The sequence below is a fragment of the Roseibium sp. AS2 genome, from assembly GCF_038900065.1.
In the GTDB taxonomy this organism is placed as follows: domain Bacteria; phylum Pseudomonadota; class Alphaproteobacteria; order Rhizobiales; family Stappiaceae; genus Roseibium.
Map to the genome: position 1 here is coordinate 224,780 of NZ_JBBMQN010000005.1, position 57,332 is coordinate 282,111.

52 protein-coding genes (1 of these 52 cut by a window edge) are annotated in these 57,332 nt (G+C 62.1%); 16 read left to right on the top strand and 36 right to left on the bottom strand.

The features are described 5' to 3' along the window. The first annotated feature begins 279 nt into the window (after positions 1-279). The gene (locus WNZ15_RS16165) at positions 280-1,422 is read left to right on the top strand and encodes a porin (RefSeq protein ID WP_342894026.1); all 1,143 of its coding nucleotides are present in this window, start codon (positions 280-282) and stop codon (positions 1,420-1,422) included. Positions 1,423-1,554: 132 nt separating this feature from the next. Here the strand turns inward: WNZ15_RS16165 and WNZ15_RS16170 are convergent, their stop codons facing one another. Then, positions 1,555-2,484, bottom strand: a complete 930-nt coding sequence (locus WNZ15_RS16170) for an alpha/beta hydrolase (RefSeq protein ID WP_342894027.1) — start codon at positions 2,482-2,484, stop codon at positions 1,555-1,557. A 277-nt stretch (positions 2,485-2,761) separates the two neighbouring features. On the opposite strand from WNZ15_RS16170, the gene dapA reads away from it, so the two are divergent. Both dapA and smpB read left to right on the top strand, forming a co-directional pair. Further along, positions 2,762-3,640, top strand: a complete 879-nt coding sequence (dapA, locus tag WNZ15_RS16175) for a 4-hydroxy-tetrahydrodipicolinate synthase (protein WP_342894028.1) — start codon at positions 2,762-2,764, stop codon at positions 3,638-3,640. 55 nt (positions 3,641-3,695) lie between these two features. Beyond that, positions 3,696-4,175, top strand: coding sequence for an SsrA-binding protein SmpB (gene smpB, locus WNZ15_RS16180; protein WP_342894029.1), 480 nt, complete (start codon positions 3,696-3,698; stop codon positions 4,173-4,175). 149 nt (positions 4,176-4,324) lie between these two features. Here smpB and WNZ15_RS16185 read toward each other — a convergent pair whose 3' ends face one another. From WNZ15_RS16185 to rpoZ, 18 genes are all read right to left on the bottom strand, one after another. After that, a complete protein-coding gene (locus WNZ15_RS16185) occupies positions 4,325-4,798 on the bottom strand; it encodes a thioesterase family protein (RefSeq protein ID WP_342894030.1) in 474 nt (157 codons plus the stop codon). Further along, positions 4,795-5,958, bottom strand: a complete 1,164-nt coding sequence (locus tag WNZ15_RS16190; RefSeq protein ID WP_342894031.1) for an iron-containing alcohol dehydrogenase — start codon at positions 5,956-5,958, stop codon at positions 4,795-4,797. The genes WNZ15_RS16185 and WNZ15_RS16190 overlap by 4 nt, the downstream gene beginning before the upstream one ends. Positions 5,959-6,103: 145 nt before the next feature. After that, entirely contained in the window at positions 6,104-8,356 is a 2,253-nt protein-coding gene (gene parC / locus WNZ15_RS16195; RefSeq protein ID WP_342894032.1) for a DNA topoisomerase IV subunit A, read from the bottom strand. Between the two features lie 140 nt (positions 8,357-8,496). Further along, positions 8,497-10,401 carry a tetratricopeptide repeat protein gene (locus WNZ15_RS16200; RefSeq protein WP_342894033.1) on the bottom strand — a complete coding sequence of 635 codons (1,905 nt, stop codon included), beginning with the start codon at positions 10,399-10,401 and terminating at the stop codon, positions 8,497-8,499. Between the two features lie 46 nt (positions 10,402-10,447). Then, on the bottom strand, positions 10,448-11,086 hold the full coding sequence (locus WNZ15_RS16205) for a DUF3540 domain-containing protein (protein ID WP_342894034.1): 639 nt from the start codon (positions 11,084-11,086) through the stop codon (positions 10,448-10,450). Between the two features lie 33 nt (positions 11,087-11,119). Next, a complete protein-coding gene (locus WNZ15_RS16210; protein WP_342894035.1) occupies positions 11,120-12,067 on the bottom strand; it encodes a hypothetical protein in 948 nt (315 codons plus the stop codon). 76 nt (positions 12,068-12,143) lie between these two features. Then, entirely contained in the window at positions 12,144-12,548 is a 405-nt protein-coding gene (locus WNZ15_RS16215) for a PAAR-like domain-containing protein (protein WP_342894036.1), read from the bottom strand. A 133-nt stretch (positions 12,549-12,681) separates the two neighbouring features. After that, on the bottom strand, positions 12,682-13,806 hold the full coding sequence (locus WNZ15_RS16220) for a pentapeptide repeat-containing protein (RefSeq protein ID WP_342894037.1): 1,125 nt from the start codon (positions 13,804-13,806) through the stop codon (positions 12,682-12,684). Positions 13,807-13,853: 47 nt separating this feature from the next. Continuing rightward, complete coding sequence (locus WNZ15_RS16225) at positions 13,854-17,108, bottom strand: DUF2169 domain-containing protein (RefSeq protein WP_342894038.1); 3,255 nt, start codon at positions 17,106-17,108, stop codon at positions 13,854-13,856. Positions 17,109-17,562: 454 nt separating this feature from the next. After that, on the bottom strand, positions 17,563-18,318 hold the full coding sequence (recO, locus tag WNZ15_RS16230; protein ID WP_342894039.1) for a DNA repair protein RecO: 756 nt from the start codon (positions 18,316-18,318) through the stop codon (positions 17,563-17,565). A 78-nt stretch (positions 18,319-18,396) separates the two neighbouring features. Beyond that, positions 18,397-19,323 carry a GTPase Era gene (gene era / locus WNZ15_RS16235; protein ID WP_342894368.1) on the bottom strand — a complete coding sequence of 309 codons (927 nt, stop codon included), beginning with the start codon at positions 19,321-19,323 and terminating at the stop codon, positions 18,397-18,399. 82 nt (positions 19,324-19,405) lie between these two features. Next, a complete protein-coding gene (gene rnc / locus WNZ15_RS16240) occupies positions 19,406-20,113 on the bottom strand; it encodes a ribonuclease III (RefSeq protein WP_342894040.1) in 708 nt (235 codons plus the stop codon). 43 nt (positions 20,114-20,156) lie between these two features. Continuing rightward, complete coding sequence (gene lepB, locus WNZ15_RS16245; protein WP_342894041.1) at positions 20,157-20,912, bottom strand: signal peptidase I; 756 nt, start codon at positions 20,910-20,912, stop codon at positions 20,157-20,159. Positions 20,913-21,019: 107 nt separating this feature from the next. Next, entirely contained in the window at positions 21,020-21,460 is a 441-nt protein-coding gene (gene acpS, locus WNZ15_RS16250; protein ID WP_342894042.1) for a holo-ACP synthase, read from the bottom strand. A 54-nt stretch (positions 21,461-21,514) separates the two neighbouring features. Then, positions 21,515-22,120 carry a DUF2062 domain-containing protein gene (locus WNZ15_RS16255; protein ID WP_342894043.1) on the bottom strand — a complete coding sequence of 202 codons (606 nt, stop codon included), beginning with the start codon at positions 22,118-22,120 and terminating at the stop codon, positions 21,515-21,517. A 31-nt stretch (positions 22,121-22,151) separates the two neighbouring features. After that, entirely contained in the window at positions 22,152-22,733 is a 582-nt protein-coding gene (pyrE, locus tag WNZ15_RS16260) for an orotate phosphoribosyltransferase (RefSeq protein WP_342894044.1), read from the bottom strand. A 31-nt stretch (positions 22,734-22,764) separates the two neighbouring features. After that, positions 22,765-25,011, bottom strand: coding sequence for a bifunctional (p)ppGpp synthetase/guanosine-3',5'-bis(diphosphate) 3'-pyrophosphohydrolase (locus WNZ15_RS16265; protein ID WP_342894045.1), 2,247 nt, complete (start codon positions 25,009-25,011; stop codon positions 22,765-22,767). A 109-nt stretch (positions 25,012-25,120) separates the two neighbouring features. Beyond that, the gene (gene rpoZ, locus WNZ15_RS16270; protein ID WP_342894046.1) at positions 25,121-25,522 is read right to left on the bottom strand and encodes a DNA-directed RNA polymerase subunit omega; all 402 of its coding nucleotides are present in this window, start codon (positions 25,520-25,522) and stop codon (positions 25,121-25,123) included. Between the two features lie 419 nt (positions 25,523-25,941). Here rpoZ and WNZ15_RS16275 point away from each other — a divergent pair, with 419 nt between their 5' ends. Continuing rightward, on the top strand, positions 25,942-26,535 hold the full coding sequence (locus WNZ15_RS16275) for an NYN domain-containing protein (protein WP_342894047.1): 594 nt from the start codon (positions 25,942-25,944) through the stop codon (positions 26,533-26,535). Between the two features lie 9 nt (positions 26,536-26,544). After that, the gene (locus WNZ15_RS16280; RefSeq protein WP_342894048.1) at positions 26,545-27,204 is read left to right on the top strand and encodes a uracil-DNA glycosylase; all 660 of its coding nucleotides are present in this window, start codon (positions 26,545-26,547) and stop codon (positions 27,202-27,204) included. A gap of 24 nt (positions 27,205-27,228) precedes the next feature. Here the strand turns inward: WNZ15_RS16280 and WNZ15_RS16285 are convergent, their stop codons facing one another. Then, positions 27,229-28,011 (bottom strand): arginyltransferase, encoded by a 783-nt coding sequence (locus tag WNZ15_RS16285; RefSeq protein WP_342894049.1) that lies wholly within the window; start codon positions 28,009-28,011, stop codon positions 27,229-27,231. 60 nt (positions 28,012-28,071) lie between these two features. Further along, positions 28,072-29,907, bottom strand: a complete 1,836-nt coding sequence (locus WNZ15_RS16290; protein WP_342894050.1) for an SLC13 family permease — start codon at positions 29,905-29,907, stop codon at positions 28,072-28,074. A 155-nt stretch (positions 29,908-30,062) separates the two neighbouring features. Between WNZ15_RS16290 and WNZ15_RS16295 the strand changes: the two genes are divergently transcribed. Continuing rightward, on the top strand, positions 30,063-30,548 hold the full coding sequence (locus WNZ15_RS16295; RefSeq protein WP_342894051.1) for a TspO/MBR family protein: 486 nt from the start codon (positions 30,063-30,065) through the stop codon (positions 30,546-30,548). Positions 30,549-30,899: 351 nt separating this feature from the next. Here the strand turns inward: WNZ15_RS16295 and WNZ15_RS16300 are convergent, their stop codons facing one another. Then, positions 30,900-31,124 carry a hypothetical protein gene (locus WNZ15_RS16300; RefSeq protein WP_342894052.1) on the bottom strand — a complete coding sequence of 75 codons (225 nt, stop codon included), beginning with the start codon at positions 31,122-31,124 and terminating at the stop codon, positions 30,900-30,902. 170 nt (positions 31,125-31,294) lie between these two features. Between WNZ15_RS16300 and WNZ15_RS16305 the strand changes: the two genes are divergently transcribed. Then, positions 31,295-32,617: a hypothetical protein gene (locus tag WNZ15_RS16305; RefSeq protein WP_342894053.1), complete on the top strand. Its 1,323-nt coding sequence runs from the start codon at positions 31,295-31,297 to the stop codon at positions 32,615-32,617. An 81-nt stretch (positions 32,618-32,698) separates the two neighbouring features. Here the strand turns inward: WNZ15_RS16305 and WNZ15_RS16310 are convergent, their stop codons facing one another. The 4 genes from WNZ15_RS16310 to WNZ15_RS16325 all read right to left on the bottom strand — a co-directional run bounded on the left by WNZ15_RS16310 (position 32,699) and on the right by WNZ15_RS16325 (position 37,275). Beyond that, complete coding sequence (locus WNZ15_RS16310; protein ID WP_342894054.1) at positions 32,699-33,217, bottom strand: OsmC family protein; 519 nt, start codon at positions 33,215-33,217, stop codon at positions 32,699-32,701. A gap of 23 nt (positions 33,218-33,240) precedes the next feature. Continuing rightward, positions 33,241-35,211 (bottom strand): tripartite tricarboxylate transporter permease, encoded by a 1,971-nt coding sequence (locus tag WNZ15_RS16315; protein WP_342894055.1) that lies wholly within the window; start codon positions 35,209-35,211, stop codon positions 33,241-33,243. Positions 35,212-35,277: 66 nt separating this feature from the next. Continuing rightward, a complete protein-coding gene (locus WNZ15_RS16320; RefSeq protein WP_342894056.1) occupies positions 35,278-36,369 on the bottom strand; it encodes a hypothetical protein in 1,092 nt (363 codons plus the stop codon). A 36-nt stretch (positions 36,370-36,405) separates the two neighbouring features. Continuing rightward, positions 36,406-37,275 (bottom strand): fumarylacetoacetate hydrolase family protein, encoded by an 870-nt coding sequence (locus WNZ15_RS16325; RefSeq protein ID WP_342894057.1) that lies wholly within the window; start codon positions 37,273-37,275, stop codon positions 36,406-36,408. Positions 37,276-37,381: 106 nt separating this feature from the next. Between WNZ15_RS16325 and WNZ15_RS16330 the strand changes: the two genes are divergently transcribed. Together WNZ15_RS16330 and WNZ15_RS16335 are read left to right on the top strand one after the other, a co-directional pair. Continuing rightward, on the top strand, positions 37,382-38,149 hold the full coding sequence (locus WNZ15_RS16330) for an FCD domain-containing protein (RefSeq protein ID WP_342894058.1): 768 nt from the start codon (positions 37,382-37,384) through the stop codon (positions 38,147-38,149). After that, a complete protein-coding gene (locus tag WNZ15_RS16335; protein ID WP_342894059.1) occupies positions 38,146-38,892 on the top strand; it encodes a sulfite exporter TauE/SafE family protein in 747 nt (248 codons plus the stop codon). Before WNZ15_RS16330 ends, WNZ15_RS16335 begins: the two co-directional genes overlap by 4 nt. A gap of 113 nt (positions 38,893-39,005) precedes the next feature. On the opposite strand, the gene WNZ15_RS16340 is transcribed toward WNZ15_RS16335, so the two are convergent. The 7 genes from WNZ15_RS16340 to WNZ15_RS16370 all read right to left on the bottom strand — a co-directional run bounded on the left by WNZ15_RS16340 (position 39,006) and on the right by WNZ15_RS16370 (position 46,357). Then, positions 39,006-40,415, bottom strand: coding sequence for an FGGY-family carbohydrate kinase (locus WNZ15_RS16340; protein ID WP_342894060.1), 1,410 nt, complete (start codon positions 40,413-40,415; stop codon positions 39,006-39,008). Positions 40,416-40,421: 6 nt separating this feature from the next. After that, positions 40,422-40,736: an L-rhamnose mutarotase gene (rhaM, locus tag WNZ15_RS16345; RefSeq protein WP_342894061.1), complete on the bottom strand. Its 315-nt coding sequence runs from the start codon at positions 40,734-40,736 to the stop codon at positions 40,422-40,424. 3 nt (positions 40,737-40,739) lie between these two features. Then, positions 40,740-41,780: an ABC transporter permease gene (locus WNZ15_RS16350; protein WP_342894062.1), complete on the bottom strand. Its 1,041-nt coding sequence runs from the start codon at positions 41,778-41,780 to the stop codon at positions 40,740-40,742. Next, entirely contained in the window at positions 41,777-42,760 is a 984-nt protein-coding gene (locus WNZ15_RS16355) for an ABC transporter permease (protein WP_342894063.1), read from the bottom strand. Before WNZ15_RS16355 ends, WNZ15_RS16350 begins: the two co-directional genes overlap by 4 nt. Continuing rightward, complete coding sequence (locus tag WNZ15_RS16360) at positions 42,757-44,310, bottom strand: sugar ABC transporter ATP-binding protein (protein WP_342894064.1); 1,554 nt, start codon at positions 44,308-44,310, stop codon at positions 42,757-42,759. Before WNZ15_RS16360 ends, WNZ15_RS16355 begins: the two co-directional genes overlap by 4 nt. A gap of 93 nt (positions 44,311-44,403) precedes the next feature. Next, a complete protein-coding gene (gene rhaS / locus WNZ15_RS16365; RefSeq protein ID WP_342894065.1) occupies positions 44,404-45,396 on the bottom strand; it encodes a rhamnose ABC transporter substrate-binding protein in 993 nt (330 codons plus the stop codon). A gap of 154 nt (positions 45,397-45,550) precedes the next feature. Beyond that, entirely contained in the window at positions 45,551-46,357 is an 807-nt protein-coding gene (locus tag WNZ15_RS16370; protein WP_342894066.1) for a DeoR/GlpR family DNA-binding transcription regulator, read from the bottom strand. A gap of 184 nt (positions 46,358-46,541) precedes the next feature. Here WNZ15_RS16370 and WNZ15_RS16375 point away from each other — a divergent pair, with 184 nt between their 5' ends. From WNZ15_RS16375 to WNZ15_RS16385, 3 genes are all read left to right on the top strand, one after another. Next, on the top strand, positions 46,542-48,644 hold the full coding sequence (locus WNZ15_RS16375; protein WP_342894067.1) for a bifunctional rhamnulose-1-phosphate aldolase/short-chain dehydrogenase: 2,103 nt from the start codon (positions 46,542-46,544) through the stop codon (positions 48,642-48,644). A gap of 150 nt (positions 48,645-48,794) precedes the next feature. Beyond that, positions 48,795-50,093, top strand: coding sequence for an L-rhamnose catabolism isomerase (gene rhaI, locus WNZ15_RS16380; RefSeq protein ID WP_342894068.1), 1,299 nt, complete (start codon positions 48,795-48,797; stop codon positions 50,091-50,093). Positions 50,094-50,246: 153 nt separating this feature from the next. Further along, the gene (locus tag WNZ15_RS16385; RefSeq protein ID WP_342894069.1) at positions 50,247-50,843 is read left to right on the top strand and encodes a methyltransferase domain-containing protein; all 597 of its coding nucleotides are present in this window, start codon (positions 50,247-50,249) and stop codon (positions 50,841-50,843) included. Positions 50,844-50,874: 31 nt separating this feature from the next. On the opposite strand, the gene WNZ15_RS16390 is transcribed toward WNZ15_RS16385, so the two are convergent. The 3 genes from WNZ15_RS16390 to hemB form a co-directional block, all read right to left on the bottom strand. Next, positions 50,875-51,378 carry an RDD family protein gene (locus tag WNZ15_RS16390; protein WP_342894070.1) on the bottom strand — a complete coding sequence of 168 codons (504 nt, stop codon included), beginning with the start codon at positions 51,376-51,378 and terminating at the stop codon, positions 50,875-50,877. A gap of 101 nt (positions 51,379-51,479) precedes the next feature. Continuing rightward, complete coding sequence (locus WNZ15_RS16395; RefSeq protein ID WP_342894071.1) at positions 51,480-52,730, bottom strand: threonine ammonia-lyase; 1,251 nt, start codon at positions 52,728-52,730, stop codon at positions 51,480-51,482. Continuing rightward, positions 52,727-53,722, bottom strand: a complete 996-nt coding sequence (gene hemB, locus WNZ15_RS16400) for a porphobilinogen synthase (protein WP_342894369.1) — start codon at positions 53,720-53,722, stop codon at positions 52,727-52,729. Before hemB ends, WNZ15_RS16395 begins: the two co-directional genes overlap by 4 nt. 258 nt (positions 53,723-53,980) lie before the next feature. On the opposite strand from hemB, the gene WNZ15_RS16405 reads away from it, so the two are divergent. The 4 genes in view from WNZ15_RS16405 to mmsB are tightly spaced (at most 54 nt apart) and all read left to right on the top strand, a layout consistent with a single transcriptional unit that may run on beyond the window. Beyond that, complete coding sequence (locus WNZ15_RS16405; protein WP_342894072.1) at positions 53,981-55,120, top strand: isobutyryl-CoA dehydrogenase; 1,140 nt, start codon at positions 53,981-53,983, stop codon at positions 55,118-55,120. A 54-nt stretch (positions 55,121-55,174) separates the two neighbouring features. Beyond that, positions 55,175-56,212 (top strand): enoyl-CoA hydratase/isomerase family protein, encoded by a 1,038-nt coding sequence (locus WNZ15_RS16410; RefSeq protein WP_342894073.1) that lies wholly within the window; start codon positions 55,175-55,177, stop codon positions 56,210-56,212. A 25-nt stretch (positions 56,213-56,237) separates the two neighbouring features. Further along, positions 56,238-56,657 carry a DUF6163 family protein gene (locus WNZ15_RS16415; protein WP_342894074.1) on the top strand — a complete coding sequence of 140 codons (420 nt, stop codon included), beginning with the start codon at positions 56,238-56,240 and terminating at the stop codon, positions 56,655-56,657. Positions 56,658-56,692: 35 nt separating this feature from the next. Then, positions 56,693-57,332: the 5' portion of a 3-hydroxyisobutyrate dehydrogenase gene (mmsB, locus tag WNZ15_RS16420; RefSeq protein WP_342894075.1), read on the top strand. 314 nt of this gene lie beyond the right edge of the window; only the first 640 of its 954 coding nucleotides appear in the window; its start codon is at positions 56,693-56,695; the stop codon falls past the right edge of the window.

The following is a 57,332-nucleotide window of genomic DNA, read 5'->3' on the forward strand; positions in this document are numbered from 1 at the left end:
CCTTAGAATCCTAACGAATTCTAAATTTCCGACCCGATTTTGTGACATTCGCGCAACACCGGTTTTTGAAAGCAGCCTGCAGGGGAGGTGGGAACTGCATTCAGTGTTGAACCGTGAAGCCGGATGCGTATGGTCACTCATGCGAGCGGCTTCGGGCCGCACTGGTTTGATTACTTCGGACGTCCAACCTCCGGTCGGTAACAAACACAGAATTCATTCGCGGGGACAATGGTACCGTTTGTTGGTGCCAATTGAATTGACTGATTTGGAGGTCAGATTATGAAACTCAAGAGCTTGATGCTCGGCGCAGCAGCCGTTGCTACCGCCACCACCGCACAGGCAGCCGATCTTCCGGTTGCTCCGGAGCCGGTTGACTACGTTCGCGTTTGCGATGCCTACGGTTCGAAATTCTACTACATCCCGGGCACCGAGACTTGCCTGCGTGTTGGTGGCCGCGTTCGTACGCAGATCACCATCAACAACTTCGCTTCCGACGTGGAAGACGGTTGGGGTGCACGTGGCGACAACGGCTACGACTGGGACACCGAAGGTTACCTGTACCTCGACGCTCGCACAGCAACCGAATTCGGCACGCTGCGCGCATTCGTGACCCTCGAAGGCCAGGTCACCACCGGTGGCACCGAGTCCTTCGACTTCGGCAGCACCTACATCCAGTGGGGCGGCCTGACCATGGGTTACCTCGGTTCGAACTTCGACATCTTCACTGGTCAGGTTTGGTCCGGTCCGATCACTCGTAACTGGTCTGATAACACCATCCAGCAGCTGGCTTACACCGCTGCCTTCGGCAACGGCTTCTCCTTCACGGCCGCTATCGAAGACGGTGCTGACCGCGCAACCGGTGCTTATGGCGGCACACGTATGCCTGACTTCGTCGCCGCTCTCGGCGTGTCGCAGGGCTGGGGTTCCGCACAGCTGTCCGGTGCTCTGCACCACGTTCGTCCGGCTGCTGTAGGCACCGACGAGCACCTCGGCTGGGCAATCGGCGCTGGCGTTGCAATCAACCTGGACATGCTGTCCTCCGGTTCCAACGTCTTCTTCCAGGCACAGTATGCTGACGGCGCACTGAGCTACATCGGCCAGAGCGGCGTGACCATCAACGGCGTGACGTCCACCAACAGCGACTATGTTGGCAACGACACTTCGACCGGTTACTCCCTCAGCGGTGGTATCTACTACCAGGCGACTTCCACGGTCGGCCTCGCACTCGATGGTTCCTACATGGACATCGACTACGGTGCGAACCCGGATCACGAGCGTTACGCAATCGACGGTTCCGTTCAGTGGTCCCCGGTTTCCGGCTTCACCATTGGTGGCGATCTGGGCTACAGCCACAACGACCTGTCCGGTGTTGGCGACTTCGACAACCTCGTCGCTCGTCTTCGCGTACAGCGCGACTTCTAATCAACCCTCACTCGAGGTTTGATGGGAAAACCCGGCGGAAACGCCGGGTTTTCTTTTTGTCTGGTGCCGGGAAAGAACCGGCATGAAGAAGGTCGTTTCCGGCCCGAAGCGCGTCCTGCAGTTTCGTCCGCGTCAAATGTCTTTCAGGAAAGAAGCGACGCGTTCGCAGGTCGCCCGATCCCAGAGAACTGGGGCATGTCCCTGTCCGGGGACCGTTTCGAGCTCCGCCTTCGGGTGTGAAGCCACCATGCGTTTGCAGGTTTCGGCGCTGAGCAGATCGGAATGTTCCCCATGCAGGATGAGAACGGGCCGGTCGGTCAGATTCTCGTAAAGATGCCAGAGGTCGGCGACCGGAGCGGCATCGTCGACACTCGCCAGTTGATGCGCCAGCGCGGGGTCGTAGTCCATGATGGCCTGTCCGTTCTGCTCGGTGGCGAGCTGGCCCGCGAGTTTCAGCCAGTCGGCGGATTGAAATGCGGGAAACTGGTTGCCGATGGTCCGTTCCAGATTGCCCGCGATCGCCACCAGAGAGTCTGCCTTCATGTTCCGGCCGAGTGTCGCCGCGATCCGGTGGATCGACCGCATTTCGATATGCGGACCGACATCGTTGAAGATGACTGCGGCCATGCGCGAAGCAGGGTAGTGGCCGCCCATCACAAGCGCATGCAATCCCCCCCTTGAAGTGCCGAGAAGGGCAAAACGGTCAAGCGCCAGATGCTCGATCGCGGCGTCGATGTCCTTTTCCTCGATCGGCAGGGCGTAGTTGCGCCAATCCGGATCCCAGTCACTGAGACCTCTGCCGCGATAATCCAGTGCGATAACACGGTGTCCCCTGGATTGAAGAAGTCGGGCTATATCATTGAAATCACGAGTGTTACGTGAGAGTCCCGGCAAGCATAGAACCGGAATGCCAGGATGGGCTCGTCCGTCTTGAGGCACCTGCGCAGGCCATTCCCGACCGGTGAGGGTCAGGCCGTCCGGGCTCTGCCAGGTGAAGCAGAAATCGTTCGAAGATGAAGCGAGGTGGTCTTCGTCGAGCGGTTTTGGGGTCGCGGAAGTCATGGCTGTCTCCTGGAACGTTTCCATCCGATTGCTGTTTTCCTGCAAGATAGAGTTGTTGACGAAGGTCTGCCAATAGGAACTTCCCTTACGAATACCGGTCGATTTGCTCCGTTCCCCGAACATTGGTGCGACACCTTGAAGAAAAGTCCCAAAAGCAGGTCCGTAAATCCGCCGCAAGCATTGCTCCGGGTCGAGCAGATGAGTATGTTGCGCCTCCGTTGACGTTCACACTCCTTTCGCGCGCCGAAAGATCCAGATCCACCAAAAGGAAACCGAGATGTTCAAAGGCTCCATTCCAGCGCTGATTACCCCGTTCAAGGACGGAGCGCTTGAAGAGAAACGGTTTCAGGAGTTTGTGGACTGGCAGATTTCGGAAGGATCCAGTGGACTTGTGCCTGTCGGAACCACCGGAGAAAGCCCGACGCTGACCCATGCCGAACACAAGCGTGTCATCGAGCTTTGCATCGAAGCGGCCGCCGGACGGGTTCCGGTGATTGCGGGCGCCGGCTCCAACAACACGATCGAGGCGGTCGATTTTGCCCGTCATGCGGAAATGGCCGGCGCGGAAGCCCTCCTCGTGGTTACGCCCTATTACAACAAGCCGAACCAGGCCGGCCTCAAGGCGCATTTCAAGGCGGTCAACGATGCGGTCGGTATTCCGATTCTCATCTACAATATCCCGGGCCGGTCGATCATCGACATGACCCCGGAGACGATGGCCGAGCTTTTCGAAACATGCGCCAATATCAAGGGCGTGAAGGATGCGACCGCTGACATGGCAAAGGCGAGCCGTCAGCGAGAGTTGTGCGGTCCGGATTTCCTCCAGTTGTCGGGTGAAGATATCTCCGCGCTCGCATTCAATGCGCATGGGGGCGTCGGGTGCATTTCCGTCACGGCCAACGTCGCGCCGCGCCTGTGTGCGGAATTTCAGGCCGCGACACTGGCCGGAGATTTTACCAGGGCTCTGAACTATCAGGACCGGCTGGCGCCGCTTCATCGTGCATTGTTCCTTGAACCGAGCCCTGGCGGGGCCAAATATGCATTGTCCCTGCTGGGCAAGTGCGAGGAAGACCTGCGCCTGCCGCTGGTACCCGTCACCGAAGGGGCACGGGATGAAATCCGCGCCGCGATGGCCCATGCCGGTTTGATGAACTGACAACAAGAACATCTGGTGCGTGTGTCCGTGAGGCAAGGCACCAGAAAGGAAAAACATGGCTCCGAAAAAAGGGGGCGATCCGGGACGGAAGATCATCTCCGACAACCGGAAGGCCCGGTTCAATTACGAGATCGAGGATACTCTTGAGGCCGGAATCGAGCTGAAGGGTACGGAAGTCAAATCGCTCCGGACAGGCAAGGCGAACATCGCCGAATCCTATGCGGCCGAGCGCAATGGCGAGATCTGGATCTACAACGTCTATATTCCGGAGTACCTGCAGGCCAACCGCTTCAACCATGAACCGCGCCGGCCCCGCAAGTTGCTGCTGAACAAACGTGAAATCGGCAAGTTCGCCAGTGCCGTCCAGAAGGACGGCAAGACGATTGTCCCGCTCAAGCTGTATTTCAATGACAAGGGCCGCGCCAAGATGGAACTGGCCCTGGCCCGCGGGAAAAAGCTGCACGACAAGCGCGAAACCGAGAAAAAGCGCGACTGGCAGCGGGAGAAATCCCGTCTCATGAAGAACATGAGCTGAAACTCTTCGAGATGAGGGGGCAGCGCCGGCCCCGCATGTGGAGAACCTGTGCCCAACGTGTGCGCAGGTTGTGGACAACGTGTGTAAAACCTGTGCGGGCGCATCCGCCGTCACGGCGGAACATCCTGTGCATGGCTTGTGAATACGCCTTAGCCGTGAAAGGAACTGGCCGTCAGTCCGGCCAGAATGAGGCGCTTGTGCTCGGGAATGGGAACGGGGCGACGGGTATCGCGGTCGACGTGGACATGGACGAAGCGGCCGTGGGCGGCGGTTTCGACCGCGTCGCCGGCAAACAATCCGACCTCGAAAATCACAGAGCTGGAGCCGAGTTTCCCGATCTTCAACCCGGCATGAACCTCTCCGGGAAACGTCAGTTCGGAGAAATAGGTGCAGCCCGTCTCAACCACCAGAAAGATCTCCGGGCTGCTGATCGGGTCCAGCAGGCCGTTTTCGACGTACCAGCTGTTCACGGCGGTGTCGAAGAAGCTCAAATACTGAACATTGTTGACGTGTCCATAGACATCCACATCCATCCACCGTGTGGGGATAACCTGAAACGTTGTGAATTCAGTCCGTTTTCCGGGATGTGGGCGTGTTGCCTGTGGAGTGTGTGTGGATTTCATAAGGCCGCCCTGTAGATTTCAAAAGCGTCCGCTTCGGTAATTTCTTTCGGGTTGTTGACCAGCAGCCGGGTCTGTTTCATCGCGTCGCGGGCCAGCTTCGGCAGATCCTTCTTGCCGATACCGACATCGCGCAAGCGGGTGTGAAGCCCAAGGTTCCGCGACAGATCGGTCAGCATGGCGGCGAACACTTCGGCCCTGTCGGACCCGTCCGCGATGTTGGTGAGTTGCGGGAATACTGCAGGCGCGATCTCGGCGTATGTCGCGGCGGCCACGCTGTTGTTGAATTTAAGCACATGCGGCAGCACAAGGGCATTGGACAGGCCGTGAGGCACATGAAACGTGCCGCCGATCGGATACGCCAGTGCGTGGACGGCGGCCACCGGGGAATTGGCGAAAGCCATGCCGGCGAGCAGGGATCCGAGCAGCATGGCGCCTCTTGCGTCCGCGTCCCCGGGCGTGAAGACCGCTTTTTCGATATTGGCGCCCAGAAGGCGCAGCGCTTCCACCGCCAGGGTTCTGGAGACAGGATTGTTGTTGGCTGATCTGGATGCAAAGGCCTCGATGGCATGCACCATCGCGTCTATGCCCGTTGCAGCCGTGACCGGGGCCGGAAGGCCAAGGGTCAGCAGGGGATCGAGAACCGCAATATCCGGCAACAGGAGCGGAGACACCACTCCGCGCTTTTCCTCTTCTCCCACGGTGATGATCGAAATCGGGGTGACTTCGGAACCGGTACCTGCCGTCGTCGGCACGAGGATCAGCGGCAGGCGCGGACCTTTTGCTTTACCGATCCCCCAGGCGTCGTCGAGGTCTTCACCGCTGCCCAGAACAAGGGCGACCAGTTTTGCGACGTCGAGCGACGAACCGCCGCCGAAGCCGATAACCGACGTTGCCCCGTGTTGGCGCGCGGCGTCCACGGCCGCATCGACCAATGCCCGGGGCGGGTCGGCCGCGACGTCGGCAAACCGGGACAGCTGGTGTCCTGCCTGTCGAAGTGCCGCTTCGCACGGCCCCTGCAGATCAAGCCCGATAATCCCCGGGTCGGTGACGAGAAAGGGGCGGGGGCCGAGAAAGGAGGCCGCATGCGCGTCGAGTTTCGCCGCCGATCCGGTCTCGAAAACAATCCGCTGGCTTGTGTTGAAGGTGAAAGCTCCGATCATCCGTCCCCCCGGGTGCTGATATCCCCGGAGAGTGCACTCTCAACGGCATCGCGTCGAGAGCCAGGTGATCGGATTGGCTCTGTTTCCCCGAAGCCCTGCTGAAGCGGGTGCCCGGTTGGCCCGGGCGCCCGTTTTTCGGGGGGTACTAGAGCTTGCGCGAGCCGAACTTGTTCGACCTCGGGAAGCCTGTCGGCGGCAGGCGTCCGGCATTGCCGCGTTCGCCGCACCATTCGGCCATGTCAGCCATCGTGCGGGTGAAACTGCGTCCGGAGCTGTCGCTCCAGGTCAGTCCATCCTCGCCCTTGAAGACACGCAGGTCGGAAATCAGTCCGTCCCGGTAGCGTTGCAGCCGGACGCCGCGTCCGCGGCCCATCTGCGGGACCTGCGCCAGCGGGAAAATCAGGAGCTTGCGATTCTCGCCGATGATGGCCACCTGGTCTCCGGCAGCCTCGACGCAGAGCGAAGCTTCCGACGGGGCGGCCAGATTGAGGACCTGCTTGCCTTTTCGGGTGTTGGCGATGACATCGTCTTCGGACACCACAAACCCGCGCGCCTCCGTGCTGGCCAGAAGCAGAGTGCGGCCCGGTTTGTGGACGAAGGCGCTGACCACGTCCTGTGCCTCGTCCATTTCTACCATCAGGCGGATCGGTTCACCGTGTCCCCGGCCGCCCGGCAGCCGATCGGCGCCAAGAGTGAAAAACTTGCCGCCCGAGGAAAACAGCAGGATCTTGTCGGTCGTTTCCGCAGTGAAGGCCAGTTTCAGCTTGTCGCCCTGCTTGAAGGACTGTCCGGACAGGTCGCTCTGGTGTCCCTTCAAGGCCCGGATCCAGCCTTTCTCGGAGATGATGACGGTGATCGGTTCCCGCTCGATCATGGCCTGCTGAATATCGATCAGATCGGCTTCGGGTGCTTCCGACTTGTCGGTCCGGCGGCGGCCGATATCGGTCTCCGGACCGTAGACCTTGCAGATTTCGGCGATTTCCTTGGAAATCACGGTCCATTGGCGGGTGTCCGAACCGAGCAGCTTGATCAGCCCGTCTTTTTCCAGGGACAGCTTCTCGTGTTCCTTGCGGATTTCCATCTCTTCAAGCTTGCGCAGGGACCGCAGGCGCATGTTCAAGATGGCTTCCGCCTGCACGTCGGTCAGTTCGAAGGTCCTGATCAGGGACGCCTTGGCATCGTCCTCTTCGCGGATGATGCGGATGACCTCATCCAGGTTGAGATAGGCGACGAGATAGCCTGCCAGAACCTCGAGCCGGTGGTTGATCTGGCCCAGCCGGTATTCGGACCGGCGGATCAGCACGTCCTTGCGGTGGTCGAGCCACTCGCGCAGCACCTGCTTGAGACCCATGACCATCGGCACCTTGCCCATGGACAGGACATTCATGTTCAGTGAGAACCGGTTTTCCAGATCCGTCAGCTTGAACAGGGATTCCATCAGCAGATTGGCGTCGACATTGCGCGAGCGCGGAACCAGAACGACACGGATGTCTTCGGCCGATTCATCGCGGATGTCGTCGAGCAGGGGCAGTTTGCGGGCCGTCAGGAGTTCGGCGATCTTTTCGATCAGGCGCGACTTCTGGACCTGATACGGGATTTCGGTGACGACGATGGCCCATTGGCCTCGGCCGAGATCCTCGACTTCCCAGCGCGCGCGGACGCGGAAGCTGCCCCGGCCCGTGGCGTAGGCTTCGCGGATCGACCCCTGGTCGGACACCAGCAGACCGCCGGTCGGAAAATCCGGCCCCTTGATGTAATCCAGAAGTTCGTTGACTTCCGCATTCGGGTTCTTGATCAGGTGCAGGCTGGCCTGGCACAGCTCATAGGCATTGTGCGGCGGGATGGATGTCGCCATGCCGACGGCAATGCCCGACGAACCGTTGCCCAGCAGATTGGGAAACCCGCCCGGCAGGACGATCGGTTCCTTGTCCTCGCCGTCATAGGTTTCCCGGAAGTCGACCGCGTTTTCGTCCAGACCGTCCAGCAGCCGTTTGGCGGTGTCGGTCATGCGCGCTTCGGTATAGCGCATGGCCGCCGCGTTATCGCCGTCGACATTGCCGAAATTGCCCTGTCCGTCGATCAGCGGATAGCGCTGCGCGAAACTCTGGGCAAGACGGACCAGAGCATCGTAGACGGCCTGGTCGCCATGGGGATGGTATTTACCGATGACGTCGCCGACGACGCGCGCACATTTCTTGAACCCGGAACCGGGATCGAGCTTGAGCAGGCGCATGGCGTAAAGCAGGCGGCGGTGAACCGGTTTCAGACCGTCGCGCACATCCGGCAGGGCCCGGTGCATGATCGTCGACAGGGCATAGGCCAGATAGCGCTCTTCAAGCGCTTCCTTCAGGTTGATGGCTTCTGCGCCGCCTGGTGGTGGTGTCGTCTCTTTTCCCATATTTGCTTGCTAGCCGTTTCGGGGACCCGGCGCAATTCACCAGGTCCGGTTCATGGCGGCAATCGGCGGATTTTCAACGGAAATCGCCGCCTCTGTGGGCAAATTTCCCGTGCCGATGCATGAAGGACAGGGCGATCCGGCTAAGTCACGTCCATTCCGGCCGTCTGTCCCGAGTGGAGAATGGCCTGAAGCGGGGCGGCCAGATCGCCCATCAGCTCCGCCCAATGGCCGAAACGCCCGGTCTGCAGGACGCGAACCGAAGGGTACCAGGTTGCCGCGCCGTTGTTTGAGTGCCAGTACCAGGGAGGAGCCGGCTGCGTCAGAAGGGCGGTGGGTCTGCCCATGGCCCCGGCGACATGGGTGGGCAGACCGTCCGGTCCAACCAGCAGGTCGGCCTCGGCGAGCAGGGCGGTCAGGTCGCCCAGTGACTTGAAATGCGTCCCGGCGTCGATGACGGACGGCCAGTCTGAAAGCTGATGGCGGGACTCGTCCCACATCACACTGACGAAAGTCCCTTCGAAGCCGTCCGCCTGCGCCAGTACGGGCCCGTAGTCGTTCAGCAGAAGACCGGGGCGGCTTGCATTCCAGGACAGGGCGACAAGGGGGCGGGGGAGTTCCTTCAGCGCCTCCTGCCAGGTCCGACGGCTGTCGGCATTTGCCCCGATGTAAGGGCACCATTGTCGCATCGTGCGGAATGTCTCCGGAGAAAGGGCGAGAGACGCCGTCAGCTGAACCGGAGGGTCGGATGCGGCCAGCGCCTCGCGCCCGGCAACACTGTCGATCTCAACAAAGGAGAATTCGCCGGCGAGATCGGCCACTGGAGCCAGATGGGTGGCGCCAAAAATTCTCCGTTGCAACGTCCCGGGCCGCTGCCCGCGCGCGAACCGCATCAACACGAGCACGTCCAGACTGGACAGCGTCGGGTCGAGAAGAACATCGCGTTGCCCAAGCGCCTCCAGAAGGAGATCTGTATCAGCCGATTTCGCAGCGTCTTCCGGGGCATGGAGGCGTTGGATCATCTCGGACACGGGAAGGGTTCGCGCGAGATCCTCAAGCTGATCCGACGCCAGCAGGCAGTCGCGCATAACATTCAGCGCATGGTGCCGGTCAGGGGCATTGAACGGTGCGGTTTCATCCAGAAACGGACGGAGCAGTTCGCGCGCTTTGACCAGATGGCCGAGGCTGCGATACGTGATGGCGAGGGAAATCACCGCAGCCGTCTTGTCCGGGTGTTTCCTGATCTGTTGCAGGTAATCGGAAAGCACCTGAGTGGTGTCGCCGCGCAAGGCCTCAATGCCGATGAGGAGGCGCCAGCCTTCGAGGAGGCCGGGAAAGCGGACCGTCAGCCGTTTTGCCAGCACCCGGGCTTCGCTGGCAAGGCCGAGGGCCACCTGGGTTTCGGCAAGAAACAGCAGGATCAGCGGATCGGTCGGCAAGCGCAAATGCGCTGCCTCCAAATGAGGCAGCGCTTTTTCGTGGTCTCCCAGTTGCGCGAGTATACGCCCCAGCCTGGCCTGGTAGCGGGCATTGTCCGGCTCCTGAGCGAGCGCGTCCTGTGCCAGTTGCAAGGCTGCCCGGCTTTGGCTGAGGGTCGTGAAAAGACCTGCCAGAGCCGACAGGAGCGCCGGATCGCCGGGGTTGCTTTCCAGCGCCGCGCGCAACACCTGTTCAGCCTGTCCAGGGGCGTCTTCCCGCATCAGGAGTTCTGCGCGCAACACGCAAGACTCAACGTCGCCTGGTGCCAGCTCAAGGGTTTCGACGACGAGATCCCGCGCCTGATCGACCCTGTCTCGGGCCAGTAACACGCTTGCAAGCAGGTTGCGCGCCGGGATGTCGGCCCTGTCACGCTCGAGCACTTCCGTCAGAAGCTTTATCGCCTGATCGGGCGCGCCTTCCTCCAGCCGGATTTCGGCCAGCGCGGTGAGCGCTCGTCCGTGTCCGGGCGCGGTGTCCAGGATACCTTCCAGAAGGGCGGTCGCGCTCGCCCGGTCGCCGGATACCTTGTGTTGCGCTGCCGCCTCCAGGCGGTCTTTTACGGACATCATGTGGTGGTTTATCCATTGGAGTGTGCGGTGATCAGGCAGCGCCGGCTCAGCCGATACTCACCCGTTCGCCATCCAGACGCACATCCTGCTTGGCGTTGATGAGGGAAATCTCGCTGTTTTGAAGCGAGACACCGTCTGTCTTGTGAACGAGCGTACCTGCGGTTACGGATTCGGTCTTCTCGATCCTGGCCGAGCGGGTCTCGGCTCTCAGGGTCACGCTGCGCACGGAACTGAACTTGTCGACGATTGCCTCCACGACCTGCTTGGCGTGCAGGGTGACCGAGCCGGCGGACTGAACGATGGTCTTCGCCAGAATGCCGAGTTTGGTGGCCTTGAAATTCAGTTCGTTCGCTGACAATTCAAGTCCGTCTTCTGCGGACAGGCGCAGCGACGTGGCGTCCGGAACGCCGAGTTCGGGAATGCGGGTCTCGTCACCACGCACCAGCACGGCCAGAACGAACGCTTCGGTGCCTGCACTATAAACCAGGACCCGGTCGCCCACGGCGGGCGCCAGCAGGCAGCTTCCGGCCTGGCGCGCGAACAGGTCCTGGCCGTCTTGCGTCCTGAGCGACAGGTCCGTCTTCGACAGCATCAGCGACACGGTGGCCGTGACCAGACTGCCGCCGTCGGCGGCGCCCTGCTTCTGCGTGCTGTATACCTGCTCCCGTTTGGTTTCCTTGGTCATTTGTTGTGATCCTCAATGGGGTCATTCGGTCAATCAGGTGAAAACGGCCAAATTGCCCATGTTGACCAGAACGTTGCTGTTCCGCAGGTCGATCGTGTTCCTTACCAAGACGGTGTTGTTGTTGGTGACCTGGACAGGCCGGTTTTCCAGTGCAGTCACCGAATTATTGAGTTCAACCTGCTTGCTGCCCACGGCCATGAGTTTGGAGCTGATTTCGGCAAGGGAGTTTTCTATCGTCATGTCCTTTGCCTTCAGATCGGTAACTGTTTTTGAGAACCCGAACTGGGTCAAGCCGACGGACAGGAGTGTGTAGGAAAACGCGGCCGAAAGATTGGCCGTGAAATAAATGCCGACACTGACAGTCACCCCGCCCGACAGGTTGCCGGCAAAGACACCACCGACACTGACAGATTGCTGGCTGCCCAGAGTGATGAAGGTTTTCGTGCCATAGGTGATGGCGACCGTGTCGCCATGATTGATCGTGTAGCTGTCCTTGGAGGTTTCCGTGAAGTCGTTGCCCAGGATCGTGGCCGTTTTCGTCTTGGCGGTTTGCTTGATTTCACCTTCCGCACCGGCATCAATGTTGATATTGTTTCCGGCCTTCCCGCCGGATTTTATCGTCACCGCATCGCCGCTTTCGACATGGAGTGCGCCGCCACAGTTGACGTACATTTCCTTGCCGGCCTTGACCAGCGCGACGCCGTCGCAGGCCAGCAGGATGCCGCCCAGAACATTTCCCGAGCCATCCTTGCCGGACGCCAGCGTGTAGATCGTCGCGATATCGTCCGTATTGTCTGCGACGAATTGTGACGGATAGAACAACTTTGCAGTGGCGTCGTCGTCGGCAGCTGTCTCCTTGTCGCAATAGCTGCCAAGCCGCAGCATCGCGCCGGGGGTGCTGCTTGAACCACCCACTGTCGGCACGAACAGGTACGCGCTGTTGTCAGTCGTATCGAGATCCACATCGCTATTTGTAGCCATTTCAACAGTCCTTTTTTCCAGACTTCGCCCTGTATCCCACCGTAATCGCCCGCCCTTGTCCTTCCGGTCTCCTGCCCTAGGGGCTTGGGTTCATCATCCGGATCTGGGAAGGCACGACCGTGTTTCCGACGGAATTCGGCACGTTGCCGTTCTGGCCCGTCGGATCCATCAGGGCACGTGTTGCCGGAGCCACCTGAAGGATGAGTTTCGTCGAGCCTTTGAGGCTCCTGGAGGAGGAGCAGACCTGGCCCGAAACCGCGCCCGGACCGGGCCCGCTGATGGTGACGGGGGTCTGGTCCATCACGGTATGCGGCGGCATGCATTGCACCAGCACGCGTGTGCACTTTGGTATTTCCGTCGCTCGCATTCCGGTGCTCAGGAGGGGAACGGGAACGGGACCGGCCGGTGTCGTCTGCAGGTAGACGTCCGGGACGGCGAGATCCATTCCCGGCAGAGGTCCCTGGGAATTCACGAAAGGCATGATCTGTCCTCTTCTTGATGACCGGGCATCGCAGTCGTCGACGTGATGCGTTGCAGGACCGGGTGTGAAGGCCCGGCTGTAAGAGCATGGAGACGTGTCACTTTTGCCATATCCACTATCCCGAAATTCCGCCTCAAGGCGCATTCTGTCTGTCGTCGTCGTCCAGCAGCACCTGTCGGGGCGCATAGGCTTCCGCAACCAGCAAATTCTCGTCGGTGCCCAGTATGCTGCCGTACGTGCCACTGAGGAGCGTAGCATCGGTTTTGGCGGCATGCATCTTGGTGTTTGCAAACACGGCCGCTCCAAGATTGGCGGCCGCCAGGTTGGCGTGGGAAAAGTCCACCTGGCGCAGATCGCTATGTTCAAAGCGGGCGGCACGGCAATCCGTGTCCTGAAGCACTGCCGACCACATGTGCGAACCGGTGAAATCGGCTCCCGTCAGGCTGGATCCCGAAAAGCCGGCCATGATAAGGTTGCTGCCACTGAAATTGGCGCCGTCCAGGGCGCAGCCATTGAAGGCAGCCAACTTCGCTCCGCTTCTTGACAGGTCGGCCTTGGTCAGATCGCAGGCGATGAACATGGATTGCTGCAGCACGGCTCCGCTGAGATTGGCGCCTGCGAACTGGCCCTTGTTGAAGGTGCATCGCTGAAATGTCTGGCCGGAAAGGTCCTTGCCGGACAGATCCGCATCCGCAAACACGGCGGTGTCGATTGTTGCATTCGTCAGATTGACTTCCCGCAGATCCGCTCCGGTCATGATGAAATTGGTCAAGGTCGCATTTTCAATCGAGATCCCACCGATGCCGCAATCCAGAACGGCGCAACGGTCCGCCGTGGCCGCACCCAGGTCCGCACCGGAGAGGTCGGATTGCGCCATGCCCGTCTGGTTGAGAGACGCCCCGCGCAAGCCGAGCTTGTCCGTCTTGCACTCGATGAATTGCGCATTGTCCAGAGCGCAGCCGTCAAAACGAGCGGAACTCAGCACGCATCTGATGAATTGCGTCGAGATGAGCTGCGCGGAGGAAAACGTGCAGCCGGACAGGTCGCAGGACACGAACTGGGCGTTCAAGAGGCAGCTGTTTGAAAAGTCGGATCCCGACAGATCGCACTCAATCCAGATGGCTCCGGTAAAATCCCGTCCGGTCAGCGTTTCCCTTTGCGCGTGCTTCAGAAGCACAGGCTGGGAATGCGCGAAATGGTCCATCATGTCCGCAACGGAAATGGATTGGGTCTCCCGTTTCTCTGCGCTCAAACTCATCTCCTTTCTCCTTGGACCGGTCTTCGTTGGTCCATTGTGCCGGTCTTCTACTGCGCGGCCACTTGCACTGCCTGGTTCATGGCGGTCCCGCCCAGATTCGCATGCGACAGGTCGCAGCTGGCCAGCCTGGAATCCATCAGGTCGGCACCGAACAGGCTGGCGTGCCGCATCGATACCTGTCGCAGATCCGACTGGCTAAGCGACGCGGCGAAGAAATCCGCGGCGCAGAAGTCGCTGTACCTGAGGTCCGATTGCATGAACCGGGCTTTCTTGAACGACGCGGTGCGTCCATCCACCGACTGCATGTTACACCCGATAAACAGGCAGGACTGGCAGCTCGCCTTCAGATAAAGGCTCTCCTCCAGTTTCGCGCCGTTCCAGCAGGTGTCGGTGGCCGTAACGGCCTCGAACCGGGCACGAGAGAGATCGCAGCCGCCCTGGAAGCCGGTCTCGTGAAGCTCGGCGGAAGTGAAATTCGAGTCGGCTGCCGAGACGTTCGTGAAGGCCGCCCGGTTGAACCGGCTCCCGGTAAAATCCGATCGGGTCATCGGCAAGTCGATGAAAACGACCGTATCGAGGGCCGCCCCCGACAGATCGAGCCCGACCGCAGATCCCTTGGCTACCTTTACCTGTTCCAGCTGGCTTTCCTTCAGGATGGTGCCGTCCAGCGTGCAGTCCAGGAAGGTGACATCGATGAGCCTTGCGCTGTCTGCGACCGTGCCGCTGAGGTCGGCCCCGATCAGCAGGCAATTGGACAACGTAGCATCGCCCAGATTTGCATGCGTCAGCTTTGCTGCGCTGAAGTTGGCGCCACCAAGGTTGCTCGACCTGAAATCGGCACCTTCCAGATTGGCGGAGGTGAACACCGCACCGTCCAGGTGGCAACCTTTGAAGCATGCGCCGGTCAGGTCGGCCTGTTCGAAAAACGTTCCGGACAGGTCACGGTTGGAGAAATCAAGTCCGCGCAGACTGAGGCCGGCAAGGTCGGCGCCCTTGAAATCATGCCCCTCGGCCAGTTTCTCCGCGACCAGTTTGCCAGCTGAAAGCGCGACGGCGGGCAACATTGCTTCCTGCGGAAACATCGCCTGTGGCGACATCTGCCGTCCTGTGGTCAGTGTTTCCGCCAGTCTCGGCTCAAGCTCGTCGAGCGTGGATTTCATCTCCTCGTTGACCTGTTCGAAACGGTCGCTGATCGGCATGTGGGCGTCTTCCACTTCAGGAAGATCCATAGCCTCCAGCTTGCCCATCACGCCGGCCAGAGGCTGGTCTTCCATGCCAGACTCGATCAGATGAGGGAATTGCGCGCGAAGAAGGGCCTCTGTCGGACCAAGCGCTTGCGCGAGTTCGTCCTCGGCAGCTTCTGTCCCGAGTTCGGATGACTGCCCGGCTTTTGAAAGGGCTGCGAAAAAATCAACTTTCTCCGGATCTTCCGAGCCGGGGGATCCATCGGGCAAGGGCGCAAGATTCAGTTCATTGCGTGTGTCACCGGACAAGGCAGACATCGGATCAAGCAACGAAGAGGGCACGGCCTGCGTGTCCAGCTCGAGTTCGCCCAGTTGCCGGCGTATCGGATAAAGCAGGGAGCCTTCCGGACGCCGCAGAGCGCGGGCGCAGGCAAGCTCGTGCTGTTCGGTCTCGTCAGCCTGACCGTGCTGCGCGAGGTTGTCGATCTTGTCGAGCGCTTCCTGGAGTCTTGTCTGTGCCTCGGCTGAGCGGTCGTTGACCTTCTCCGGGTCGATATTGTCGGCAAAGGTCTGTTTCAGGGAGACAGGCATGTCGGCCAGCGCATTCAACCCCGGCTCCAGAGCTGGATCTGCGGAAACATTCGCGGCGGCGATCTGTTCGTCGCTGGCAAAAGGGCGCCCGTCCATCAGGTCCCGGATCTCCAGGGGCGCAGCAGCAACGGCGTCACGCCGCAACAGCTCTGCACGCGCCATCTCCTGATCCGCCTTGAGGGTCAATTCCTTTTCCAGTCGTTCGACATCCTCGATCATCTCGGCAATATCGAAATCCCCGCTGGCGAACTCCTCCGGTGTCGGCAATCCGATCATGGGAATGTCCGCTCCGCGATCCGGATCGGCGGGGGGCAGGATGTCGGTGGGCACACCGGCCTCGTCCAGCTTCTTCCGGACCATCCAGTCGGAATCCTCCAGGAACTTGCGCCGGTCCTGGATGGCGCGGTCCATGCGTTCCTGCCGTTTGCCGACCAGGATTGCGGGGTCGGTCTCAGGCATCAGCTGGTGGTCGGACAAGGCGTGCTTGTAGGCCTGTTCGGGGTCCGTGCGCAGCTGGAACACATGCTGGTAATAGTCGGCGGGACGCGGTGCCGCATCGCTGTGTTCGACAGCCAGAAGCACGGCGCCGATGTCCTCGCCAAGCCGGTCGGTGCTTTTCACAAGTCCGCGAAAGGCCATCACGGCCTTGCCGACATTCGGAAAAAGGGTTGCGGTGTCGCAGACCATGCTGGTCTCGGTCAGGCTGCCATCGGTCTTGCGCTGGATGAAGGCGCGCACGCGAAAACCCGGCAGGACGCCTCCGACCGGCTGACCGGACCGGCACATGCCGGTGACGGAAAAGGTCTCTCCCCCCTTCAGGAAACCGTCAAAACGCTGATCGGCAGGGGCGTCGCAGTTGAACAGGGGATTGAAGTCATCCGGCCTGAGCGGCGACACATGGTCGACCCAGTGCTTGTCGAAGGTGCCCGCAAGCTTGAGCCTGTCCGGATTGTCAGGCCCGATCGGACCGAAATGGGCCGGATGGGGTGTGTCGCCGGGCGACAGGATCAGCGCAGCGCCGTTCTCGATGTTGGGCAACGGCGCGTCAATACCCGCCTCGACCAGTTTAAGCGCTCCGAACCCCTTGCCCTTCGGGTTCATCGGGAAGCCTTCGCCGCCGAATGCATGAATTTCGCTGATGGGCATCTTGTCAAAGGGCTCGGGACCGACGATCTCGATGCCCTGGTCGGTGAGACGCCAGAAACGGTTGCCGAACACTGCCAGGCGCTTGACCTTGTCCCCGAGCCTTGCGGTGACCTTCAGGCCCGTGACCGGCTGATGATGGGGCGCGAGCGCGTGACCGGCGACAATCATCTCCGCCCTTGGCTTGAGCTGGCCCTTGTCGAAGATACCGCCATCGGGCATCTGTTCGACCACCATCGGCCAGAGCGCCTGTTCCGTGTACAACTCAAAAGGACGGGCAACATCGAAGAGCAGGAATGCCGAGGCTGTCAGGACGCTTCCGCCTTCGACAACCTGGGTGTGCAACGATGAGGAGATCCTGGACGGTTTGATGATTGCAGGCACTTTCACTCCCGTCCCGGTATTCTGATGCGCTTGAGCAGATTGAAATCAGTACCGTAACATCAGCTGCGTCTAAGACAGTTTATCTTCTTGAATTCGCCGTCGAATTGAACCTGACAAAATATGACATGACGACCCGGTGACGGTGAATGTAGGATTGCAGACCGTCCGGTGCAATACAAGAAGTGGCGGATTCAGATGGTCGTCCCTGAAAATGGGGCGCGTCCCTGGCGATATCGGCCCGCCGGGGAAAACCAGGCCGCAGTGAAAATACTCTACTGTATTCATTAATGAGAAAGACTGGCTGTTTCTGGCGACACGGCAAGGCCCCCGCGCGCACCCTTCCATCGAAGTCCGGATCGCCGGCGAGCTGAAAAAATGGCGCTTCCGATGACCTGACCGTGCGGCGTCTTCCTCGAAACGGGGGTGACTTCCGACAAGGCGGAAACCGCTTGGCTCAAAAGTTCCACGGATAGTCCGAGCGGTAGCGTTTCTCCAGGGCATTGAGAAACTGGGCGCGCGTACCGCCGTCTTGCAGCCCGTGATCGGACACGTGCCGGTCAATGAAGAAGCTGGTGAGCTCGAAGCCCTGGGTCACATCCGTCCAGGTGAGTTCACTGCCGGGCTGGCGCTGGCCGTCGAGCAGGAACGAAGGCAGGGGGAGCAGCTTGTCATGATAGGGCAGGCCGGCCTCCCGGCTGACGGCGCGGGCGGACCTGGGCGACACATAAGCCAGATCATCCCGTCCGCCGGTTGCCGCGCACGCGGACAAGTCGAGACCGGCGCCGAGTTCACGCAGAACCTGGAGTTCGAACAGGATGAACAGGGCACCGGCCGTGTCGGCGGCTTCAAGATGTTCCAGAAGCACGTTCATGGCCTCGAAAAGCCCGGGGTAGGGGTGGCGTTCGGGCAACAGGCGCAGCAGGAAGGCCAGATGCTGCAGTCCGGTGAGGCCGACTGCGCTGGTCATCAGGTCTCCGGCCCGCAGGGTTTCCGGTTCGATCCGGAACTGCCCGAGCTGGTCCGAAAGGCGCGCCTTCCAGGTGAGCAGCAGACTGTTGCCCGGTTGCAGCGAGGGACGCAGCCGTTTTGACCGGCCGCCGCGGACGAGCCCGAGGTGGCGGCCGTGATCCAGTGTCATGGCCTCCAGGATGACGTCGTTCTCGCCGTGTTTGCGGGTGGTCAGAACCACGCCGCGTCCGCTCCATTCCAAGGGCGTCTTCCCGTGTCGATACCGATCCAGCAAGGGACGGGCGGAGATCGGCGCGCCGCATGTGTCAGGCGCCGCCTCTTATTTCGGAAACTCCAGCCCCATTTCCCGGTAGCGCTCCGGATCGTCGGCCCAGTTTTCGCGCACCTTGACGAACAGGAACAGATGCACCGGAGCGTCGATGATCTCGGACAACTCCTCGCGCGCAGTCTGCGAAATCGCCTTGATCGTCTGACCGCGCTTGCCCAGCACGATGCTCTTCTGGCTGTCGCGTTCCACATAGATGGTCTGTTCGATACGAGCCGACCCGTCCTTGCGGGTCTCCCATCGTTCGGTCTCGACCGTGGAAATATAGGGCAGCTCCTGGTGCAGGCGCTCGAACAGTTTCTCGCGGGTGATCTCCGCGGCGAGGATGCGCAGCGGAAGATCGGAGGGCTGATCCTCCGGATACAGCCAGGGGCCTTCGGGAACCTTGGACGCGAAATGGTCCAGAATGGTCTCGGTTCCGTCGCCGGTCAGCGCGGAGACCATGAATGTTTCCTCGAAGGTGAGGTATTCGTTCGCCTTTTGCGCAATCAGCAGCAGCTTCTCGCGTTTGGCGATGTCGGTCTTGTTCAGGATCAGAACTTTGGGAGCGCTCTGGTTCTGAAGCCGCTTGAGGATGTTTTCCACTTCCTCGTCGATGCCCTTGCGTGCATCGATCAAGAGGGCGATCAGATCCGCGTCGCGCGCGCCGCCCCAGGCGGTGTCGACCATGGCCCGGTCCAGCCGGCGCTTCGGCTTGAAGATGCCCGGTGTGTCGATGAAGACGAGCTGCGCGGTGCCGTGCATGGCCACACCGCGCACGATGGTGCGCGTCGTCTGCACCTTGTGGGTGACGATGGACACCTTTGTGCCGACAAGCTGGTTGATCAGGGTCGACTTGCCGGCATTGGGCGCGCCGATCAGGGCAACGAACCCTGCGCGCGTTCCCTCCGGCATGGCCGCCAGCGGTTCGGGCAACGGCATGTCGAAACGGGCCTTGGGCGCGACGAAGCCGTCGTCTTCGTCCGTCGGTCCGCTGCTGTTGTTGTCGTCGCTCACTCTGTTTCTATTCCTTCCAGACGCCTTCCCGGCGCAGCACGACCTCGGCCGCGCTTTGTTCAGCAATCCGCTTCGAGCCGCCCTTGCCCTCGCCTGGCGGCAGGCCCTGTACCGTTACCGCGACGGTGAAGTTCGGGGCATGGTCCGGACCTTCCCGTCCGGTGACGTCGTAACGCGGGGTGGGCAGGCTCTGGGACTGGGCCCATTCCTGCAGTGTCGTCTTGGCGTCTCGCAGCGGTCCGGACCAGGATAGCATACGCGGCTCCCAGAGACGCCCGACAAAGCTTTCCGCGGCATCGAAACCGCCATCGAGATAGATCGCCGCGATCAACGATTCGCAGATATCGGCGAGCAGCGCGGTCTTTTTCCGCCCGCCCGTTTGCGCTTCCGCCAGGCCGATCCGCATGGCGTCGCCGACACCCAGTTCCTGTGCGATCTCCGCGCAGGTCTCGCGCTTGACCATGTGGTTGAACCGCCGCGCCAGTTCACCCTCGTCGGCTTTGGGAAAATGCTTGTGCAGCATGGTCGCGATTGCCAGGCCGAGTACCCTGTCGCCAAGAAACTCAAGGCGCTGGTAGCTGCCGGACACCGTCTCCGACGGTGCCAGCGCGCTTGCATGCGTCAGGGCCACCCGCAACAGGTCCAGATCCTTGAACTCGTATTGCAGCGCCTCTATCAGCGCCGAGATCGGGTTCGTCTGATTTGGTCTGGTCATGCGGCGGATCCGCGTTTCGGAGCAGGAGTTGCGACCGTATCGGTCACAGCCCCCGGCCGATACGATCCCAGCGCACGCTCCAGGGCCAGGTCCAGATCTGCCATGCCGGGGTTTCGTCCTTGATGGAGAAGAACAGGATCTCCGCGCGGCCCATGAAGTTGTCATAGGGCACAAAGCCGACGCGGGTCTGGTAGCGGCTGTCGATGGAATTGTCGCGATTGTCGCCCATCATGAAATAATGGCCTTCGGGAACCTTGTATTCCCGCGTGTTGTCCATCTGTCCATTGGGCGTCAGATCCAGCGTGTCGAAGGATACGCCGTTCGGCAGGGTCTCGCGGAACCGGGGGACGCGCCGGACCAGGCCTGCCGGGGATTGCTCGATGTAATCGTCGATGCGCTCCCTCTTGACCGGGTCTCCGTTGATATGGACGACGCCGTCGATCACCTGGATGGTGTCTCCCGGCAGTCCCATCACCCGTTTGATATAGTCGATCGAGGTATCGGTCGGAAGCTTGAACACCGCGACATCGCCGCGCTCGGGCGGCGTGGCCCAGACCCGGCCGGAAAACGGCGCCAGACCGAACGGGAAGGAATACCGGGAATAGCCGTAGCTGTATTTGGAAACGAACAGATAGTCGCCGATCAACAGCGTATCCTTCATGGATCCGGAAGGAATGTTGAAGGGCTGAAACAGAAAGGTCCGCACGATCAGGGCAAGCAGCAGCGCCTGGACAATGACCTTGACGGTTTCACCGACACCGCCGCTGTCCTTTTCTTTCTTGTTTTCCGTCACGCTCATAATATCCCTTGAATCAAGTTGTCGGCGGGCCCGGTTTCCGGCGGCGCTTCACAGCGCGACTCTTAGCCGGTCCAATGCCCGGAAGCAATGCGGCGACCGCGTCCCGGTTACGCCTTTGAGGTGGAATCCACCAGGTGCGGCTCAGGCCAGTCGGCGGGCCAGGCCGAGATGACCACAAAAGCCTGGGCCAGCGGAAAATCGTCCGTGATAGTCAGGTCGATCGTTGCCTTGAAACCATCGGGTGTCATCGCGGCAAGCCGCTCCGCCGCGCCTCCGGCCAGGGCAATCGTGGGTTTTCCGGACGGCAGGTTGACGACGCCCATTTCCCGCCAGGCCACACCCATGCGAATGCCGCTGCCAAGCGCCTTGGAACAGGCCTCCTTGGCGGCGAACCGCTTGGCATAGGACGCCGCGCGCTCGGCACGCCGGTCCGACTTGGTCCGCTCGATGTCCGTAAAGACCCGGTTGGTGAACCGATCGCCGAACCGGGCAAGCGTCTTCTCGATCCGGCGAATGTCGATCAGGTCGCTGCCAATCCCTAAGATCATGTGTCTGCCTTCGAAAATACGCACGATACCCGGAGGAACGTGCGGGTCCGGAAATCAGGAGCCGCGGTCTTCTTCCATGTTCGGGCCCGGTGCGGGAAACAGCCGGTCGCCCCTGGCGGCGATCTTGTTGCGGCGGCGTCGCTGATAGACCTCGACGCTCTTGTAGACGATCACATAGGACACGCTGGCCACGATCAGGCCGAGGGGCACGGCACCGATGAACATCGGCTTGAGCATTGGCCAGAGCGCATCAAACGACTTTTCGAACAGGCCGTGCTGGAACTGCTGATGCACATGGTGAGGGTCTGCCCTTGGAGGCGGGCGGCCATGCAGGATCCATTGCCCTATCTTGAACGTGAGTGCCCAGATGAAGGGAAACGTCAGGGGATTGCCGATCGAGGTGCCGAGCGCGGCGGCGATCAGGTTGCCGCGCACCAGGAAGGCGAGGCCGAATGCGGTCAGGAAGTGGAAGCCGATCAACGGTGTGAACGAAGCGAACGCCCCTGCCGCGAAGCCGAGAGCGACCGCATTCGGGGTGGCCGTGAGCCGCAGCACTCTCTTGCCGAAATAGCGGGTCGACCGGGCCCAGCTGTGTCGGGGCCAGACGGCAACGCGCACGCGTTCGATCCGGGAAGGCCTATGTCTGCGGCGGAACAGCATGATGAAAGGGGTGTATCCGTTCTTGTTGCGCTCAGCTCAATCCGCGGCTGCCGGGCTTGATCGCCGGCAGGGCGGCCAGTTCCGGCGGAAGATTGTCGGGCTCATAGGCGGGCACCTTGTATTCGGCCAGCGCGACCAGTGGAACGGAGACATCGGCGTCGCCACCGGACCGGTCGATCAGGCAGGCGACGGCGAGGACTTCAGCACCAAGAGCTTTCAACGAGGTTACCGTTTCGCGGCTCGACAGGCCGGTCGTGACGATATCCTCGACGATAATGACACGCGCTCCCTCGGGCAGCTCGAAGCGGCGGAGCCGGAATTCGCCATCTTCGCGTTCCACCCACATCGACGGCACGCCCAGATGACGGGCGGTCTCATATCCCGGAATGAGGCCGCCGAGAGCAGGCGACACGATATAGTCGATTTTGCCGAGATCCGCGGCGCGAATCTTGTCCGCCAGCGCCTTGCACAGCTTTTCGGTCATGTCCGGATACATGAACACCCGGGCCTTTTGCAGGAAGACCGGACTGCGCAGTCCCGAGGTCAGAATGAAATGGCCTTCCAGGATGGCACCGGCCTCACGGAACAGGGACAGCACTTCGTCACGCGTCATTACAAGAAATCCCCTGATATCGTCGGAGCTGCTAGCCGTTCACCCGGCTGACGCTCGATACATTCGGTTTGGTTCGCAATTGATTGATGATCCGGTTGAGGTGCTTCAGATCCCAGACCTCCAGGTCGATGACCATCTGGTGGAAGTCCGGCGCCCTCCGGAGCATTTTTACATTGTCGATGTTACCACTGTTTTCGCCGATAACCTGGGCGATTGTTGCCAGTGAGCCGGGTTCATTGGCGGCGGATATGGCCAGCCGGGCCGGAAAGCGCTCCGGATTGTCGACATCGATGTCCCAGCGCACATCGACCCAGCGTTCGGTCTGGTCATCGTACTCCTTGAGAGACGGAGACTGTATCGGATAGATGGTCAGTCCTTCGGACGGGGTCAAGATGCCGACGATACGGTCGCCCGGCACGGCGCCGCCGTCGGGGGCGAAGGTGACCGGAATGTCGCCCGACAGCCCGCGGATCGGCAGGGCAGGGCCTTCGCCGGCATCCTGTCCGTCGGCGCCGGTTGCACTGTCTTCTTCCAGTCCGCTGGGAGGAATTCGGAACTTGAGGCCATGCCCCTGCTTCAGGCCGAACCAGCCTTCTTCCAGGGGAGGGGCTGACATGGCCACGCGCTGGTCCTGATAGTCCGGATGCGCGGATTTCAGAACGACCTGGGCGCTGAGGTCGCCGCGTCCGACCGCGGCCAGAAGATCCGCGACACTCGCCTGGTGATGCTGGTCGAGAATTCCTTCGAGAAGATCTTCGGAATAGACCTTGTCCGCGCGCGCGAATGCGCGTTCGAGGATATGTTCGCCGAGCGCGCCATATTGTTTGCGCACGGATTCCCGCGTTGCCCGGCGGATGGCCGCCCGGGCCTTCCCGGTGATCGCGATCGCCTCCCAGGCCGGCGGCGGGGATTGCGCGGGTGACCGGATGATCTCGACTTCATCGCCGTTGTGAAGCTCCGTCACCAGGGGCATGATCTTGCCGTTGATCTTGCAGCCGACGCAGGTGTTGCCGACGTCCGTGTGCACCGCATAGGCGAAGTCGATCGGCGTGGCGCCGCGCGGCAGGGCGATCAGGCGGCCCTTGGGAGAGAAACAGAACACCTGGTCGTGGAACAGCTCCAGCTTGGTGTTTTCCAGGAACTCCTCGGGCGTGTCCCCCTGGGCGAGCAGTTCCGTGGTCCGGCGCAGCCACTCGAAGGCGCGGCAGTCTTCGGAATGGCGGGTGATGTCGCGGCCGCCGAACTCGCCATCCTTGTAGAGCGCATGGGCCGCGATACCGTATTCGGCGACCCGGTCCATGGAAATGGTGCGGATCTGCAGTTCCACGCGCTGACGTGACGGACCGACAATGGTCGTGTGGATCGACTTGTAGTCGTTCTGCTTGGGGGTCGAGATATAGTCCTTGAACCGGCCCGGCACGGTGGGCCAGGTCGTGTGGATGACCCCGAGCACGCGGTAACAGGCTTCAATGGTGCCGACGGTCACGCGGAACCCGTAGATATCGGAAAGCTGTTCGAAGCCGATCGCCTTGCGCTGCATCTTTCGAAAAATTGAATAGGGACGTTTTTCCCGCCCCTTGACGAGCGCCGCCATGCCGCGTTCGCTCAGGCGTTCGGTCAAGGTGGTTTCGATGTCCAGAATCAGGTCCCGGTTGCGCTCGCGCAGATCGGCCAGCCGGTCCGTGATGGTTTCATAGGCTTCCGGGTTGAGCGTGCGGAAGGAGAGATCCTCCAGCTCCTCGCGCATGTCATGCATGCCCATGCGGCCGGCCAGCGGCGCATAGATCTCCATGGTTTCTTCAGCGATGCGGCCGCGCTTCTGCTCCGGCATGTGACCGAGCGTGCGCATGTTGTGCAGCCGGTCCGCCAGCTTGACCAGAAGCACGCGGACATCGTCGGCGATGGCAAGCAGGAGCTTGCGGAAATTCTCCGCCTGTTTGGCTTTCTGGGAAACCAGGTCCAGCCGCTTGATCTTGGTCAGACCTTCGACCAGCTTGCCGATTCCCTCACCGAACAGACTGTCGATTTCCGACCGGGTCGCGTCCGTGTCCTCGATCGTGTCATGCAGCAGCGCGACGGCAATGGTCGCGTCATCCAGACGCAGGCCGGTCAGGATCGCGGCGACTTCGAGAGGATGGGAAAAATAGGGATCGCCTGATGCGCGCATCTGGGAGCCATGCTTCTGCATGGCGTAGACATAGGCCTTGTTGAGCAAGGCTTCGTCAGCTTCCGGATTGTATCGTGTAACCCGTTCTACGAGTTCGTATTGACGCATCATGGCCGCAACCGACCCTGGCAACCGGCTGAGGTTTCAGCGGGACAGACAAAAATGTCCGAAGCGACCATGCCTGTCCGGCCGCGCTTCAGACGAGCTTTGTGACAAAAAATCAGACGTCGTCAGTCCGTTCCGGCGGAACGAGCCCTTCCAGACCGCGCAGAAGGTCTTCCTCGGACATCCGGTCGAATTCGACCGCGCCGTCGTCGACGGCATTGACCTGCGTCACGTTCTGCTGGCCGGGGGATGGCATCAGCGGCACGGCTTCGGCTTCCGGCTCGTCCACTTCGACGAACTTCTGCAGCGAATGGATCAGGTCTTCCTTCATGTCTTCCGGGCTGACGGTCTGCTCGGCGATTTCACGAAGGGCGACAACAGGGTTCTTGTCGTTGTCGCGTTCGATGGTCAGCGGAGAACCGCTGGAAATCATGCGTGCGCGATGCGCAGCAATCAGCACCAGCTCAAACCGGTTTTCGACCTTGTCGATGCAGTCCTCGACGGTCACGCGCGCCATTCGACGTCTCCATAGCTTTAAGGAACTTGAAGAACCAGCGTATAGTGTTCGCGATTCAAAAAAGCAACCCCTAGTCAGAATTGAAGGGTGGCCGGGGATTTTGCCGGGCAAGTCAGGTGGAAATCAACGGAAATTTTGCCCGGTTTTTTTAAGGTTTTTTTTAAGGAAACCGCTCGCTTTTGCATTGCGGGAGACCAATATAGTGGTATACGCCAGAGGCAATGGCCCCTCGCGGAATCAGAAGGGCGTTGGAAAGAAAACAATAAGTCGTCAGAAGCTGCGGGATGCGCAGTATTCTTTCGACACTATATGCGTTGACAGCAGAGATCGGACACGTCGGACCCCGCCGCGGGAGGCTGAGTTCAGACCGGACGAATAACAAAGCGCTGCGCGTATAACTGGGAAAGGTTTCAAATAAGATGTTTGACGCTCGAGAAAAAGTTGCTTTGTTCATTGATGGGGCCAACTTGTACTCAACCGCAAAGGCCATCGGTTTTGACATTGACTACAAGCGGCTTCTGAAGGAATTTCAGGGTCATGCCTATATGCTGCGCGCGTATTACTATACCGCTCTGATCGAAGACCAGGAGTATTCCTCGATACGTCCGCTGATCGACTGGCTGGACTATAATGGCTACAAGGTCATTACCAAGCCCGTGAAGGAATTTGTGGACAGTGCCGGTCGCCGCAAGGTGAAAGGCAACATGGATATCGAGCTTGCCGTTGACGCCATGGAACTGGTCGAAACCGTCGACCACATCGTGCTGTTCTCCGGCGATGGCGACTTCCGCTCTCTGGTGGAGGCCCTGCAGCGCAAGGGCCGCAAGGTCAGCGTTGTCTCGACCTTGAAAACCCAGCCGCCGATGATCGCCGACGATCTGCGCAGGCAGGCGGATCATTTCATCGATCTGGCAAGCCTGGCCAACAAGATCGGCCGCGACCCGTCCGAACGTCCGATGCGTCCGCAGACGCCCGCTCATGTGGAAGACGACGACGAGGACGACGACTACTAGGTTTCGTCCATGCCCGCCTTGAACACTCAGAACGTGCCGGTCGATCCGCCCCTGGATTGTCCGGCCTGTCCCCGGCTCGTCGCGTTGCGCGAGGAGCTCAAGGCAGCGCATCCCGATTGGCACAATGCCCCCGTGCCGTCCTTCGGCGCGGCTGCGCCGACGCTGCTGGTCATCGGTCTGGCGCCCGGCATGAAGGGGGCAAACTGCACCGGCCGCCCGTTCACGGGGGACTATGCCGGCGATCTTCTCTACCGGACCATGATCGATTTCGGCTTCGCCTCCGGCACATATCTGGCGCGGCCCGATGACGGGCTGACGCTCAAGGACGCGCTGATCACCAACGCGGTCCGCTGTCTGCCGCCGCAGAACAAGCCGACCGGGGAGGAAATCAGGACCTGCCGGCCGTATCTCCTGTCGACTCTCGCGGCCAATCCGTCGATCAACGCAGTGCTGGCGCTCGGACGGATCGCCCACGAGACGTTCCTGACCGCGCTCGGTCAGCGCCGTGCCGCGTTTCCCTTTGCACATTGCGCGGAACACGCGCTGCCGGGCACCGGGCTGACCCTCTTCGACAGCTATCACTGCTCAAGGTACAACACCAATACGGGCCGCTTGACGGAAGAGATGTTCCGCGCCGTCTTCGTGAAGATCCGCGCGCATATTTCCTGACAAAAGCCGAAACTGCGACGTTCCTCATCCGCCGGAAGGGGGCTCCGTGCGATATTCCTTCTCGTCGGCAACGGCCCAGCCGTTGGGGCCGAGATGCTCCTGCGGCTTGAAGCGGGCCTTGTAGTCCATTTTCCGCGAGCCATCGACCCAGTAGCCGAGATAGACATAGGGCAGGTTCATCTTTCTGGCGCGCACGATGTGATCCAGGATCATGTAGGTGCCGAGCGCGGTGTTCGGATAGTCGGGCGTGTAGAAGGAATAGACCATCGACAGGCCGTCCGAGAGCTGGTCCGTGAGGGCAACGCCCAGAAGGGGGCCTTCACCGGTGCCGGTCAGGAAACTGTTCGGACCGCGGCGGCGGTATTCCAGGACCAGGGTCTCCACATGGGTGTCCTCGACCATCATGGCGTAGTCGAGCACGCTCATTTCGGTCATGCCGCCGTTTTCGTGCCGTGCCTCCAGATAGTCCCGGAAAAGATCGTATTGTTCGGCCGAAGGGCTGGGCGGCAACCGGGCGCCGACAATGTCCCCGCCGGACTTCCACACCCTTTTAAACGATTTGGTCCATTGAAATTCGTCCACGCGCACACGGATCGAGACGCAGGCCTGGCAGCGTTCGCAGGCGGGCCGGTAGGCGATGTTCTGGCTGCGCCGGAAGCCGCCCTGTGTCAGAACCTCGTTGAGCGCCGGGGCATTGTGGCCGACCAGGTGGGTGAACACCTTGCGCTCCTGCTTGCCCTCCAGATAGGGGCAGGGCGCGGGCGCCGTCAGATAGAACTGCGGATGATCTGTGGGGTGCCGTGTCACCGTGTTGTCCCGCGTATCTTCATGTTTCCAGTCGCGAACGCCTCACGCCCGGATCTGGTTTCACAGGCCGTAATACCATGGAGCGACCAGTGAGAAGGTCAACCATAAAACAAGAGCAAGCGGGGTGCCAGCCCGCACGAAATCATTGAACTTGTAGTGCCCGGGGCCCATGACGATCAGGTTGGTCTGATACCCGATCGGCGTCGCGAAAGACGAATTCGCCGCGATGATCAGGCAGACCACGAAAGCTTCCGGCTCCGCGCCGATCTGCTGTGCCAGATTGATGGCGATCGGCGTGAACAGGACGGCGGCAGCGTTGTTCGACAGGAAATTCGTCAGCACCATGACGATGAAGAACAGCGCGGACAGCATCACAGGGGCGGATGCGCCGTCCAGCACGGTGACGAGGGCGGTGGCGATCGCCGTGGCGCCGCCCGTGCCTTCCAGTGCGACCGCACCGGCAAGCGAGGCGCCGACAAGCATGAAGATCCGGCTGTCGATAGCGCGCATGGCCTGGCGGATGTTGAGGCAGCCCGAAGCGATCATGGCGAAGGTGCCGGCCACCGCCGTCGAAACGATAGGCACAAGCCCGCTCGCGGCCAGAGCCACCACACAGGCGAAGATCACCAGGGCGCGCGGCGCGTAGCGGCGCCGGGGAACTTCCGCCATGGACCAGTCGAGCAGCAGCACGTCGCGATTGCCGCGCAGGCGCGCGATTTCCTCTTCGCTGCCGGATACGAGCAGCACATCGCCCGCTTCCAGACGGATGTCGTTCATGGCCATGCGCGGCATGCGGCTGCGCCGCTGGATACCCATCACCAGGCAGCCGGTGTCCGAATAGAACCCGGACTGCGGCAGGGTCCGGCCCATCAGGCGCGAGGCGGGCGCGACCACGACTTCGGCCAGGCTGATGGAGCCCGGTTGCGCGGCCTGGATTTCGCGGCCCGGATTGCCGGTGTCGCCTTCGGCTTCCATGAGCGGCTGGCGGCGGGAGAGCGCATTGGCGAGCGCGGTGCGGGTTGCCGCCACGATGACCATGTCGCCGGGCGCCAGCACCACGTTTTCGAAGGGCGGCAGGATCGGCTTCTGGCCGCGCTGGACCAGGCGAACGGTCATGTCTTTCAGTTTCGGGAACATGCCGGAGACCGACTCGACCCCGATCAGGGGATGTCCGTAGGTGATCTCGATCTGGGCGATGAATTGCTTGCCGGAGGTAGCCTGAAACTCCTCCGCCATGGTCTTGCGGGCCTTCAGCAGACGCGGCATGACAAACAGCACGTAGACGGCGCCGACGCTGGCCACGATCAGGCCAATCCCGGTGAAACTGAAAAAGGTCAGTTTCAGATCGGAGGTCTGGGCGGCGTAGTTGGCGACCAGAAGGTTTGTCGACGACCCGATCAGCGTGGTCATGCCGCCGAGAATGGCAAGGAAGGACAGCGGCATCAGCACGCGGGCGGGGGACTGGCCAACGGTCGCGGCGACGGCTGTCAGGATCGGCAGGAACATCACCACGACGGGGGTGTTGTTCAGAAAGGCGCTCAGGACGGCGACCGCCAGCAGCACCGGAATGGCCGCATGGAGCGAGCGTCCGCGGGTCATGCGCACGATGGCTTTTGCCGGGGCCTCCAGCGCATCCGTCTGGAACAGGCCCTGGCCGATGATCAGAAGGCAGATGACGGTGATCAGGGCCGGGTTGGCGAAACCGGCGAGAAAATCGCCGGTGGTGATCGCCGCGCCGTCGGGCGCTGTCACGGGGATGACGGAAAAGATGACGATGAAGGCGGAAATGGACCCCAGGGCGACGATCTCGATCGCGTAGCGCTCCATGGCGTAAAGTACGACAGTTGACGCGATCACCACGAAGGTCAGCGCCATTGCAATATCAACTGAGTGCATTCATGAGCCTAAAGCCGCCAGGGAGGTTTCCACGGGATGCCAGTTTAAATCAGCAGGTCCCGGGATTGGAAGAGGCAAGTCGCAAGATTGTCATTGAGAGGTCCGTTAAGGCATGATACCGGGAACCACAAGGGGGGCCATGCGTTGACACCATCATGAAGACTTTCCCCGATCCCGCCTTCTTCCAGCGCCATCCGCGTGTCCTGTTGGCCCTGTTCCTCATCGCCGTCGTCGGCACCGGGGTCCTGATCGGAGTCCTGTCCGCTCCCGGCCCCTGGTATCAGGCCTTGCGCAAGCCGCCTTTCAATCCGCCGGACTGGGTGTTCGCACCGGCCTGGACGGTGCTTTACATCCTGATCGCACTTGCGGGATGGCGCAGCTTTCTCAGAGCACCGCGCAGCCGTGTGATGGGGATATGGGCCGGACAGATGCTGCTCAACTGGTGCTGGATGCCGCTGTTTTTCGGCCTGCACCAGATCTGGGCGGCTTTCGCCGTCGTGGTGCTGCTGTTCGTCCTGATCATGACTTACATCGCGGCAAACTGGAAATGCGACACGACGGCCGCGCTGCTGTTCCTGCCCTATGCCGCCTGGGTTGCCTTCGCTGGACTGTTGAACGTGTCCATCGCGTTGCTGAATTGACGGCGGATCCCTAACATACAGCGCGATTGTCCGGTGCGCGTATCCGCACGGGGATCCGGTGGTGGAAAATCCCTGCCGCCGAATGCAAGGGGCGGCAGGGATGTGTGGTCGAACCCTTCTGAATGAAGAGGCGATGGGGCCTGTTCTTCGACCGGTCATGAACCTTGGCCTTCCCGAGCGTGACCGCTTTCTGTCGGAAGGCTTCCGGTTCTCTCGTTCGGCGGGCCCATTCAGGTCCGACCGGGAGAGATATGTTCGTGTCTCGTCTGCTTCCGCTCACCCGGCTTCGGCAATCCGATGTTTCGGGTGATCTCGCCGGCGTGCATCCGGAAACGTCCGCGATCCCGCGCGTCATTCACCCGCGTGCTTTGGGACTGCGGCCAGGTAACGGATCAGCTCGCGTTGCAGCGCCGCGACCGTTTCCTCCAGATCCGCCGCGTCTGCTTTGCGGCTTCTTGCCAACTCCCCCAGCATGATTTCGTAGTCGCGGCAGATTTCATCAAAAACCCGGTCGTTACGCCGAAGGTCGAGAACCGCTGTACTCTCGAGCCCCAACTTGTCGTCCCAGCCTTCCATGCGGCGCCTTTCTTGCCGAATCCCCGATGCACTCCGCAGTTGATCTGGTTGCAGGATCTCCTAGTATTGCCTGAATGTAGAGTTTAACACCGTGATTTTCCCGTGTTTCACGGGTTTAAGTATCTGAATTTCATGGTGTTTGATGGATCGAATCCGGAATGGGCAGCCTTATGGAATCAAGCGACGCGAAGGCGCCCGATGAGGAGATCGTCCTGGAGTCCCTTGAGAAAATTTGCAAGAGCCAGGAGATTTCTGGGTCGCAGAGGTTGCAGGATTTTCTGACTTATGTCGTGACCGAAACCCTGGAAGGCCGCGGCGGGCAGATCTTCGGCAAGACGATCGCCGAAGACGTCTACAAGCGTCCGCCTTCCTCCGGTGCCGACAGTTCGAACCTTGTGCGCGTGGATGCCGGACGCCTGAGACGCGCCCTGGAAGCCTATTACAATGGTGACGGTGCGACGGACAGGATCCGGTTCGTCATCGATCCGGGGCAATATGCAGTTCGGTTCGAGACCCGGTTCCAGACCCCTCCGGAACGAACCGGAAATCGCCGCACCTTCCTGATCGGGGCTCTCGTCTGTCTTGTCCTGCTGGTAGGAGGTGTGCTCGGGTATGTCCTGCTCCAGATTTCCGGATTGCAGGAGGCCCGAAATCCCGCCCCTGCGAAAGGTCTGAGCAGCGTGCAGCGCGAGGTCCTGCTGAACCGGTCGCCGGCCACGCTCGAAGCCGTGGACCTGGCGACCCAGGCGCGCAGTCTCATCTTTCCGGCGAGCAATCCTGCGCGTCTGACCGCGACGCGGGGAATGTTCGAGCGCGCGATCGAACTCGGCCCGAACTATTCTGGTGGTCATGCGGGCCTGGCGCAGATCGTCGGCCTGCAATCGTTTCTCGTGCCCGCCGGCGACGAACGCGATGTCCTGATCGGCCTGGGTTTCCGGCATGCCCAGAAGGCCCTGGATCTGAGTCCGGCATCGCCATGGACACACTCCGCTCTCGGTTGGATGGAATTCGTACGCGGCAACATCGACGCGGCCCGGTCCTATTCGCTGCACGCGGTCGAAATCGATCCGGACGACCTCGATGTCCTCAACTTCGATTCCCTGATCGGCATCTTCAGCGGGGACTTCGACCATGTCGTCAAATCGGCCAATCCTGCAAACTTCCCGGGCCGGGATCTCAGCCGGCATGTGTTCACGGTTGCCTATGCCATCGCGAAATTCCACCTGGGCGAGTATCAGGCGGCGGTAGAGGCGCTCAATCAGGCCGCGTCGCTGGGCGGACCTTCCAGCTCGATCAGCTTCGCCTACCTGATTGCCGCGCATCACAAATCCGGAAACGAGGCCATGGCCGGCAAGCTGCTCGGGGACTTCGTGGCCTCCCGGCCGAACAGCCGGGTGGAAATCGTGCTGCGCCGCCTGTTCGCCCATTCCGACGACGCCGATACGCTGTTCGACGCGCTCGCGGAAGCCGGCTGGCAATCCTCCGAACAATGAGCGGCTCCCCGGCGGGGTTCTGAGCGACAGCGCTGAAAGACGAGCTGACCAGAACACAATTGATCCGCGCGTCCTGGTCCTTCAATCGACACTTCCGGCATAATCGGCGGCCGGTTCTTGCCTCCAGGTGACGTCCATGTCGACCTTGGCGGCCGCGAACAGGTTCATGACCGGGCAGCGGAATTCGACGTTCTTGCACAGCTTGCGGAACCGGTCCTCCGGTTCGTCCGAATAGACCGTGATGTCGAGCTTGCCGCTTTCGAAATAGGGCCGGATGCCGGGCACACCCTTGGGGCCGCGCACGTCGATCTGGCTCTCGCAGGCAAAATCCACTCCCGCGTAAGCAAAGTTCATGGCTGTCGCGACCCCGTTTATGATCACGCCGTCGCAGCCGACCAGGGCGATCAGAACGGTTTCCAGCGGGCTGGGCGCGGAATTGGTGCCCCCCAGAGACGCCGGTTCGTCGGTGTAGGTGGGGGCGAAGTCGCGCACCTGAACCTTGGTGCGCGTGCCAGCGGCATTGGTCGCCTTGACGTGGCGCACCCCGATCTTGCGTGTTTCGGGGTCGATGCTCGGTTCGATGATGTCTTGATCGATCATGTCCGACATGGAAGTTCCTTGCCTTAACTGAGAGGAATGAGGGCTCCGACGGGCGCATCGCCCCGCAGGAGGTCGAAAAGCAACCGCACCACCACAAAGACGGCGGCGCCGTAGATCAGGCCGGTCCACAGCCGCATGCGCGCCTTCACCAGCAGCATCCAGGCGATCAGGCCGACCGTGGGCAGGCTGACGCCGATGGCCCACACCGCGATGGCGTAGGCGACAAGCACGACCAGGACCCGGAGCTCGTTCGCGTCCCGGGCAAAGTCGTTGTCATAGTCCTGTACGCCGCGCGCCAGCAGGTAGAGCGCGAGCGGCAGGCCGGGCACGATCGCCAGCGCCGGCATCAGCCGCGAGGAGGGATTGAAGGAGAACATGTCCAGAAGCGCATAACTGAACATCAGCGCTGCGAGAGCGGCGAGCACGAGCGATATGCCCCGGCTCGGCGTCGCCACGGGGATGTCCTCGTTTTCGGTTACTGCTGCCAACCCGGACGCAGGCGCAGGGGCGGGAGCCGCGACTGCCGCGTGCCTGCGCGCCCGCAGCCAGCGCACAACAGAAAGCAGCACCGGTATGGCGATCACCGATCCGATCAGGAGAACGCCGGGACGGGCCAGCCAGGACCAGCCGTGGATCTGGTTGGCGAGCCAGAAATACTGTTCCATCGGACCGGACAGCACGAAGCCGACCAGCGCCGGCGCGCGCGGCCAGCCGCCATGTTTCATCAGCCAGCCGAGCGCGCCGAGCACGAACAGCATGAAGATGTCGCCCATGGTCGAGGTCGACTGATAGGCGCCGATCACCATGATCAGGATCAAAGGCGCGGCAATGATCGCGAAGGGAATGCGCGTCAGGCGCGCCAGCGCGGGGGTGATCGCAAAGCACAGCGCGGCGCCCACGACCGAGGTCAGCGCCACCGACCAGACGATCAGGAACATCAGGTCCGGGTTCTGGGTGATCATCCGGGGGCCGGGATAATAGCCGAAGGAAAACAGCGCTCCGAGGAAGATCGCCGCCGCCGGTCCGCCCGGAACGCTGAACAGCAGCGTCGGCACCAGATCGGAAATCACCGTGGCGTTGTTGGCGCCCTCGGAGGCGGCGATGCCGCGGATCTCGCCCCGGCCGAAGCGCGACTTGTCCTTGGTCGAGCGCATGGCGTGGCCATAGGCCACCCAGGTGGAGGCGGAGGCACCGACAGCCGGTACGAACCCGCCGAAGACGCCGATCACGGCGGCGCGCAGGATCAGCCAGCGGGCGCGCCAGAAATCGCGGAAACCTTCGCCCCAGTGGTCGACCTTGACCCGTTCGTGGCTGATGCCACCGCCGGCCGCGAGCATGGAGATCACCTCGGCCACACCGAACAGGCCAAGCGCGACGATGGTCAGCGAGAACCCGTCGAGAAGATAGACCTGATCGAACGTGTAGCGGAAATCGGCCGCCGCCTGGGCCGGACCGACAACGCCCAGAAGCACGCCGAGGCAGGCTGCGGCCAGCCCCTTGGCCAGGTCCTTGCCTATCATCGAAGCGGCGAAGAACAGGCCGACCAGCGCGAACATGAACAGTTCCGGCGTCGACAGCAGAAGAACGATCGGACCGGCAACCGGAATGGCCACGAACAGGATCGCCGCGCCGGTCAGCCCGCCGACCATGGACGCCAGAAAGCCGACGCCGAGCGCACGCGCCGCCTGGCCCTTTTTCGCCAGCGCATGGCCTTCGATGGCCGTCGGCGCCGAGGCGGGCGAGCCGGGCGCACCGATCAGCACCGAGGTGATCGTGTCGGACGTATAGACGACCGAGACCGCGCCCAGAAGCATGGCAAGGCCTGAATAGGCGTCCATGTAGTAGATGAAGGGCAGCAGGATCGACACCGCCGCGACACCGCCAAGGCCCGGCAGCATGCCGAAGACCATGCCGACGAACATGCCGGCGAACAAAGCCGCAAGGCGCATGGGGTCGAAAAGCGCATCGAGCGCGGTGAACGCGTGTTCAAACATGAAAGGTCCCGAGGAAAGGAAGGGTGCGCCCGGGTCGTGGCTGCGTGACCCGGGCGGAGGCGCGGATCAGAATGTCACGCCGTATTTCTCCGACAGGAGAGTGCGCAGGTAGTCCTTGACCTCGGCACTGGGTGCCAGGGCCGACTTGACGGCTGCTTCCGTGTCCGGCCCGGCATTGAGCCGCGCGCCATTGGTGACCTTCAGGCTTTCGGCCCGGAACTCCGGATCGGCATTGATCGCTGCGACGGCGTCCGCGAAGGCGTCGAGCACGTCCTGCGGCGTGTCCGGGTGCATGTAGCCGGTCAGGCCATAGGCATAGGTCACCGAGGCGATGCCCTGGAACGCGTCCCATTCGATCCCAGAGGGCGCCTTGCCGTTGAGTTCCTCGTAAACTTCGTAGACGGACGGCAGTTCAGGGGCGATCGGGTCGCGCGCCTTCAGGACGCCGTTGTCCATCGCGCCGCCGGTCCAAAGCGGCACCGCGCGGCCTTCGGCAACGGAAGGCACCACCTGGGTCAGGTAGACCGGGGTGAACTGATAGTCGAGGTTCAGTTCGCCCTGTTCGAAGGCAAGACGGACCGGGCCGCGGCCGTTGAAGCCCAGCACGGCCTTGACGTCGATATCGAGCACCTCGAATGACAGGAGCCCGGGCAGGTCGGATGCGGCGGCGGCGATGCCGCCATAGATCAGCGGCTTCTGTGAATCCTTGATCCCGGCCGCGCTGGTGATGCCGGTGTCGGGCGCCACATAGGCGACCGCGCTGAACGGATGGCTGTAGGCGACGCGATAGTCGGCGAGTTTGTATTCGACACCCTTCTGGCCAAGAACATAGGGGTTCGCGGTCGACGAGGTCGTGAACAGGATCGTCGAACCGTCAGGCCTGGCGTTCTGCTGGAACCAGTTGGCGCCAAGGATCGAGCCGCCACCGGGCCGCGAGACGACGTCAAGGTCGGGATTTCCGGGCAGGTGCTTCTCGAAATAGGGTTCCAGGAACTTGGCCGACACGAAGGTCGCGCCGCCTTCGCCGAAGGGCACCACCACCTCGATGGTCTTGCCGGCGAACAGTCCGTCCTGGGCCGCCGCTCCCAGCGTGCTCCCCAGGACAAGAGTGCTCCCCAGGACCAGAGCGGCGGTCGCCGTGAGTTTTTGAGTATGCATGATGTCATTCCTCCCTTCGACAGATGCGGGTCAGGCTCAGCCGATCTTGTTCTCGAGCGTACCGAGCCCCGTGATGCTGACGCGCATTGTGTCGCCAGCCTTCAGGTATTTGGGCGGGTCGAAACCGATGCCGACGCCCACGGGCGTGCCGGTGGCAATGATGTCGCCCGGCAGCAGCGTCATGGTGCGCGTCATGGTTTCGATCAGGGTCGGGATGTCGAAGATCAGGTCGGCGACCTTCGCCCGCTGGCGTTCCTCGCCGTTTATTTCAGTCATCACTTCCAGCGCGCGCACGTCGCCGATCTCGTCGGTGGTGGCGATCCACGGACCCATCGGGCAGAAGGTGTCGATACCCTTGCCGATGACCCATTGATTGTGTTGCTTCTGCAGGATGCGCGAAGTGACGTCGTTGACCGCCACATAGCCGAACACGTGGTCGAGCGCGTCCGCCTTCGAGACCTGAAAACCGCGCTTGCCGATAACGACGCCGAGTTCGCCCTCGTAGTCGGTGCTGTTCGTATGGTCGAGCGAGCCGCGCACCACATCGCCCGGACCGCACACGCTGGTCGTCGCCTTGGTGAAGATCACCGGATGCGAGGGCACGGCCTCCTTCGCACTGGAATCGAAGCCGCTGGAATGAAACTCCGCCGCATGGGCGTAGTAGTTCTTGCCGACGCAGAAGATGTCCCGCAGGGGCTCGGGCACCGGTGCGCGCAGCCGCACATCGGCGAGCGGCACGCGCTGCCCGCCGGCGTTCCGCCAGGCGGCAAGTGCGGCGGCTCCGCCGTCGATCACGTCAAGAACGGCGTGCCGGGCGGTCTCGCCCTCGGCGCATATTACGGCCTCGCCGCCGTCCACATATCCGGCGGCCAGTGTGCCGGCGGTTTCAAAGGTGATGATCTTCATTTTCTCGACACTATCAATTTTTATCGATAATAATTACCATCATAGAAAATCACGACTGTCAAACGGACATCTTCCCATTCGAAATTTCCCCGTTTAAGAAATGCCGATGAACACACAAGCCAGAACAGAAAGCCCGGATGACGGCTCCCTCGACGGGGAGACCCTTGTCGATGCCGCCTACCGCCGGCTGCGCCGCGACATCATCACTTCGGCGCGTCAGCCCGGAGAACGCCTCAGGATCGAGAAGCTGAAGGCGATCTACGGCATCGGGCCGACGCCCTTGCGCGAGGCGATGCAGAAGCTTGCCCAGGACGGTCTTGTGGTCGGCGGCGGCAATCGCGGTTTTGCCGTGGCACCGCTCGATCCGGCGGAGTTCCGGGACCTGAACCTGGCCCGCACCGTGATCGAGAAGGAGGCCCTCCGCCTGTCGATCGAAAACGGTGGCGACGACTGGGAGGCCGGGATCGTGGCCGCCGCCTATCTCATGGCCAAGGAGGACACGGCGCTGGCGCAGGCACAGGGCCAGGTGCCCGACAGTTGGGAACGGGCGAACTCCGGTCTTCACCTGGCGCTGGTCTCCGCCTGCGGCTCGAACTGGCTGTTGAAGATGCGCGGCGGCCTGCACGACCTGTGCGAGCGCTACCGCCGGGCCTCGGTCTATCGCAGGATCGGTGACCGCGACCTGAAGGCCGAGCATGCCGCCATCGCCGATGCGGCGCTGGCCCGGGATGCGGACCTCGCCTGCCGCCTGATCGTGGATCATTTCGCGCTGACCGCCGAAGCGCTGACAACCGGGCAGGCGAGCAGCAAGGCGGACGGTGAGGCGAGGGACGATGCACCGGACAGCGGAAATCGGCCGGGCGGCATCGCATGACCATGGACGTGCTTCTGTTTCTGGCCGCCGGCCTTGTCGGCGGCGCTATCAACGCGGCTGCGGGCGGCGCCAAGCTGTTCGTGTTTCCAATGCTGCTGGCCACCGGTCTGCCGCCGATCGCGGCCAATGTCACGCAAGGGGTCGCCCTGTGGCCGGCGCAGCTTCCGGCAATCTGGATCTACCGGCGGGAACTTGCCGGCGACATGAAGCGCCTGTGGCGCCAGATGATCCCGGCGCTCGCCGGCGCGCTCATCGGCGCGCTGGTGATGGTCAATTCCAGCAACGAGGCCTTCGTCAAGGTGGTGCCGTTCCTCCTGATTGTCGCCGTCGTCGCCATCGTGCTGGGTCCGCGCACCACCGTTCTGATGCGCCGGGCTTTTCCCGGCGAGAGGCTCGACACCGCCGTTGCCGTGCTTCTGGCCGTGTTCGGCTTTTACGGCGGTTTTTTCGGCGCCGGCCTCGGCTTCATGCTGCTCGCCGTCCTGTCGGTTTCCTCCGGGCTCGGGGTTGCCCAGGTCAACGGCGCCAAGAACCTGTTCGCCTTCGCCATTCAGTCGGTTGCCGTGGTGCCGATGGTGCTGTCCGGCCTCGTCGACTGGCTCGCTGCCTCCTGCGTGCTGGCCGGCGGCATCGCCGGCGGTTACGTCGGCGCCAGCCTCGTCCGCAAACTGCCCGAAAAGCTGGTGCGGATCGGTGTCGCGAGCCTCGGGCTGGTGCTGACGCTGTCGTTCTTGTTGAGGTGACGGGGGAGGGGGGGAAAGCCCGGTGCCCGGTCCGCGAAAACCGGATCGTTTCTGACCGCAGTGTCCCGCGTAGATATCCCGGCTTGATGAAAGATCGGCGGCAGGTCAGCAGGTCAACGCCCGCCGTGGACCTGCCGCTGCCAGGCGTCGGCATAGGCCTGAAATGCCGGATCGGCTGGGAACGAGCGCAGGGTACCTGACTGCGCCACCGCCGGATCCGAACCTTTGTCAGGGGGGCGGCTGGCGGCGCCCACCAGCAAGGCCGCCCCGATGCTGGTGCCGGTCGCCGATCCTTCGGAGGCGGTGACCGGTCGTCCGGTCGCGGTCTCCAGCATCTGCAGGTAAAGCGCGTTGCGGGCGAACGGTCCTTCGACGAGCACCGGCCCCTTTGCACCGGTGATGGCGAGGCATTCGGCGGTCATCAGCGCCAGGTAGAAGGAGACGGCGGCGAAGCGTTCGCCGTCGCTCAATCCTGTTTCGTCTTCGCTCCAGCGGCTTTGCCGTCCCTGGAACGGACCGGAGCGGGGATCGACGGCAGGCAGGAGCAGAATGCGCTCCCCCAGCACCCGTGCCGCCTCGGTGTCGGCACAGGTGCCCGGCTGGCCACCCATGAGGAGATCGAATTCGCGCCCGCCCATGAACCGGGCGGACGGCACCGGATCGCCGAACGCGTTGACGTTGATCAGCGTGTCGCGCGCCGGATCGAGCGCAAAGGCCTTGCCGCCGATCGACAGCGCGATCACCCAGGTTCCGGTGGAGACGACCGAAAACGGTGCCTTGCGCTTCAACAGATGCGGATAGAGCGACGCATTGGAATCGTGAATGCCGCAGGCGACCGTGAGCCCCTCGGGCAGGCCGGCGCGCCTTGCGATCTCGGGCAACAGCGTGCCGGCGCAATCCGCCGCCATGCGCAAGGGCGCCATCTTGCCGCTCAGGCCCAACCGTTCCACAAGCGGCGAAAAACACCGCAGGTGCGGGTTCCACAGGTCGGTGTGACAGCCGAGCGAGGTGACCTCGCAGGCGCGCTGTCCCGTCAGCCGGAAGGCCCAGTATTGCGGGTAGGTCAAGACCGCGGCGACGCGCGCGCACAAGCCTGGGTCGGACCTGAACTGCCAGAAAAGCTGCGCCCCCACGTTCAGTCCCATGGCGAGCCGCGGCGATCCGGTTTCCGAAAAGTCGGGCCGGATGGCGTCATAGTCCGCCGCGAGACGGTCCGGGCCGACGTATTCATAATCGAGCACCGGGACGGCGAGGCCCCCCTCGGCGTCCAGAAGGACGATTGAAGCGCCGTGGGTGGTGACGGAAATCGCGTCGATGCGGTGCGCCAGGTGCAATTCGGCCAGGCTGTCGCAGATGAACCGCCACAGGCCGTCCACATCGTAATGGGGGTAGGGCGGACCGGGCCGCACCGCGTTGGGCCGCGTCAGGACGCCGATCTCCGTGCGGCTTTCCAGGGCGACCACAGCGACCTTGGCGTTGGTCTTGCCGATGTCGATCACGCCGACATGTGTGACGGGGACCATCGCGCATCACTCCATGTGAAAGACGGTTTCAAGCGGCGTGGCGACCGGAGCGTTGTCCGGCCCGCTTGCCATGATATCGGCCATGTGCGCCCACCATTTTTGCATCACCGGGTGGTCCGGCAGATCGTCCATCGTGTGCCCGTCATCGCGCCACAGCACGCCGAACAGAATATCGGTCTCCCGGTCGAGATGGATGGAATAGTCGCGGATGCCGGCCGATTTCAGCAGGGCCACAAGCTCCGGCCAGATGGCGTCGTGGCGCTTTTTGTATTCGGCTTCCATGCCCGCATTGAGCTTCATCTTGAAGGCGTATTTTTCCATGGTTCAGGATCTCCTCCCGGCAAGCAGCTGGCGGGCGATCTTCGGCAGGGCGATGACCGCGATCAGGAGCAGACCGATGAAGATCGACATGACGATGCCCGGCACGTTCAGCAGGCCGAAGCCGAAGGTCACCATGCCCATGACGAAGGCAGCGATGACCACACCGGGGATCGATCCCGAACCGCCCAGAATGCTGACGCCGCCGAGCACCACCATGGTGACGACTTCCAGCTCCCAGCCGAACGCGATCGAGGGACGTGTCGCTCCCAGCCGCGAGGTCAGGCAGATCGCGGCGACACCGGACATCAGCCCGGTCAGCAGAAACAGCGCGAACTTCACCCGCGCCACCTGGATCCCGGAAAACAGCGCACCGACCGGATTGTTGCCGATGGCGGTGACCGCGCGGCCGAAACTGGTGCGGTGAAGCAGCACGGCGAAGACCAGCGCGACCACCGCGAACAGCACGAATTCGAACGTGATCACCCACCAGACGTAGCCCTGGCCGAAAAATGCGAAGTCGGCGGGGTAGCCGGTATAGGCCTTGTCGCCGAGGACGATATAGGAAAGGCCCCGGAACAGGCTCATCGTGCCGATCGTCACCACGATGGACGGCAGTCCGAAACCTGTCACCAGAAAACCGTTGAAGGCGCCGCAGGCCAGGCCGACACCAAGACCGATGACGATCAGCATTCCGGTGTCCGCCCCCAGTTGCACGGCAAAACCCATCGCGGTGGAGGTCAGTGCGATGATCGATGCCACGGACAGGTCGATTTCACCGGAAATGATCAACAGCGCCATGGCGAAGGCGATCATCGCCTTTTCCGTGAAATTGAACGTCGCGTCCGACAGGTTCCACGGGTCCAGAAAGTAGGGCGACGCGTTGCTGTTGATCACGAACACGGCTGCCGCAACGATCAGCAGCAGCAGTTCCCAACTGCCCAGAAAGCGGCTCAACGGCGATTTCAGCCGGTCCGGCAACGACCGGCCGGACGCCTTGACCGGGCCTGGAGAGGGGGGCTGAGTGTGCGGCGGGGAGAGGCTCATGACGCATGCTCCGCTTTTTTCAGGATGACGCGGCCCTTGGTCCGGTTCGAGGTGGCGTTGAACGCGACCGCGATGATGATCGCCGTGCCTGAAATCGCCAATTGCCAGAAAGGCGAGATGTTGATCACCGGCAGGGCGTTCTTGACGATGCCCAGGAACAGCGCCCCCAGCAGCGCGCCGGCCACCGATCCGATGCCACCGGCGATCGAAATGCCGCCGATGACACAGGCGGCAACCACTTCCAGTTCGAAGCCGCCGGCAATGTCGACATAGGCGACCGCGTAGCGGGCAACCCACAGATAGCCGGTCAATCCGGCCAGCGCGCCCGAAAGGACGAAAGCGGCGCACTGGGTCTGGCCGACATCGATGCCGGTGTAGACCGCGGCATGGGGATTTCCGCCAACGGCGAAAAACGCCCGCCCCAGCGACGTGCGGCCGATCAGCACCATGAACAGCCCGGTGACGACAATGGCGATCCAGGACAGCACGGGTAGGCCGAGAACGATCCCGCGCGGAAAGGCCTTGAACGCGTCGCTCATTTCATGGGCGTTGATCCACTGGCCGTCGGAGATCAGGAAGATCAGGCCGCGATAGATCGTCATCGTGCCGAGCGTGACCACGATCGGCGGGATCTCGAACTTCCAGACCAGAAGCCCGTTGATCAAACCCATCAAGGCACCGAGGCTGACCGCGATCAGCAGGATCGCGGCGATCGGAAGCTCCGGCATGACCATGTTGAGCATGGCGACGATCATTCCGGTCAGGGCCAGATTGGCGGCGACCGAGAGATCAATGCAGCGCGTCAGGATCACGGCCATCTGCCCGAGGGCAAGGATGATCAGGGGGGCGGTGTCGTTGAAGACACCGGCGAGGTTCGACGGGGAAACAAAGGCGGGAAAACGCACCGCGATGGCCAGGACGAGCACCAGGATCGCGGCGGCCAGCACGGTCTCCCGGGATCTGAACAGGGATGCGGTCACGGTTTCGTCTCCTCGATGCCGGCTGCGGTGCGCACCAGGTGTTCCGGTGTCAGCGCGTCGCCTTCGAATTCACCGGCGATACGGCCTTCGCGCATGACGATCACCCGGTCGGACATGCCCAGGATCTCCGGTATTTCGGAGGACACCATGATCACGGCCAGTCCTTGCGCGGCGAGTTCGGCCATGAATTCGTGAACCGCCGCCTTCGAGCCGATGTCGATGCCTTTTGTCGGTTCGTCCAGGATGATCACCCGGGGTTGCGTCGCCAGCCATTTCGCGATGACGACCTTCTGCTGGTTCCCGCCGGACAGTTCGCCGATGTCCTGATCCAGCGCCGCGGCTCTCAGGTCGAGCCGGCGGGTGTAGTCGCGGGCCAGCTTGAATTCCTCGGCGAGCCGAAGAAATCCGTTTTTCGACGTGGTTCCAAGCGAGGGCAGCGACACATTCTGAAAGATGGGCAGACCCTTGATGGCGCCCTGTTTGCCCCGGTCTTCGGGCACATAGACAATGCCGTGGCCGATCGCTTCGTTCGGTGTTCTGATGACCGCGATGCGATCGTCGATCCGGACAGCGCCCTTGGAAGGTTTTGTCACGCCGAAAAGCGCCTGCATGAATTCGCTGCGGCCGGCGCCGACGAGGCCGTAGAAACCGAGAATTTCGCCCTCGCGCAGGGAAAACCCGATATCCTCGAACTCCGTCGGGTGGCTGTAGCCGACGACCTTCAGGACCTCATTGCCCGGATTGCTTGTGCGCTGCGGAAAGACCTGGTCGACCGATCGGCCGACCATCATCGTGACCAGATCCTGCTCGCTGATGTCGTCGATCTTGCCGTCGCCGACCTTCTGCCCGTCCCGGAAGACGGTATAGCGGTCCGCGATCCGGAAGATTTCATCGAACTTGTGGCTGATGAAGAGGATCGCGCGACCCTCCGCCTTCAACTGTTCGACGAGCTCGTAGGTTTCCTCGATCTCCTTGTGGGACAGGGAGGCGGTCGGCTCGTCCATGATCACGATCCTGGCGTCGATGGAGAGCGCCCTTGCGATCGCCACCAGATGCTTGCTCGCGATCCCCAGTTCCTTCAGCGTCACATTCGGATCGATCCTGGCGCCGATCCGCTCAAGGAGGTTTTCGGCTTCACGAATAACTGCCGCGCGGTCGATCAGGCCGAACCTGGTTCTCGGGGCATGACCGATGAAGATGTTCTCGGCGACGGACAGATCGTCGAACAGAACCGTTTCCTGGTGGATCGCGGTGACGCCCGCCTGTCCCGCATCCTGCGCAGTGGCGAAGCGGACCGGTTCGCCGTCGATGACGATCTCGCCTTCTTCGGGCTGATAGATGCCGGTCAGAACCTTGACGATGGTGGATTTACCGGCACCGTTTTCGCCGACAAGGGCGGTGACCTGGCCGGGATAAAGGTCAAGGGCAACGTCTGACAGCGCCTTGACGCCGGGAAATGATTTCGAAATGCCCCTGAGGGACAGCAGCGGTCTGTCGCTTCCGGCGGTTGCCGGGTGCGCGTCTCCGATGCCCTGCGTGGTCGCAAGCATGTGCAGGTTCCCGGTGCTGATTGGTTCCTGGGGTCCGAAACGGCCCGGCGGGGATGCCGCCGGGCCGCATGCGTGTCTTCTCAGCGGATGCGCCTAGAAGATATCCTTGAAGTCGTCGATGTTGGAGCTGTCATAGACAAACGGATCCGCCATGGCGCCTTCGTTGCTGTCGTTCAGCGTGAGCGCGCCCATGCGGCCCATGGGGATCTCCGCGCCCGGCTTTGCCTCGGCGGCGCCGGTGGCCAGGTTATAGGCCAGCATGGTGGCCGAGTAGCCCAGGTCGATCGGGTTCCAGATCGCGAAGGACTTGGAGGCGCCCGTTTCGATGTGGCCGGCCATTTCGGACGGCAGCCCGAGGCCGGTCACATTGACCTGACCGGCTTTTTCCGCGTCCGAGACAGCCTGAGCGGCGGCCACGATGCCGACGGATGTCGGGGCGATAATGGCCTTCAGGTCGGGGTAGGTCTGCATGAGGCCCTGGGCCTCGCGGTAGGACTTGTCGGCAAGGTCGTCGCCATAGACGGTGGCGACAACGTTGATGCCCGGATAGTTGTCCTTGACCTTGTTCATTTCCTCGATCCAGATGTTCTGGTTCGTGGCGGTCGCCGAGGCGGAGAGCACCGCGACATCACCGCCATCCGGCAGGTGATCGGCGGCGAGCTTGATGATCATGTTGCCGATCAGGGGATTGGACGACGGATTGAGGTGAAGCTGGCGGCCTTCGGGGGCGACGCCCGAATCCCAGGAAACGACGGTGATGCCGCGCTGCATGGCCTTCTTCAGGGCCGGCACCAGGGCGTCCTGGTCATTCGCGGAAATCGCGATCGCATCGACCTTCTGGGCGATCAGGGCATTGATGACCTCGATCTGGCCTTCCGCCGTCGTATCGGTCGGACCGGTATAGATGATTTCCACGTCGCCGAGCTCTTTTGCGGCTTCTTCGGCGCCCTTGGCGGCCGCTTCAAAGAAGCCGATACCGAGCGCCTTGACGACCAGCGCGATGCGTTTGGTTTCCGCCTGGGCCGGTCCGGCCAGGCAGACGGCGGCAACAGCCGATGCCGCCAGTAGCGATTTGAAGAGTTTCATTGTTTCTTCCTCCCAAGAGCATCGCCTGTGCATTTGAACGCCCGATGCCCTACCACTTTTGGATCGATCAACTTGTTGATGTTCGAGCGTTTCCCGTTGAACATCCGTTGATCTCGATAGCTGCCGGTCCTCCTCGGTGCCGGCAGGATGCCGGCTAACCGCTTGAGGTCGCCCTTGCCTGTGCTGCACCCGAAGGCGCCACGATAAGTTTGATATCCGCCTGTTCCAGCATCTTCGCCGCGCTGTCGGGAATGCCGTCATCGGTCACGACCGTGGAAATCCGTTCGAGCGGACACAGGATCAGGCTGGAGCGCGCGCTGAATTTTGATGAATCCACCAGAACCACCAGTTCGTCCGCCTGGCCGATCAGCTTCTGCTCGGCCTGGATCAGCAACGGATCCGCTTCCATGAGACCCAGCGGCCCGAGACCCTGGGCCCCCATGAACATGCGTTTGGCGTAGAAGTTCCGGGTCACGTCGTTGTCGAACGGGCTCAGGATGATGTTCTGTTCGCGGTAGATCACGCCGCCGGACAGCATGATCGTGTTCTTGGAATTCTTCAGAAGATGCTCTGCGATGGGGAACGAATTGGTGAAGACCTGACAGCGCTTGGTTGCCAGCGGATGCACCATCTGAAAGGTGGTGGTGCCGCCATTGACGATGATGGCATCGCCGTCCTCGCACAGCTCGACGGCCTTTTGCGCGATCGCGCGTTTCTGCGCGATGTTGATTGTTTCATTGACACTGAAGGGGCGCCCGGCGAGACCGACGAACTGCGGTGGATGAATGGACTCCGCCCCGCCGCGCACCCGGCGCAGCTTTTTCTGAACATGCAGTTGGGCGATGTCCCGGCGGATTGTCGCCTCGGAGGAATCCGTCAGCGCCACCAGCTCCTGAACCGTCACGACCGGACGATCCTGGGCTGCGGATAAAATGATCCTGTGGCGTTCTTTCTCGTGCATCTGGTCCTCCCGTTGATCAGAAGTTTCCACCGATACCGGTCATTGTCAATCATAAAAAGTCAAAAATGATCATATCGCAGCGCAATATGATTGAAGTTGATTGTTTTTGATTGACAATACGCGTTGTTCGAGAGAGTTTCCTGTCAACGAGACGTGAGCAGCCAGGCTTTCTTGGGAGGAAAAAATGTTGAATTCTGCTGCCGGCACCCGGCTTGCAAACCTGTGGGACGCCCGGAAGGTGTCCGGCATGAGCGAACCCGAGCTGCTGCTTTACCGGTCCAACCTCCTCGGCTCCGACAAGCGTATCACCAACTACGGTGGCGGCAACACGTCCGCCAAGGTTCTGCAAAAGGATCCGCTGACCGGAGAAATGACCGAGGTTCTGTGGGTCAAGGGGTCGGGCGGCGATGTCGGCACCATCCGGATGGATGGTTTCGCGACGCTCTACATGGACAAGCTGCGCGCCCTGAAGGGGCTTTACCGCGGCGTTGACCAGGAAGATGAAATGGTCGGCTACCTGCCGCATTGCACCTTCAACCTCAATCCGCGCGCGGCCTCGATCGACACGCCCCTGCATGCGTATGTGCCCCGGAAACATGTCGATCACATGCATCCCGATGCGGTCATCGCCATCGCGGCTGCTGCCAACAGCCAGGCACTGACCCGCGAGATTTACGGCGACGACATCGGCTGGCTGCCCTGGAAACGGCCCGGATATGAACTCGGCCTCTGGCTGGAAAAATTCTGCGTGGACAATCCGAAAGCCCGAGGGGTGGTCCTGGAAAGCCATGGCCTGTTCACCTGGGCCGACGACGCGGAAACCTGCTACGACACCACGCTCGACATCATCAACAAGGCCATTGAGTGGTTCGAAGCAAAGAGCGCGGACAAGAACGCTTTCTCCGGCGCGCGCCACACGGCCCTGCCGCCGGCCCGGCGTCAGAAAATCGCCGCTGACCTCATGCCCGCCATCCGGGGCTTGGTCAGCGGCAAGCATCACATGGTCGGCCACTTCGACGACAGCGATGCCGTTCTCGAATTCGTCTGTTCCCGTGACATGGAAGCGCTTGCGGCTCTGGGCACAAGCTGCCCGGACCACTTCCTGCGCACCAAGATACGGCCCCTGGTCGTGGATCTTGATCCGGAGAACCCGGATGTGACGGCAACTCTCAAGGGACTGCCCGACGCCGTGGCCGCATACCGCGAGGGATATGCGGCCTATTATGAGCGTTGCAGGCACGAAGACAGCCCGGCCATGCGCGATCCGAACGCGGTCGTCTACCTGATCCCCAGTGTCGGCATGATCACATTCGCCAAGGACAAGGCGACCGCGCGCATTTCCGGTGAATTCTACACCAACGCCATCAATGTGATGCGCGGAGCGTCCAGCGTTTCGACCTATTGCGGCCTGCCGGAGCAGGAGGCCTTCGACATCGAATACTGGCTCCTGGAAGAAGCCAAGCTGCAACGCATGCCGAAACCGAAAAGCCTGGCAGGCCGGATTGCCCTGGTGACCGGCGGCGCGGGCGGGATCGGCTCGGCAACGGCTGAACGCTTTCTGCGTGAGGGCGCCTGTGTCGTGCTGGCCGATATCGACGCCGACGCGCTGGACGCCACCGCCGAAAACCTGCGCGGCCGCTATTCCGCAGATGTCGTGCGCGCGGTCACCATGGACGTCACCAGCGAGGACGCCGTCGCGGAAAGTTTTGCCCGCGCCGCACTGGAATTCGGCGGCGTCGATATCCTGGTCTCCAATGCGGGGATCGCGTCTTCCGCGCCCGTGGAGGATACCACGCTGGAGCTCTGGAACAAGAACATGTCGATCCTTTCGACAGGCTATTTTCTGGTGTCCCGCGCCGCCTTCCGCATGATGAAAACGCAGGACATCGGCGGATCGATCGTCTTTATCGGTTCCAAGAACGGACTGGCGGCGTCCCCCGGCGCGAGCGCCTATTGCACCGCCAAGGCCTCGGAACTTCACCTGGCCCGATGTCTGGCACTCGAGGGCGCCCCTGACGGCATCCGGGTGAATGTGGTCAATCCGGACGCCGTGCTGCGTGGCTCAAAGATCTGGTCCGGCGACTGGCTGAAGGAGCGCGCCGAAGCCTATGGCAAGGATACGTCCGAGCTGGAAGAGCATTACCGTCAGCGCTCGCTGCTGAAACGCTCCGTTCTGCCGGAGGACATCGCCGAGGCCAGCTATTTCTTCGCCTGCGAGGCATCGGCGAAATCAACCGGCAACATACTCAATGTCGATGCCGGCAACGTTCAGGCCTTCACGCGGTAGCAGGTTTCCTTCAAGACCTGCCTCATGCCGGAGAGCGAGCCTGCTCGCGTCTCCAGGGATGGTCGGCAGACACCGGACAAACGGCCCGTCCTTCAAGACGGGCCTGGCGGCCCTCTTCAGGACAAGCGGGCTTGTGAAAAGGATCTTCTCATGTTGATCGACACCTCTGTGATTGCCGGGGAAAACCAGACGCGGGCCGGCAGCCTGGAACGGGACTACGAAACTCTCGGCGAACGGCTCGACCGGCGGGGCATCGCGATTGACGCGATCAAGGCGAAAGTCGCGGCATATGGCGTTGCCATCCCCTCGTGGGGCGTCGGCACCGGCGGCACGCGTTTCGCACGCTTTCCGGGCAAGGGGGAACCGCGCAACATCTTCGACAAGCTCGAGGACTGCTCGGTCATTCAGCAGTTGACCCGCGCAACGCCCGACGTGTCGCTGCACATCCCTTGGGACAAGGCCGATCCGTCGGAGCTGAAGGAAAAGGCAGGCGCGCTCGGGCTTGGCTTCGACGCGATGAATTCCAACACATTTCAGGATCAGCCCGGTCAGGATCAGAACCGCCAGCCTCTTTCCTACAAGTTCGGCTCGCTGTCCCACACCGACCCGGCCACACGGCAGCAGGCCATCGAACACAACCTGGAATGCATCGAGATCGGCAAGGCCATAGGATCGAAGGCCCTGACCGTCTGGGTCGGCGACGGATCGAACTTTCCCGGCCAGAGCCATTTCGCCCGGCAGTTCGATCACTACCTGAAATCCGCGCAGGAAATTTACGCAAATCTGCCGGACGACTGGCGGCTCTTCACCGAACACAAGATGTACGAGCCGGCCTTCTATTCAACCGTCGTGCAGGACTGGGGATCCAACTACATGATCGCCAGGGAACTGGGTGACAGGGCCTATTGCCTGGTCGACCTCGGCCATCATGCCCCGAACGTCAACATCGAGATGATCGTTTCCCGGCTGATCCAGTTCGGCAAGCTCGGCGGTTTCCATTTCAACGACAGCAAATACGGCGACGACGATCTCGATACGGGATCCATCGATCCCTACCGGCTGTTTCTGGTCTTCAACGAGCTGGTGGATGCGGAAATGCGCCGCGTACCGGGGTTCAACCCGGCCCATATGCTCGACCAGTCGCACAATGTCACCGATCCGGTGGAGAGCCTGATGGTGAGCGCCATGGAAGTGCAGCGCGCCTATGCCCAGGCTCTTCTGGTCGACCGGGACAAGCTCACCGGGTACCAGCAAGACAACGATGCCCTGATGGCGACCACCACGCTGAAGACCGCCTTCCGCACCGACGTCGAACCGATCCTGGCCATGGCCCGGCAGGAAACGGGCGGCGCCGTCGATCCGGTCGCAACCTACCGGTCCGCCGGCTACCGGCAGAAGGTCGCGGCCGTCCGTCCGGCGGTCACGGGCGCAGGGGGTGGCATCGTCTGACCGGCCGGGGATGGCCGGGACGGCCCGGCAGTCGTGCACGGCTGCGACGAAAGGGCCGCGCGCCGGCCCGGTCGCCCTATTGGCTCGGGGGTGAATTTCGAATATCGCTGATGGGGACCAGGCAGAACCTGGCCGGAGCGAAGGAACACCGCCATGTGGGATGAGCGCTACACGACGCCGGACTATGTCTTCGGCACGGAGCCGAGCGGCTTTCTGGTTCGCAATTCAGGATTTCTGGAGCCTGGGGCGAAGGCGCTCGCCGTGGCGGACGGCGAGGGGCGGAACTCCGTTTTCATGGCGGAAAAGGGCCTGCGGGTCACCGCGATGGACAGTGCGGCGACGGGACTGGAAAAAGCCCGCCGGCTTGCTGCCGAACGCGCGGTCGCGGTCGACTTCAGGCTGGCCGACCTGAAGAGCTGGACTTGGGAGCCGGAAGCCTACGATGTGGTCGCCGCGATCTTCATCCAGTTCGCTGCGCCGAAATTCCGCGAAGAGATCTTCAACGGCATCGAGCGGACACTGAAACCCGGAGGGCTGCTGCTTCTGCACGGCTACACGCCGCGCCAACTCGAATTCGGCACCGGCGGACCGTCCGCCGTCGAGAATCTCTATGAGCCGGATATGCTTGCAAGACGGTTCGGCACCTGGGAGATCGTGCGTCTTGAAGACTATACCGCAGAGCTTGCGGAAGGCGCCGGCCACAGTGGCACTTCGGCGCTTGTCGACCTGATCGCCCGCAAGCCCGGTTGAGCAGGAGGCGGCGACCACGGAAGCTGCTCGATCAGCGACCGTCCGGAATATCGCGTGCACCGCCGGAATTGATCACCACCGTGCCCAATATGATGTCGTGCAACAGCCGCTTGCGGTCGGAGAACAACGAAACCATAAGGACCAGCGGCGTCAGCAGCGAGATCGAGAACCAGAACAGCAGCGCGTGGACGGCCGCCAGAAGTGGATAGGGCTTTGCCCCGTACCACAGGCGCATTTCAAGCCCCATGGCGCGCATGCCCGGCGTCGCGGCCTGCGGACCGCCGAGGGTGAAGGCGACATAGGCGAGCGCGACCGCCGTCGGCAAGATGCCGTAGAGCAGAAAGCCGAGGCCCAGCGTGAAGATACCCAGAAAGAACACGACGACTCCGGCGCCGATGGTCAGCACCGCGATCGCGATCACGTCGATCAGGAACGCGAAGATCCGCCGGCTGCGCACACCCGAAAACAGTTCCGGCTGGAGGGCGGCTTCGAAGAGGTCCCGACGGGCGTACTCCGATGAAGTTTCAGCTGACATGGTCCGGCTCCCGTGATTGTGACCGCTTCTATGTGGGTATTTTCACGCGATTCGCAAATTTCCGGCTTCGGCGCCACGGAGGAGATCCGTGAAGCAACGGTTCAATCCATGCGCTCGCCGATTTCCAGATAGCGCACGCCGTAGCCGCGTTCGCGCAGGGCGGCAATGATGCGTTCGCCGTGAGGTCGGTCGAAGGCCTCGAAGGTGACGTCAAGGGTCGCGCCCTTGGCGGGCACATTGAGGAACAGGCGGTGGTGTTCGACATCGACCACGTTGCCCTGCATGTCGCCGATCACCGTGGCGATTTCGCCGAGGACACCCGGTCGATCCGGGGTATCGATGCGGATGGACACGAGGCGCCCGTCGCGGGCCAGTTCCCGGACCACGATCTTGGACAGAAGCCGGGGGTCGATGTTGCCGCCGCACAGCACAAGGCCGACGCGTTTTCCGGCAAAGCGCTCCCGGTTGGTGAGCAGCGCGGCAAGCCCGGCCGCGCCGGCGCCCTCGGCAATCGTCCGCTGCAGGGTCAGATAGGCGTTGATCGCCTGCTCGATGCTGCTTTCGGAGACCAGCAAGATGTCATCGACCCGTTTCCTGACCACTTCGGTGGTCAGCAGGCCGATGTCGCGCACGGCGATGCCCTCGGCAATGGTCGCGCCCTCGCACCGGACTTCCTTGCCGTAGAAGGCGCCCCACATGCCCGGGTAGAGCGTCGTTTCGACGCCGATCACTTCCACGGACGGCTTGATGGCCTTTGCAGCCGTCGCGATCCCGGCGATCAGGCCGCCGCCGCCGACCGGCACCACCAGAATGTCGAGATCCGGTTGCTGCGCCAGCATTTCCAGCCCGATCGTGCCCTGGCCGTGGATCACGTGGACATCGTCGTAGGGGTGAACCCAGACGAGGTTGCGCTCAGCCGCCAGCCGGTCGGCTTCCGCCTTTGCTTCCGCCAGCGTGTTGCCCGCCAGCACCACCTCGGCGCCGTAGCCCCGGGTCGCGGCGATCTTCACGAACGGCGTCAGCACCGGCATGACGATCGTTGCCGGAATGCCGAGACGGCCGGCATGATAGGCGACGCCCTGGGCGTGGTTTCCGGCCGAGACGGCGACGACGCCGCGCGTCTTTTCCGCTTCCGTCAGGCTGGCGAGCTTGACGAGGGCACCGCGCTCCTTGAACGCGCCGGTGACCTGCATGTTCTCGTATTTGACAAAGACTTCCGCACCGGTGATCTGCGACAGCCTGGGCGCCGGCAGGCAGGGCGTTTCCAGAACAGCGCCCTTGATCAGCGCGGCGGCGTCCCTGATCTTGTCGAGTGTGACCTGTTCGGGATCGTTGGCCGCAAGCGGCGTCATTTGCCGTCCGCCAGCATCCGCGCGACCGCGGGCGCGAAATAGGTCAGAACGCCGTCGGCCCCGGCACGTTTGAATGCCAGCAGGCTTTCCAGCATCGCCTTGTCGCCATCCAGCCAGCCATTGGCGGCGGCGGCCTGGATCATCGCGTATTCCCCAGACACCTGATAGGCGTAGGTCGGCACCTGGAAACCGTCCTTGATGCGCCGGACGATGTCGAGATAGGGCAGGCCGGGTTTGACCATGACCATGTCGGCGCCCTCGGCGATGTCCAGTTCGGTTTCCCGAAGGGCCTCGTCCGTGTTGGCCGGATCCATCTGGTAGGTGCGCTTGTCGCCGACCAGCGTGCCGGAGGACCCGACCGCGTCGCGGAAGGGGCCGTAGAACGCCGAGGCGTATTTGGCCGAATAGGCCATGATCTGGGTGCCGCGATGGCCTTGTGAATCGAGCGCCTGACGGATTGCGCCGATCCGCCCGTCCATCATGTCCGACGGGGCGATCACGTCGGAACCGGCGTCCGCCTGCACCAGGGCCTGACGACAGAGCTGGTCAACGGTTTCGTCGTTGAGGATCGTCTCGCCTTCCATCAGCCCGTCATGGCCGTGGCTGGTGTAGGGATCGAGCGCGACGTCGGTCATCAGGCCGAGGTTGAGCCCTTCAGCCTTGACGGCGCGCAGCGCCCGGCAGGTCAGGTTGTCCGCATTGAGGGCTTCCGAACCGGTGTCGTCACGCAAGTCCGGGTCGGTATAGGGAAACAGCGCCATCGCCGGAATGCCGAGAGCTGCCGCTCTTTGCGCATCGCGGACCGCCTCGTCCACGGAGACACGAAAAACACCGGGCATGGACGACACGGGCTGCCGGACATTTTCGCCGTCGACCAGAAATATCGGCCAGATCAGGTCGTCGACCGTCAGGGTGTTCTCGCGCACGAGGCGGCGGGACCAGTCGGTCTGGCGGTTACGGCGCATGCGCGTGCCGGCCAGAAGCGTGTCCATATGGTCGGAAGTGATCGGCGGAAGCGGGGATTTGGACGGCATGGACCCTGACTGTTCGGTGAGCTTGAGGTGAAAACGGCATTGTCGCGCACGAGAGCTGTCAATCTATCACGCAGATTGACGCAGTCCAACATTCTGTAAAACAACTGAAAATAATAACGAAAAAGAGTTTGTTTGACGTTCGCGTCAAATATGCTTTAGTGCAGCCGCGCGCAGGTTCCCAAGTTCCGGTCTGCGGTGCTATCGGGAGGAAACCAGGTGGACTTTGCACTCAACGAAGATCAACGCGCCTTTCAGGACATGGCCGCGAGTTTCGCGCGCGAAGAGCTCGCGCCCCACGCCCGGCAGTGGGACGAGGACAGCCACTTTCCTGTTCCGACATTGCGCAAGGCGGCCGAACTGGGCTTTGGCGGCATTTATGTGAAAGAGGACGTCGGCGGCTCCGCATTGACCCGGCTGGACGCGGCGCTGATCTTCGAGGAACTGTCGAAGGGCTGCACGTCGACGGCGGCCTATCTGTCCATCCACAACATGGTCTCCTGGATCATCGACAGCTACGGCTCCGAAGAGCTGCGGCAGAAGTTTCTTCCCAGACTGTGCACCATGGACCTTCTGACCAGCTACTGCCTGACCGAACCCGGGTCGGGATCGGATGCGGCCGGTCTCAGGACCAGCGCCAGAGACGATGGCGACCATTACGTCCTGAACGGCTCGAAGGCCTTCATCTCGGGTGGCGGTGTCAGTGATCTTTACGCGGTCATGGTGCGCACCGGCGGCGAGGGACCGTCCGGCGTCTCGTGTCTGCTGGTGGAAAAAGGCACGCCCGGCTTGAGCTTCGGCGCCAACGAGATCAAGCTCGGCTGGAAAAGCCAGCCGACCGCACAGGTCAATTTCTCCGATTGCCTCGTGCCGAAATCCAATCTGGTGGGCGCCGAGGGGCAGGGCTTCAAGATCGCCATGGCGGCGCTCGACGGCGGACGGCTCAATATCGGAGCCTGTTCGCTGGGGCCGGCCCAGGCCTGCCTCGACCTGACGCTTGCCCATGTGAAGGAGCGCAAGCAGTTCGGCAGGCCGATCGCCGATTTTCAGGCGCTTCAATTCCGCCTTGCCGACATGGCGACCGATCTGGAGGCCGCACGCCTGCTGTTGCACAAGGCCGCCGCCGCGGTGGATGCCAAGTCCGGTGACGCGACCAGACTGGCGGCCATGGCCAAGCGGCTGGCGACCGACACCGGCTTCAAGGTCGTCAACGAGGCGCTGCAGCTCCACGGCGGCTACGGCTATTTGCGCGACTACCCGATCGAGCGTTATTTCCGGGATGTCCGCGTGCACCAGATTCTGGAGGGCACCAACGAGATCATGCGTGTGATCATCGCGCGGCAGCTCTTGAAGGACTGATTGAACTTTCCGCAGCCATCCCCTGAAACGATTCCCTTTTCATGAGGCGCCTCAGTGAGCGACGACATTCTGTTTCAAAAACGCGGCAAGGCCGGGTTCATCACACTCAACCGGCCGAAGGCGCTCAACGCACTCAGCTTCGAAATGGTCAGGGCTCTTGCCGTCCAGCTCGGGCGCTGGGCCGACGATCCGGGCATCGCCCATGTTGTCATCACCGGCGCCGGCGGCAAGGCTTTCTGCGCGGGCGGGGACATCCGCAGCATCTATGATGCGCGCCAGGCCGGCGAAACGGAGGGGCTCGGGCGGTTTTTCCGCGACGAGTATCTGCTCAACGCCCGGATCAAGGCGTACCCCAAGCCCTATGTTGCGCTGATCGACGGCATCGTCATGGGCGGCGGTGTCGGCGTGTCGGTTCACGGCAGCCACCGGGTCGGCACCGAAAAGACGCTGTTCGCGATGCCGGAAACGGGCATCGGCTTTTTCCCCGATGTGGGCGGGACCTATTTTCTGCCGCGCATGCCACAGCACAGCGGGGTCTATTGCGCCCTGAGCGCGGGCCGCCTGAAACAGGGGGACGCGCTGGCCACGGGCGTGCTGACCCACGCGGTTTCGGCGGCCGATGTCTCCGCTCTGGAGCTGGCGCTTGAAACCGCGGACGACATCGATGCGGTGCTGGCTCCTTTTCTGGTCACGCCGGAGAGCGGACCGGTGACGGAAAATCTGGATCTGATCGACACGGCCTTTTCCGCTGACGCGGTGGAGGAAATCCTTGCCCGTCTCGACGCGTCGGAAAGCGTGTTCGCGCAAAAGGCAGCGGCGGCGATTCGCGGCAAGTCGCCGACCAGCGTGCTGATTGCCCTTGAGCAGATGAAACGGGGCGGGACGTTGTCCTTCAACGAGTGCATGAAGCTGGAATACAGGATTGTGTCCCGGATCGTGCAGGGCACGGAGTTCTATGAGGGCATTCGCGCCGTGCTTGTCGACAAGGACCAGACACCGAAATGGTCGCCTTCTCTGTTCAGCCAAGTGGACAGAGCCGGTCTGGCGTCGTATTTCGAGGAACCTGCCGACGGAGACCTGCCGCTCCCATAAGACCAACACCGAACCCGGACTGCCCATGATCACCAGCTTTCATGATCTCATAGAATCGCGTCCGCCCTGGAGCACCGTCCTGACGTGGTACCTGCGTGTCATCGCGGTCATACTGATCGGTGGCGGCATGATCTACTGGGCACGCATCGTCGGCATTGTCGAATGGCGTGGGCTTTGGTTCTGGGACATGCCGGTGTCCATGCAGGTGGCGATCGTCTTTTTCGCGGTGCTGGACCTGGTCGCGGCCACGGGTCTCTGGCTGACCGTGTCCTGGGGAACGGTCATGTGGCTGTTCCGCTGTTTCTGCCAGATCGTCATGCACACGGCGTTTTCCGACATCTACGGCCGGCGGCCTTACGAGATCACCTTCTATCTTCTGACGATCGCGATCTACGGCCTGCTTGTCTACCTGATGGAGAAGGAAAACAGGGCCGACGGCGGCTGATCCGGCTTGACTCGGTTTCTGAAGCGCCTGGAAAGATGCTTCAACCGGTCAGGGCAAGCGATTCAAAAACAACACGTATTTCCTGGGAGAAGACAATGGCGAGCACAATCGGTTTTATCGGCCTTGGCAACATGGGCGGCCCGATGGCCATCAACCTTGTAAAAGCGGGGCACCGCGTGCTCGGCTTCGACCTGTCGGAGACGGCGCTGGCGGTGCTGGAGGAAGCGGGCGGCGAACGGGCGGCCGGCATTGACGCGCTTGCCGCGGCAGCCGACATGATCGTGACCATGCTGCCGGCCGGAAAACATGTGCGCCAGATCTACATGGGCGAGGGCGGCATTCTGGAGAATGCCAAGCCCGGCACGCTTCTGATCGATTCCTCCACGATTGACGTCGACAGCGCCCGTGCGGTCAGCGAAGCGGCCGCGGACAAGGGCATGAAGATGGTCGATGCGCCCGTCTCCGGCGGCGTTGCCGGCGCGGCTGCCGGCAGCCTGACCTTCATGGTCGGCGGTCCCGACGAGGCCTTCGCGGCGGCCAGGCCCTTTCTCGACATCATGGGCAAGACCATTGTCCATGCGGGCGGGGCGGGGACCGGACAGGCAGCCAAGATCTGCAACAACATGATCCTGGGCATTTCCATGATTGGCGTGTCCGAGGCCTTCGTGCTGGCGG

Bases quoted from the DNA above. Each gene is read 5' to 3' on its own strand.
- WNZ15_RS16165 (WP_342894026.1), top strand. From the start codon at position 280: ATGAAACTCAAGAGCTTGATGCTCGGCGCAGCAGCCGTTGCTACCGCC.
- WNZ15_RS16170 (WP_342894027.1), bottom strand. From the start codon at position 2,484: ATGACTTCCGCGACCCCAAAACCGCTCGACGAAGACCACCTCGCTTCA.
- dapA (WP_342894028.1), top strand. From the start codon at position 2,762: ATGTTCAAAGGCTCCATTCCAGCGCTGATTACCCCGTTCAAGGACGGA.
- smpB (WP_342894029.1), top strand. From the start codon at position 3,696: ATGGCTCCGAAAAAAGGGGGCGATCCGGGACGGAAGATCATCTCCGAC.
- WNZ15_RS16185 (WP_342894030.1), bottom strand. From the start codon at position 4,798: ATGAAATCCACACACACTCCACAGGCAACACGCCCACATCCCGGAAAA.
- WNZ15_RS16190 (WP_342894031.1), bottom strand. From the start codon at position 5,958: ATGATCGGAGCTTTCACCTTCAACACAAGCCAGCGGATTGTTTTCGAG.
- parC (WP_342894032.1), bottom strand. From the start codon at position 8,356: ATGGGAAAAGAGACGACACCACCACCAGGCGGCGCAGAAGCCATCAAC.
- WNZ15_RS16200 (WP_342894033.1), bottom strand. From the start codon at position 10,401: ATGATGTCCGTAAAAGACCGCCTGGAGGCGGCAGCGCAACACAAGGTA.
- WNZ15_RS16205 (WP_342894034.1), bottom strand. From the start codon at position 11,086: ATGACCAAGGAAACCAAACGGGAGCAGGTATACAGCACGCAGAAGCAG.
- WNZ15_RS16210 (WP_342894035.1), bottom strand. From the start codon at position 12,067: ATGGCTACAAATAGCGATGTGGATCTCGATACGACTGACAACAGCGCG.
- WNZ15_RS16215 (WP_342894036.1), bottom strand. From the start codon at position 12,548: ATGCCTTTCGTGAATTCCCAGGGACCTCTGCCGGGAATGGATCTCGCC.
- WNZ15_RS16220 (WP_342894037.1), bottom strand. From the start codon at position 13,806: ATGAGTTTGAGCGCAGAGAAACGGGAGACCCAATCCATTTCCGTTGCG.
- era (WP_342894368.1), bottom strand. From the start codon at position 19,323: ATGCCGTTGCCCGAACCGCTGGCGGCCATGCCGGAGGGAACGCGCGCA.
- rnc (WP_342894040.1), bottom strand. From the start codon at position 20,113: ATGACCAGACCAAATCAGACGAACCCGATCTCGGCGCTGATAGAGGCG.
- lepB (WP_342894041.1), bottom strand. From the start codon at position 20,912: ATGAGCGTGACGGAAAACAAGAAAGAAAAGGACAGCGGCGGTGTCGGT.
- acpS (WP_342894042.1), bottom strand. From the start codon at position 21,460: ATGATCTTAGGGATTGGCAGCGACCTGATCGACATTCGCCGGATCGAG.
- WNZ15_RS16255 (WP_342894043.1), bottom strand. From the start codon at position 22,120: ATGCTGTTCCGCCGCAGACATAGGCCTTCCCGGATCGAACGCGTGCGC.
- pyrE (WP_342894044.1), bottom strand. From the start codon at position 22,733: ATGACGCGTGACGAAGTGCTGTCCCTGTTCCGTGAGGCCGGTGCCATC.
- WNZ15_RS16265 (WP_342894045.1), bottom strand. From the start codon at position 25,011: ATGATGCGTCAATACGAACTCGTAGAACGGGTTACACGATACAATCCG.
- rpoZ (WP_342894046.1), bottom strand. From the start codon at position 25,522: ATGGCGCGCGTGACCGTCGAGGACTGCATCGACAAGGTCGAAAACCGG.
- WNZ15_RS16275 (WP_342894047.1), top strand. From the start codon at position 25,942: ATGTTTGACGCTCGAGAAAAAGTTGCTTTGTTCATTGATGGGGCCAAC.
- WNZ15_RS16280 (WP_342894048.1), top strand. From the start codon at position 26,545: ATGCCCGCCTTGAACACTCAGAACGTGCCGGTCGATCCGCCCCTGGAT.
- WNZ15_RS16290 (WP_342894050.1), bottom strand. From the start codon at position 29,907: ATGCACTCAGTTGATATTGCAATGGCGCTGACCTTCGTGGTGATCGCG.
- WNZ15_RS16295 (WP_342894051.1), top strand. From the start codon at position 30,063: ATGAAGACTTTCCCCGATCCCGCCTTCTTCCAGCGCCATCCGCGTGTC.
- WNZ15_RS16300 (WP_342894052.1), bottom strand. From the start codon at position 31,124: ATGGAAGGCTGGGACGACAAGTTGGGGCTCGAGAGTACAGCGGTTCTC.
- WNZ15_RS16305 (WP_342894053.1), top strand. From the start codon at position 31,295: ATGGAATCAAGCGACGCGAAGGCGCCCGATGAGGAGATCGTCCTGGAG.
- WNZ15_RS16310 (WP_342894054.1), bottom strand. From the start codon at position 33,217: ATGATCGATCAAGACATCATCGAACCGAGCATCGACCCCGAAACACGC.
- WNZ15_RS16315 (WP_342894055.1), bottom strand. From the start codon at position 35,211: ATGTTTGAACACGCGTTCACCGCGCTCGATGCGCTTTTCGACCCCATG.
- WNZ15_RS16320 (WP_342894056.1), bottom strand. From the start codon at position 36,369: ATGCATACTCAAAAACTCACGGCGACCGCCGCTCTGGTCCTGGGGAGC.
- WNZ15_RS16325 (WP_342894057.1), bottom strand. From the start codon at position 37,275: ATGAAGATCATCACCTTTGAAACCGCCGGCACACTGGCCGCCGGATAT.
- WNZ15_RS16330 (WP_342894058.1), top strand. From the start codon at position 37,382: ATGAACACACAAGCCAGAACAGAAAGCCCGGATGACGGCTCCCTCGAC.
- WNZ15_RS16335 (WP_342894059.1), top strand. From the start codon at position 38,146: ATGACCATGGACGTGCTTCTGTTTCTGGCCGCCGGCCTTGTCGGCGGC.
- WNZ15_RS16340 (WP_342894060.1), bottom strand. From the start codon at position 40,415: ATGGTCCCCGTCACACATGTCGGCGTGATCGACATCGGCAAGACCAAC.
- rhaM (WP_342894061.1), bottom strand. From the start codon at position 40,736: ATGGAAAAATACGCCTTCAAGATGAAGCTCAATGCGGGCATGGAAGCC.
- WNZ15_RS16350 (WP_342894062.1), bottom strand. From the start codon at position 41,780: ATGAGCCTCTCCCCGCCGCACACTCAGCCCCCCTCTCCAGGCCCGGTC.
- WNZ15_RS16360 (WP_342894064.1), bottom strand. From the start codon at position 44,310: ATGCTTGCGACCACGCAGGGCATCGGAGACGCGCACCCGGCAACCGCC.
- rhaS (WP_342894065.1), bottom strand. From the start codon at position 45,396: ATGAAACTCTTCAAATCGCTACTGGCGGCATCGGCTGTTGCCGCCGTC.
- WNZ15_RS16370 (WP_342894066.1), bottom strand. From the start codon at position 46,357: ATGCACGAGAAAGAACGCCACAGGATCATTTTATCCGCAGCCCAGGAT.
- WNZ15_RS16375 (WP_342894067.1), top strand. From the start codon at position 46,542: ATGTTGAATTCTGCTGCCGGCACCCGGCTTGCAAACCTGTGGGACGCC.
- rhaI (WP_342894068.1), top strand. From the start codon at position 48,795: ATGTTGATCGACACCTCTGTGATTGCCGGGGAAAACCAGACGCGGGCC.
- WNZ15_RS16385 (WP_342894069.1), top strand. From the start codon at position 50,247: ATGTGGGATGAGCGCTACACGACGCCGGACTATGTCTTCGGCACGGAG.
- WNZ15_RS16390 (WP_342894070.1), bottom strand. From the start codon at position 51,378: ATGTCAGCTGAAACTTCATCGGAGTACGCCCGTCGGGACCTCTTCGAA.
- WNZ15_RS16395 (WP_342894071.1), bottom strand. From the start codon at position 52,730: ATGACGCCGCTTGCGGCCAACGATCCCGAACAGGTCACACTCGACAAG.
- hemB (WP_342894369.1), bottom strand. From the start codon at position 53,722: ATGGACACGCTTCTGGCCGGCACGCGCATGCGCCGTAACCGCCAGACC.
- WNZ15_RS16415 (WP_342894074.1), top strand. From the start codon at position 56,238: ATGATCACCAGCTTTCATGATCTCATAGAATCGCGTCCGCCCTGGAGC.